The sequence below is a fragment of the Enterococcus sp. DIV0294 genome (assembly GCF_050558155.1).
GTDB classification, from domain to species: Bacteria; Bacillota; Bacilli; order Lactobacillales; family Enterococcaceae; genus Enterococcus; species Enterococcus faecalis.
Map to the genome: position 1 here is coordinate 1,629,557 of NZ_CP187889.1, position 57,671 is coordinate 1,687,227.

Genomic DNA, 57,671 nt, shown 5'->3' on the forward strand with positions numbered 1-57,671 from the left:
GATTGATATCTTGTTTGATTTCGGTTCTTTCTTTTTCTGAACTAAAGACATAATCACCGTTGGCATCTTTTTTAACCTCTCCATCACCTCGGAAAACTTTCCAGTTATTTTTTAAGGTATTGGCTTCATTAAATCCAGGATCTTTAAATGGTGTTCCTGTTCCAAATGTCATCGGTTCAATACTGTCAGGTTCAGCAATGACATATGGTGTATTAGCCTCGGCTTGGATGGTCACTTGGTTATTTGTAGTGGCAATTGCGCCTTTGTCAATACGCCCTTGATCTGTTAATTCATATAAATGTAAATTCGTTTTTCCTTGCATTTTCTTATCCAATGACCAAGTGCTGGTACCGCCTTTTGGATTCCAGTGATATAGTTTGTCTTGACCATTGACATTCCAAGGCAGTAGATACGCATCACCTTTTAGAACTTCTGTCTCATTTAACGTAATGCTTCTTGGCGAATTAGCATCTGCTTGAGTAACGGTCACTTTTTCAGTACCGTTCGCTAATTTAATCGTACCATAGATTTGACCATCTTCTGCTGTTGTAGTTTCCCAGTTTGTAATTTGGTAATGTTGTAAGAACTTAGTTGGGACATTAATGGCAAAAGTTTTTTGGCGATAGGTATTAAAATTGGTTTTACCCACCCAACCTTCATAGGCTTCAAATTCAGCTCCACCTAACAAAGGGTTGTCGGAAATAATCCAAGTGTCTTTTTGATGATTCCGAATAAAACGAACGATTGTACTGTTAAAGCCTTTCGTTGTTGTACCGCCGTAATCTTTTTCTGCAGACCAATGGTTCCAAACCGAGTCATACTCTAAAGCATTCGGAAATTCATTGGTTGTAAACCAACCGAGTGAATTAATTTCTTTACTTAGTTGACGACTTGCCCAACCTGATTCGCCTTGATTGCCCCAAACATCAACATAAATATAATCTAGATTCGGTGCTTTTTGTTTTAATTCTTTAAAGCGCTCATAGCGACGACCACTCAATGCATCGGGTCTTTGTTTAATAAAATAAGACGGATCTAACCAATCCCAGCCACGCTTCGTTGGATCAACTAATTCCTCATTAAATCCTTTTGCTTCTGGGTAAGACTCGGTGTCATTAATATGCACACCGAAAACGGCATTTAATTTATGTCCTTCATCAATTAATTGATTCAACGCTTGTTCCCCACCAGGTCGCTGACCAATAGCACCGTAATCTGGATGCGCAGAATCATGTCCTTCATTTTGATACCCTTTTAGTAAATTCATTTGTCCTAATCCATCTGTTAAATTGTAAATACGTTTTGATTCGTCTAACGTCACTAAGAATGGATTTGTCGCCTGACTAGCAAAGTTAAAAGGAATCCGTTGGTTGACTAATTCAGGGACTTTTTCCGCGCCCATTGGGTTATTCATAATTGAACGGAACCCAATTGCCGCATCTTGCCAATCCACCCGATTGTCGTCGTTGCTATCTTTTGAGAATTTAACTTTCACTTCTGGCGTTTCTCCAGTTGTGTAATCTTCCGGTGCATCAAATGGTCGATAGGTCCATGCCCCACTTGACAAGGTTGTTACAAAACCAGTCGCCGCTTCTTTTGTTTGTTTATGGATTCGATTGTTGTCACTACCATCGACAGAGCCGTCTCCATAGGCGTTCGTCCAAAAACTTGCAGCATAATTCGCCGTATTTAAGAAACCATACATATATTTTTTCGTTTCTTCTTGGCTTGTTGTAGTTAAATCTTGGATAGTATCACCATTTTTATTTCCGTTATTTGCATTTGTCCCAGTATTCATCACAACGCCAGCAAAAGTCGCCCCTTCATCAGTACTATTGACAGAAATCAAGCCTTGATTTGGAATTGAAATTGTGTGTATTTTGATTCCTTCTTCACGAATATCTGAGAGTTTCATAGCTAATTCTTGGCCTTCGGAAACAGTCAATGTCGTTGTGAAACGCAGGCCAATTTCTGGGACAGCTACGTTATAAACGGCTTGATTTGCTTCACTCTTTTGTTTTTCAGCAGTTGCTTTATATGCTTTGCCATCAATCATTACTTGGTCAATTTTCTCGTGTTGGCCATTAAAAATCACTTGATTACTCTGAGGGTCTTCGTAGCGAATAATTCGTGGAAATTGTGGATCAACCACGGCTGTTAAATCTGCGGAAGAGATTTTGTCGCCTTTTTCAGCTTCATTGTCTTTAGCAACAACAATGCTGGCTTTTGCTTTGATGTTTGTATTTTCCAAAGTACCGTCGACTTCAAAAGTTCCTGGTTCTTTGTATGCAGCAGGATCGATTTCATTCCAACTTACTGCTTCATTGGCTTCTTTACCAGTATTATAGGTCACTTTTACTTGTTTCGGTAATTTTGGTGCGACACCAATTTTTGTAAAAACTTTGACTGGTGCAATTTGTGTCACTTCTGGCACAATTTCCGGAATGCTATCTACGGGGCCATTTTTAAAATAGTCATAATTGACAATTTTTTTGTCGTACCACAAACGGACACCCACATGTCCGGCTTCTGTTGGAATTTTGTCCCCGTTGGCCAAAACAGGTTCTCCCTCGTAAATCAACGTGGTGTTAAGCCAGATAGTAATTTTTTCACCAACATAACGTACTTTCAACAAATAATTCGTATCTTCATTTAACGTTGGCCCAGAAATTGAATCATTCCACGAATTAGGGCTTTCAACTAACCATTTGCCATTCGCGTTATAGCCTACAAAAACCCAGCTATCTTTGGTATTACCACGAATAATCACACCCGTTCGACCGCTTCCAGCAGTGTATTTAAACTTTGTTTCTACTTCACCATCAGCTAATTTAGGGGAATCTAAATTTAAAGATACGGCATTATTACCTGCTGCTGCATCTCGCGAAATCGCCAATGACTCTCCTGCTAATTCTCGATTTGTTTTACCAATCACATCTTGCCACTCACCAATTTTCCCTCCTGGAAAATCAGATTGCCACAATTTTTCTTCTGTTGCGGCAGGTTCCACCATTGATGAGCTTGTTTCAGTGCTGCTGTTTGTTGTTTCTTCTGCAGACGTACTTAATGGTACTAAAATCGTTGCGCTTGCCAATAGTGTCAATGTACTAAATCGTTTTATTTTTCCATGTTTCATCTGATAAATCAGCCCCCTAACATTTTTTGAACACGCTTTCATTATTAACAATTAAAGGGGCGTTCCAAAAATAAATTCTTTTATTTTTGGAACGTCCATCTCTAAATCATTCTCTTAAAAACTGTAATAGCTTACGACGACAAGTCAGAATTATTCATCCTCGTCATCTACTGCAACATTTAGCAGCAATTCGTTGACTTTCACAATACTTTCTGCTGATTCCTTAACATAGTCACCTTTGATCGCTAATAAACTTGCATTTACATAGCTGATAACCATCGGTAAATTCATCCCAGTATATAAGTCAAACGAAGCACCTTGCATAATTTTTTTAGATAAAATATTACAAGGTGTCCCCCCTAATAGATCAGCAAAGACAACAAAATCTTCTAACGATTCCGTAATCGCTTCAAATTTTTCTAAAAAGTCAGCTTCACCTTCTTCTGGTAATAAAGCAACAGTGGAAATTGTTTCTTGCGGTCCCATAATCATCTCCGCACTTTTTTTCAATTCCTCGCAAAAACGGCCATGACTTACTAAAACTAAATGTTCACTCATCGATTTTCTCCTGTCTTACTTATTTTGAAATAACACCTAACGCAGACAATGCGACACAGACAATTAATACGATAAAAATGGCTTTAGTAGACGTCATATTCTTTTTACCTAGCATCCAATAAACGCCACCAACAATTCCTGCAGGAAGTAGACGTGGTAAAATCATATCCAAGTTATTTTGCATGTTAAGTGTTACATCCCCAATGCTTGGTGCCCATGATAGTTTCACATTAACCATCGTTGCTACTAAAGCGCCAACCATGAAGACCCCTAGTAAAGTTGCAGCGTCTGTTAAGGCAGTTAAGCGGTGTTGCATAGTTGTTACCAAAGAAATTCCTTCGCGATACGCAAATTCCAATTGTTTCCAACGGAAGACCATCACGGCAATTTGAGCAACAATCCAGATAAAGATACCAGTTGGGTTACCATTAATCGCCATGTTGGCAGCTAGCGCCCCAAAAATAGTTGGAATTAAAGCTGCGAAAATTGAATCCCCAATTGCTGCAAACGGTCCCATTAAACCAGTTTTCAAACCTGAAACTGTTTGTTTTCCAGCAATGCCTTCTTTTTCTTCAATGGCCAAATCGATCCCTGTAATAATCGTATTAAAGAAGTTTGAAGTATTGAAAAATTGCGTGTGTGTTTTCATTACTTCTTTTAATTCAGGCGTATCATCCCCATAAATTTTACGCAATTGTGGCAAAATCGTATACAAGTAACCTGATCCTTGCATTCTTTCGTAGTTCCAACCTAATTGGAAAGTAAACAAGCTTCTGCGATTAATTTGTTTAAAATCTTCTTTCGTCAATTTATAATTAGATTTCGTCATCTTCAATCTCTCCTTCGTCTGAATCATTCGCTGCATGTTCTTTTTTGGCTGCTGGCCCACTCGGAATCATTTGACCATTTTTGTAGCTAATTGCGGCTAAAGCGAAACCAATTAAAGCGACTGCTAACATTGGTAGTGCGTTAAATACACCACTGAAGTCTTTCACAACGCTCGCAACAGATGTTCCTAAAAGTTGCATGTTTGTAAAGATTGTTCCTAGTAAAGCAGTTACAGTGAAACCAAGAATTAAATAAGGGAAATGTTTTTTCACTGGTAAGTAACGTAGTAAAATTGCAAAACCGACCGCTGGTAAGACCGCCCCAGCAACAGACAAGCCATCACCTAACCATTTCAAATCGCCATTTAGGACAGATACAACTTTTTGTACTAAACCACCACCAAAAGCAAGTGCTAAGAAGACTGGAATCATTCGAGAAAGAGACCATGGTAAAGCACCCATTAAGAAGTTACGTTCAATTCCTTTGTAGTTCATATCTTCGACCATTTTATCAATCCGATGTGCAAAGTAGGTATTCGCAAAACGAGCCAAAATGTCTAATTGAATCATTAAACTAGCAACTGGTACTGCAATAGCAGCGATTGCTTGTTCAGGGTTCATTCCTAAAGACACAGAAAATGCTGTGGCAAGAATCGTACCTGAGTTAGCATCAATTTTGGAGGCACCCCCGAAAGTCCCAACTCCTAATACAGTTAATTGCATACTTCCACCAATAATAAGTCCTGCTTTAATATCCCCCATCACTAATCCTGCAAAAAGACCTGCAAACACTGGCGCACTTAATGAAGAATAAATTTGTAATTCATCTAAAATTTGGTATCCTGCGTATAATGTTAATAATAAGATCTGCCACCATAAGATATTCATTTTTTGTTCCCTCCTATTTTGTTATCAAACTCATAAAGTCTTCCGCTTTGTCACTTGGCACCATTTGAGCAATCAGATGGACACCTTTAGCATTTAACTCTTTAAAAACCTCAATATCTTGATCGACCACATTGATTGACTTAGTAATCGACCGTGTTTCGTTTGTTTGAGACATGTTCCCAACATTGATTTCTTTAATCGGCACCCCAAGTTCTACTAGTTTTAATAAACGATCTGGTTTCCGTACCACAATTAATAAACGTTGTGAGTCGTATTTTCCTGCTAAAATATTTTGAGCAGCTTTTTCAACTGGTAACACGCTTAGTTTCACGCCAGCTGGTGTTGCTAATTTCAAGCCGCTTTTTTCAATGGCATTCCCTGCAACCTCATCATCAACGACCATAATTCTGGAAATATTCAATTTTGTCGCCCATAAATTTGCCACTTGTCCATGAATCAAACGTCCATCAATTCTTACGCCAATAATACTCATTGTAATCCCTCTTTCATTTCTTTATATAGTGGTTCTTTTACTAACTGAATTTCTGGTTGGTACGTTCCTTCCGTTTCAAAAATGACGATCTCATTTTGCCCTTCTTTTAATAATCCTTTAGGAATATATAAGGAAAGCGTCGGACCAACATTCCAGAAACGACCAAGATTGGTTTGGTTAACAAAAACAATTCCTTTGCCGAATTTAGAAACATCAATAAATGTATCTTTCACTTCTGCTAACTCCATATGATACTGGTAAAAGCTTGGTTGATCAGGTTGCCATTCTCTTGAATAGTCTACCTGTTCACAGCTTGTCATAGGTAAACAATATTGTTGCCATTGCGTCATAAAATGTAAATCTGCCATGACACCCGTTCGAATCCCTTTTTTCTGAGTATCTGCAAATAGTTTATGCCCGTAATTGACACGACCCATATTTTCCATTAAAACATCGATTTGATTATTCTCTTGCGGCAGTGTAACGTAAATATCTTCGCCGATTTCCGTTTGATATTGCGTTGCTTGATGTATCTGATTGACAAATAGTTGCAGACGATCACGACCGTCAATCACTCTTAGCTTCTCTTCTGCAGCATCTTTTTCAATGCTTGTTCGGTAAAGAAGATAGCCGGTATTTTGTCCTAATTGTTCCATGGTTTGCGGATAAACGCTGACCACTGGCTGACTAATCGTTTCTAAGGTCGCAAACAAACTCACTTTGTTGGTTAAAGGAATTGCTGTTTGCGCAAAAGAATCTTTTACTAATGGTTCAGCTTGTGGTAACGCAGGGTACTCTTCGTGAAGCATTTTTTGTAACGCGAAATACTTTTCGGTTGGGTTCCCTTGTTCATCAAGTGGCGCATCATAATCATAGGAAGTGATTTGTGGTAAATCAATGGTTCCTCGTGCGGAGCAGCCATTCATAAACCCAAAATTGGTGCCGCCATGAAACATATATAAGTTGATACTGCCTAATGCTAATGCTTCTCTAACTGATTCAGCCAATTCTTGCGGATCTCGTTTAATAATTGGCTCTTTCCAACGATTAAACCAGCCATCCCAAAATTCCATACACATTAGCGGCCATTTTTTACCATGTTCTTCAAAAAAGGCTTGCATCATACCGAAATTTTCTTTGGCTTTTGAGCCAAAATTCCCAGTTACTAAAATATCATCTTCAATCATGCTGCCTGCCCGCAATGTTGCGCGCCATGGCCCGTCAGAAGTAAAAAATGGTGCTGTCACGCCACGTGCAATCATCAAATCGCGAATCGCCCGTAAATACGCTTTTTCTTCGCCAAATGAACCATATTCGTTTTCGATTTGAATCATTAAAATATTGCCACCGTTAGCAAGTTGATGCGGAACAATTTTTTCCATTAAAACATCATAATATTCCGCAACATGCTTCAGATAGGTTGGATTATTCGAACGCATCCGTCCTGGTTCATTTAATAGCCAGGCTGGAAAACCGCCAAACTCCCATTCTGCACAAATATAAGGAGACGGCCGCACAATCGCATATAGTCCAAGTTCTTGTGCTAATTTTAAAAAGCGCTCCAAATCTAATATTCCCTCAAAATGAAATGTTCCTTTTTGCGGTTCATGTAAATTCCATGGTACATATGTCTCAACTGTATTGAAGCCTAAAGCTTTCAAGTTATAAAGTGAATGATACCAATCTGAGGGATCTACACGAAAATAATGAATGGCGCCTGATAAAATTTTAAATGGTTGACCATTTAAAAGAAACTCCTCTTTAATTTCAAATCTGTCCACATTGCCACCCTTTCTAGTAAACGCTTTCAATTACTGGATAATTGCTAAATAAAGAAAGCTCTTTATTTAGCAATTTCGACTACTTGGATGTTCATAAGATGTTTCTTCACGTTCTCTACGTCTACATGCCCAGTCATTCTTTCTTGGGCATTAGCCATTCCAGCCGCCATGCCCCATTTTAGCAGTTCGGCAGCTGGGGCATCCTTGGCTAGTCCATATGCAAGACCAGCAATGGTTGCATCTCCTGAACCAACAGGATTTTTAGCTTGAATCGTTGGAATTTTTACACGATAGAACTGATCGTGATGTTTGGCAATTGCACCATCTTTTCCTAAAGATACGACAATCCATTCAATTCCAGCAAACATTGGTTTTGTTAAAGCTGTTTGTACAGCTGCTAATGGATTTTCTGAAAAATCTTGCCCTAGCAATCCTTCTAGTTCCTCTAAATTAGGTTTAATTAAATACGGTTTCCATGGTCCTTGAAGAACTTGCCTTAAACTATCACCAGAAGTATCTAGTAGCACTTTAACCTCTTGTGCGTGAGCTTTTTGAACTAATTCTTGATAAAAATCTGATGGTAATCCTTTCGCTAAACTGCCAGAAATTGTGACAATTTCTGCTTGCTTAATTAATTGATCGAAATTTTCAAGGAAGTTACTGATTTCTTCTGGGGAAACAGTTGGTCCAGCTTCTAAAATTTCAGTTTGATTCCCCTCGTGCAAAATCGCAATCGAATCACGTGTTTCTTCTTTGATTGACGTAAATGCTTGGGGGATGTTTGCTTTCTTTAACTCATTTGCAATAAACGCCCCATGAAAACCACCAAGAACGCCGGTAGCGATAACATCTCCACCTAAATCATGAATAACGCGAGTGACATTTAGTCCTTTGCCACCAGGGGTTTTGGTCACCTGACTGGTCCGATTAACGGTATCAAGCTTTAGATGATCTAATAGGTAGGAGATGTCAATTGACGGATTCATTGTTACTGTTACTATCACAGCTATGCCTCCCAATTACCCTTCGTTTACTTGAACTTTCGCATGCCAAGAGCTGGCGGTTGCTGCGATGACTTCATTTAAACTTTCAATGTTTTCTCGGCCTTCTGTTTTTAACCAATCACAAGCCGCAGTTTCTCCTGCTTCAACGAAAGGTTTCACGCCATTTTTCCACGTAGCACGGCCACATAAAACACCATTAAATGTTGAACCAGCTTCTTTAGCGAAACGTAGTGTTTCTTGGAATAGCTCTGTTGAGACACCAGCACTTAAAAAGATAAATGGTAAATCAGTGGCTTGACTTTGTTCTAAGAAATAATTCGCCGCTTCCTCTTTTGTATACGCTGTTTCAGCCGGCGCAAAACCTTCTACAAAATTCATATTAACTGGAACTTCCACTTTCAATACATCTACTTTATATTGGGGTTTAGAAAATTCTTTCATCATTTCATTCACTTTATGCGGTTTAACTTTTGCATATTCTAAAGAAGTCGCATCTGCTATTTGTGCATCATAAGAAACTAATTCTAAGTAAAATGGTAGGTCTTCTTCTGCACATTCACTTCCTAAGCGTTCAATGAATACATGTTTTTGATGATTGATTTCTGGATCCTCATCCACATCATAGTATAGTAAAAATTTAATCGCATCTGCGCCTTCTTCTTTCAAGCGTAAAACAGACCAATCTGCTAGTAAATCAGGCAATCGTCCCGGAGTTGTTGCATCATAGCCCGTTTTTTCATAAGCGAGTAACAATCCAGCCTCGGTATCGCGTGCTTTTGCAGCAGGCAATCCATATTCTGGATCCAATAAAATGGCAGACGCATAAGGTGTCAATTCTTTCGAGACTAATTCTTTAAACGTTTCAATTTGTGCATCAGTTGGCTCTACATCTAGCGCTTTGATCATTTTTTTCAAGGCACCTCGTTGATCAATGGCCAACGCGCTAATGATTCCTTCTTGGGTTGACAAACGATCCATTGCCGCTTTTTTTCCAGCTGTTAACGTAAGCATAGTTCCTCCTCCAAATGTTGTATTATTTATAGTCATAAATCGTTACACCTTTAACCACACGATTCACTGTACCTGTCGGTGAAGGGGTATCCGGTTTATTTCCAACTTTAATAGATGTTAAAAGTGCGACTGTTTGGGCTATCATGATATCTGCTAATGCTAAATAGCCATCAGGTAATAGAGCAGTTTCTGCGGAATATTCAATAGTTGAACCTGAGAAATTACGTTTGCCAGGTTGAGCAATCGCAAAAACACCCGCCGCAATTTCGTCACCGTGAACTTCTTCTAAGATATCCAAGTCATAATCTCTTGTGTATGGTGTATTATTAACAAAACCAAACATTATTGTTTTTTCATTAATAAATGATTTTGGTCCATGACGGAAGCCCATAGAAGAGTCAAAAATTGTGGCAACTTTGCCGGCTGTTAGTTCTAAAATTTTCAATTGCGCTTCTCTTGTCAAACCAGCTAAACTTCCAGAACCAACATAAACAATTCGTTCAAAATCAAGGTTAACAATTTCATTTAATTCTTCTTCACGGGATAGCACTTCTTCACCTAATTTAATTAGAGCGGTTACATAATCTTGTTTTTGCTCAAAGGCTGTTTGATCAAAGAGTAGTAATGTACCCAAGGTCATGCAAGAAAAGCTACCAGTCATCGCAAAACCACCATCATTGGAACGTGTTGGCATTAAGAATAAAAAGCTGTTTTCTTCTTTTTGGCTTATTTGTGCCAGTTGTCCTTCTTCGGCACAAGTAATCGCTAAATGATGAATTGTTTCAACCACTTGATTAGCTACTTCAACTGCCGCTAAACTTTCAGGACTATTTCCACTTCTTGCAAACGAAACTAACAATGTTGGTTCGTCTTTAATCAGATAATCTTCTGGTTTGGCCACAATATCCGTTGTCCCAATACTTTCGAATGAAAAGGCTTGTGTGTCGCCGTGTGCTCGGAGATAAGGTACAACCGTATCACCGACATATTGCGAAGTCCCTGCTCCTGTAAAAATTACTCTTGTGCGTTTTCCTTGCGCTTTGGCCTGGACTTCTTTTAAAAAGTTTTCCAAAGCTGTTTGATTTTCATGATAAAGTGTCACGGTTTCTTGCCAAAGCTCAGGTTGCTGACGAATTTCACGTGTCGTGATTTCCGCTCCTAGTTGTTCTAGTTCTTCTTTTTCTGCTGTAAACATACTTAACTCTCCTAACTATTCCGAATATGGCGTATCTGATAATGAAATTGGTCTGCTCGCGCCACACTCAACGTAAATTCAATAATTTCATTTTTCATATTATATGTCTGGCGTGCTAAATGAAGGACTGGCGCTCCTTCTTGAATCATCAATAATTTGGCATCTTCTTTTGACGCAATGCTAGCGTATAATTCTTCATCAGCTAAACGAACGGTTTGCTTAAAATCTTCCGAAAATAGATCATATAATGGTTTGCTACGTAGTAATTGATCCGTGAGTGATAAGAAAAATTTCACAGGCAAGTATGTGTCTTCAACCATTAATGGCTCGTTATCAGCAATCCGCAACCGACTTAATTTAAAAACTGCCTCTCCTAACGACAGATTCAAATGCTGACAAATAAATTTATCCGCTTCCAATTTTTCGAAGGATAATATACGGGTATGTGGTTTTCGACCCAGCCCTTTCATTTGTTCTGTAAAACTATATGCGCCAGCTAAATCAGCGGCCTCTTTTTTTATATCTGAAACAAATGTTCCTTTGCCATGACGACGATAGATGGAACCTCTATTTTCTAGTTCTTGTAGCGCTAACCGGACCGTCGTCCGACTCACTCCATATTGTGCAGTCAATTCACGTTCAGAGGGCAACTTGTCATGAGGAATCATGCATGTTTCGATTCGTTCCTGCAGCAAATCAACAAGTTGATGATACAAAGCTTTGTTTTTAAAGGCATTTTCCATAACTTTCTCCTTTACCCTAACTGGTTATAACCACAAACCAATAGTACGGTGGTTTTTTTTATTTTGTCAATAAAAAGTATTAATAAATATCTTCATACCGCTATAACCTTGAAATGATAACGTTTACATTTTTTTATTTTTCTTTATTGTAATATTTTTTTCCTCAAGAAATCATTTTTTTATAAAAAACCATCCTTAAATATGATACCAGTTAATGGCTTTATTTTAAATAAACAAAAAAGAGTATGAGACAAAAATCACTTTAGATTTTTGTCTCATACTCAAAATCTGAAAAACAGTTCGATCCCGACTTCTTCGTTTCTATTGTTTGGTTCTGGCAACAACTAACAAGTAACTGATTTTACGAAATCCATGACAATATTCATTATTGAGCATATTCAATCCTTCTGCTAATTTTCGTATAAGATAAATATTGATTGAATGTGTTGACACAACGAAAGGCCGTCCTATTCGCATATTGATCATAATAACGCTTGGTATACCACTGAAATTCTTTCGTCCAAGGTTTGACATGGCCAGTAAAGTGGATAATGGATGGTGCTCTTCTCGTTTCTTCATATTGTTTTTCTCCATAAATAGTTGGATGTTTTTTCGCTTTTGACAGAATATAACCTTGGGCGTTCCACTTAGGATGCAACAGGGTCCAACGGTCGTGTAAAACCGCATTCAATGCATCTTGATCATGGAAACGTAATTTATCTGGATTTTCTTCAATAAATCTTAAGACTTTAGTGGTTACATCTAAATTCAACCATTTTTTAACATCGATTAGCAACAAGCCTGAGTTAAAATAACACATAGATTCTGCAGGAATCGCCATTTTTTCCAAACGTTGATGGAACCCTGCATCTTCAACAGCGGCGATGATATTTTCACCTAAATCAACTGTCCATAATTTTGCGACATCATCTAAGGCAATCATGTCACAATCCATATACAACAGCCGTTCGATCTGGCTTCCTCTAAACAGCTCTGGAATAGCAATCCTGTAGTAAGCTGTTTTGGGAATTCGTTCACTGGTTACAACATTTTTGAAAAAATGGGGGTTGATTTTTAAAAATGTTAACTCTGCATTGATTTGGGTATGTTTAATCGTAAAATACAGTAGTTGCTTGCTTTCAAAATTGATATTGTCATCAATCACATAAAAATGAACAGCTGCCGCTGAAGGACTATTTTCTAAAATTGAAACAAACATAGCAGCAAGATGCGGTACAAAGTTGGTATTGCAACAGGAGACAATCGCTAATTCTTTTCTATTTTCCATTTCTTGCACCTACTTTCTTTAACTTGTTTAGATAAAGAGCTGAATAAGGATGATTTTCTAACGTATTCCAAGGTTTATCGTGTCCAGTAAAATGAATAATCGCTGGCTCTTGATTTCCCGCTGTATATAATTTTTGATAGGCTTCATTAGGCGCTTCATGACGATTAAAAACTAAAGACGTCTGCATATTCCATCTTGGTTCTAGAGCTAGCCAATCTTCATAAAGAACAGCGTTTAAAGCATCTTGATCATGATAAACTATGTGGTCCCCATTTTCTTCTAGATACTGAATTGTTTTTTGCGTGATTGCTTTCTCGTTCCATCGGTCAATATCAATAATCATAACTCCTGAATTAAAATAATAATCGGAGGAATCGATGCCCAAACGTTTCAAGGCATATGCTTGACCAGGATCAATAACCGCACCAATCGTTTGGTTCACTAATGGCGTATCATACAACTGGACAATATCATCTAAAACAAGCGTATCTGCATCTAAATAAAGAACCTTTTTATAGCTATATTTTTGTAAAAGTGACGGTAAAGAAATGCGTAAGTATGCGGTCGTTGTAATATGATCACTCACTAAAAAATTTTGATAGACTTCTTTGTCTGCTGTTAGAAATTCAACAGTTGCATTCTGTGAGTTACTACTAACCGTTTCTCGGAGTGCTTTTTTGCTAGATAGCGACAGCCCATCATCAATCACATAAAAATGAACAGGTCTCTCCGCATGACAATTTTCTAAAACAGTTGTCATCATTACATTCAAATAAGGAGCATAATTTTCGTCTGAAGCTGTCACAATTGGCACAATCTTCTGATTTTTTCTCATCAAAACCACTCTCCTCTTTTATTTTTATAGCTAAGTTCCTATTCAGAATAGGCCCTGAAAAACTTATCTGCAAATCATATGCTCATTATTTTATAATATAATTATAATAAAAATATATTTTATGGCTATAAAATAATTTTGTTTTGCGTTAATAACTGTTAAAAAAGCAACATTTCTCTTACTTTATCCTCAAAAATACTATTTATTTAATACTTGTTTTACTAATTTTTTTATCTAAAAATCCGCCTGTTGTATTTTCTGTTGATGATAATTTTAAAATGTATAGCGAAACTTAATATAAATTCTAAACTGACTTCTTACTCAATAAAAGAGCGAAAGAGCCTGGGACAAAAATCACTTTGGATTTTTGTTCCAGGCTCAAAACCGGATAAACGGCGGGAACAGAACCAATTCCTTCGAAAATAAACGGCTCTGTTCTGACATCCTTCACTTCATACAAGATCCTTTTTCCCTTACAAAAGTTATCCTTCTTAAATGATCTATGGCGTAGTCGGATAATTTTGGACTGTCGTTTGATTGCCATTTTGACTAAACAAACTGGTTGATTGTGCATTTTTTTGTTTTTCTACTTCTAAGACTTTGTTTTTTTCAAAAGCCACATCATAGTTGTAGTCCTTTGGTTGCACTTCTTGGAATCCTTGTGGTTTATAAAAACGTAAAAGGTTTTCCTGATTTAATTTGTCAGATAAACTTAACGATTTTTTCACCCAATCGTTATCTTTCGTGACTTCTGCTTTTAAATCTGCTGGAACTTGGTCTAATTTTTTTCCTTGATTATTGTAGATTTCCCCACCTAGATAAGAAAATTGAGGCGTTACAAAATCGCCATTTCTAAAAGGAACCACTTGTTTATATTGAGGAGATAAAAGGTCCGTGCCAAAATGGATATAATTTTTATCATCGACACCTAAAAGATGGTACAGTGTCGGTAAAACGTCAATTTCCCCACCATATTCGTGCATGATTTTCCCTTGCGTATAGCCTGGCATGTAAAACATCAAAGGTACTCTTTGCAATTGCGCATTGTCATAGTTTGTCCACGTTTTTGGATCGCGGTTGAAGGCTTTACATAAGTCCTTGTTGTTCGCATCTGAAATACCGAAGTGGTCACCATAAATAACAAAAATAGAATGATTGTATAAACTTGTTGTTTGCAAGTAATGGAAAAATTGTTCTAGCGATTGATCCAAATAGTGCGCTGTTCGAACATAATCATCCACAATCGAATTGCCTGTGTTCAATTTAGGAAACGGGAAGTTTTGGTCATCCGTATAATAAGGGGTATGATTGGTCACAGTTAAAAACTTCGCATAGAATGGCTGCTGTAAATGCTCAAGCTCACTAGCTGATTCACGCAACAATTGTTTATCTAAAATACCGTAACCTAGCATTTTGTCATCTTTTGAAAAATATGACCGATCAAAAAAGTATTGATAACCTAAGTTTTTATACACATGGTCTCGATTCCAAAAACTCCCCACATTCCCATGGAAAACAGCGGTTGTATAGCCTTTTTGTCCTAAAACTGCGGGAGCCGCTTCGAAAGTATTGTCTGATCCTAATTGTGTAAAAAGAGAGCCTTGCGGTAACCCGAATGTTCCTGTTTCCAACATGTTCTCCGCATCACTCGTTTTTCCTTGCCCTACTTCATGAAAGAAATTATCAAAACTGATTGTCGCTTTGTTTTGATAGAGCTGATTTAAAAACGGTGTAACCTCTTGGCCTTGGACTTTCATATTAATCAAAAATTGTTGAACAATTTCTAAAATGAATCTGTGAGGAATACAGATACTAGTTTGCCCTGGTTCTGATATCCATCCTGTTTTCACCGCAATTTGATCTGGACTATTATCTTTTTTTACACGAACGTGCCCATTTTTAACTTCTATAGTATTATATTGCCCTTTTGATGGATAATATGTTTTGATAAATTCTTTTGAATCATCTAAATTTATACGCTCAATCTCTTTCCCATCTATCTTGACCACAGCATATTTAGTGTCGTCAAAACTTTTGGAGTTAAATGGCTTATTATGAAAAAAAATAAAATATGGAGAAAAAGAGATAGCTATTAAAAAGATAATAACTATTATGTCTCCTTTTTTCATCAGACCCTTTCTATACATTTTTATTAAGAATTAGTGAACTGTTTTTCCATTTGTTTCTGAACATCTTGTCTTTACTCACCTTTCTTCAAGAAATTGTTGAATTTGAATCCGTACATCATAGTCACAATCTTTGTCATTCAGTAATAATATTAATTCTTCTTTTAAACAAACAGGAACTTCCCAAAAACCATCTATTTTCCGGAAATAATCAGGGTCATAATTTTTAAAAAATGGGTACAATTTTAAAAATTCTTCAAAAGATAAATCATATTCTTCATAAAAGTCTTTAACTAATCCTTTTTTAAGAGCCTCTTCTGTTGGAGTGCCATTTTCATTAATAATATTCTTCATAACCATTATTCTGTATAATTCAGACTTATCATATCTTTCTTGTTCATAATCTTGATAAAATTTAAAGCTCTGTTCCACAAGTGGCGGATAAATAATATTCATTTTCTTCAATACTATTACCTCCTATTTTTTATCCATCACTTTTTTTCCACCATAATAGCCTTTTAAAGATACATGATGACTTTTACGATAATCACCAAGATTCTCATCAAACGAAATTTCAGGTTTTATTAATTTTCCATGTGTTCGACGCAATCTTTTTTTTGATTTCGATGTTCTTCTCGCTGGTACAGCCATATTTATTACCTCCTAAATTATAAACGTTTCTAAAATACTTTCCTAATTTGTAATCAGATTTGAATATTTAAAACATACTATTGATACACTAATAAACCGTAACACGCAATTGTGCATTACAGATAAAAAATACAAATCGTAATGATTACGTTTTAACAACGATATCTTATCAACCTTTTTTTAATTTGTCAATATCTTTATTTACATATTCTTATATATAAATAAATCACCTTCCCAACTTGAGTACTTACTTATATTTACCAAATGCTAATGGATTCAATCTGTAAGCATTTGCTTTCTTGATAATTGTTAACTAAATAAATTTGTACAACAAAAAATTCAATATATGCTGATGTGTGTACTTCACTAATAACAATTTTTATTTCATGCCTTTTTTGCTTGACCAAAACAGTAAAATTAAATATAATTCAAATGTAACTTAATCAGTTACATTAATATCAGGAAAAAGAAAGAGGTTTTTTATGAAAAAAATAGGATTGCTTTTATTCTCTATTGGACTTACTTCTTTGTTATTATCTTCTTGCTCAAATTATAATATGAGAAAAGATAATAACAGTAGCATAAGCACTAAGACTTCTAATGAGGAGGAAAATATAATGTACAAAAAAATACAAGGTATCGATGCTACTTATTTAATAATGAATCCTGATCCCGTGTTTGGCTCTACTGCAACAATTATCGAAAAAAACGGTAAGGGACTTTTAGTAGATACGCAATTTTCAAAAAAGGACGCAGATAAAATTGTCCAACTTGTAAAGTCAAACAATATTGATATTGAAACAATTTATATTTCATATAGTGATCCTGATTATTACTTTGGAACAAATCAAATAAAAAAATCTTTTCCTAAAGCAAATGTAGTAGCCACAGCTTCTACGATTTCACGGATTAAAGACACTTATAAATCAAAATTATCCGTATGGGCAGATACATTAAAGGAGAACGCACCAGACAAAATTATTATTCCAAATGAAATAAAGGAATCAATTAATTTAGAAGACGTAGAGTTTGAAATCTTTGGTAATGATATAAAAAAACAAGCACTTTATAATAAAAACGATCAACTATTGGTAGGCGGTGTTTTAGTTTCTACTGGTAGCCACTTATTTATGGCTGACACTAAATCTATTGACAGTCAATTACAATGGATAAATGATTTAAGTGAATTAGAATCCTTATCACTAAGAACAGTTATTCCTGGTCATTTTGAAGCTGGAAACCAATTTATGCCCCAAAATATTAAATTTACGAAAGAGTATATTGAAAAATTTATTACAGCTGAGAAAGAGAGCAAAGTAAGCAGTGAAATTATCACTAAAATGAAAAACTATTATCCAAAATTACCAGAAGGAAACCTTGAAATGAGTGCTAAAGTTGTAACCGGTGAAATGGATTGGGAATAACACTTTTAAAGTCACTAAGAATAGAGGGCAAGTTCATCGACGGATGAATTTGTCCTCTATTCTTAGTATATTTTACTTGTTTAGTATCTACTTTATTTGGCACGTTAGTTTGAGAAACTTAAACAGTATAATTCACTCTTTTATTACTTATCTCTGCTTTTATGTAAGACTTAGCTTCAAATGGTTGTGGAACTTTACCTGAAACTTCCCAATTTATTTTCTGATGTTCTCCATTTTACTTTACAAAGTCGGCAGAATACTTATACGAATAACTACCCTCTACCTCATTTCCAAGTGCATCTTTTTGTTACAACTTCTTCAGGAGTTAGTACATAGGTGGTGACGATTTTGTACGTACTATTATAATATTTGTAACCGAAGTATTGTATAAGTTTAGCCTTTTTTGTTCTTTTTCATACTTATACTAATTGTCCATTCAATTTAGCTTTAACAAGAACTATCACTACTCCGATAATTATTAATAGCCAGCCAATAATTGCTAAAGGTTTATTCGTGGTACGGTAAGGATAACCCCAATTCCACCCCCAAACAAATCTTGTTGTCATCATTAAAAGAATCAAGCCAATCGCTGCAATAATACTGCCAATAAGTATTACATAATCCATTTTGGTTCCTCCTCAATTTCTCTTGCTTGAAAATATATTTTACAAAGTACATTTATATAGAAATCTAACTTTTATCTACAAATGAATATAAAAATGCATTGAACTAAAAAACTAATCTAAGGTAACTGTTTATAGAGACTAAGCTTTATATAAATTTAGAAATAATACCTAAAAATAAAAAAATATTTTTGCTGTTTGTTCTTTTGTTTTTGTCTTTTTAAATCTCTTAATTGTTTTAATGACATCTAATATAATAGTTTAAAGCAGAGCCTATAAGTATTAATAACTTGCCTTCAATTGTTTTAACCATTAAACTAATTTCACTATATTAAAAACTGGAGAGATTTTTTTGTTTTACTTTCCTCCTTTGTTTTTTTGTTATGTTTTATAAACACTAAATATACTCATATAAGAAAATACAACAACAGAGTGTACAGAAAGGAAAACTTTTCTGTACACTCTCGTATGACTTTAATTTTAAAGGTGCTTTCATTTATTCCCATATAGTACTGAAAAATAGGACTTAACGAATTACAACTGCAAAATTCCTCTCATTATATATACTTTCAAAGGTATTTTTATTGATCCAATATTTACCGGAAATCGGATCAGATACGTGAACCGTTCCATTTTTTAAATCGTAGCCATCTAATGTCACTGCATGATTATTATTTACCGCTTTACCAAAATCCCATATTCCCCATCGTGCCGGTTGAAATTTTATCGTCACCCAAGCAACAATTGGATTATTATTTTTCACTTCCTCTAGTAATTCATCTAAAGAATGACCTGACATATCTTGTACATCTCCATATACTTTTCCCCATTTTACTAAAGGCACAGGATAGATAGCAGAGTAAGTCCATGAGTTTTCAACAAAAGGACTACCTACAAATCCATCATAAGGATTTCCATTAGGAGAGATAGGAATTGTTTTTAAAAATTTGATTAAGTCCCAATCAGGAATTTTTCCTTTATACTGTAAGCCTTGTAATAGTGAAGCCCCCTCACACCCACTAGGCGCTCCTAAGGCATACTGATCATAATTTTTCACTCCAAGTAAGTTGTAATCTTCAGAAGCAAAAGCATTGGTACCAACTATAAAGAATAAGCCAAGTAAAGGTAGAATAAACGATTTTTTTAGTATAGTAACTGTATTTCTATTTATACTCGTTCACCTCTTTAAAATTCATTAAATGCATAATCCTACTGTCATTTTCTAAATTTAAAATGGATTTGACTGTGAAATACCTATTTGCAAGCGATCCAACGGTTCTCCAAAGATTCCTGCATAACTGTCTAGTCCAGGAATAGAACCATTATCTGCACTTACTTTTAACCAGCCTGATCGTTTCGTAGTTTGTGAACGATAGTAAGCCTGTGATAATTTTTCTCCCTTAGGAGTTATATAGTTTAGCTGAACACCATCAATTGCTTGTCCAGGCATACCTGCCGCTCCATTTACTGTATCGCTCTTATCCCCTTTACTTACCCAAGGCAACCATCCGCTTTGAGCCGTGTGAACACGATATTTCATTTGCCCTTTATCTACCTTTATATAAAGCATATCATGTTGACGATTAGGGTAACCTGCGAAACCATCATTGGTATTGTTAAAGTTGGTTACTTCTGGTAACCATGAACCTCCGAGGACCCGCAATCCGTAACGAACATTTGTTGTGAAATTTTTTGGTCCTGAATTTGGAGGCGTAGGCGTAGATCCTCCTTGAAGTATAGGAATTGGGTTAAACCAAGTGCCATCATCTTTATTCCAAGAAGAATGAGCAGAACGCCATTCTTTTTTTGTCATTCCTAAATGTAAATGACTAGAAGTAAACTTTCCTATCAGCTGTCCTTTTTTAACAGTTTGTCCAGTGCTAACTTTAATATCTCCAACATTTCGGCTAAATTCTTGATAAATCACATTTGTGTTTCCCGCTTGTAGTACAATAAATGCACCTAATGAGCCTCCACCTACAGGATCCCAACCAGCATATAAAATTTTACCATCATGCACAGCATACACACTGCCATTTCCATAAATAGCAGAACCAAAGTCAAACCCATCATGGAAATAAGTACCTCCTCGGTTAAATGCAGTGTTCCCGAATTGTTGTCCTTCTTCATATCTTCCCGCATATGGTTTGCCCAGTGGCCACGACCACTCATTAGAAGCTGCGTTGACAGAATAAGAAGAAAACGCCAAAGAAACAACGATAGATAATACCCCTAGAATAGAAAGTAAAATATTTTTCATAGAAACCCCTCCTAATTAATATTTATTACAAGACTAACGTACTGCGACACACGATTTACAGAGTATCCCCCAATGTTATTGGATTTTAGTCAATTGATCTGATTTTATAGTTAGGCACCAACTTAATGATTCTTTTAAACAAAAAATTTGATTTAACAGTATTTTTAACTAGTACAACAGGTACTTCTAGAACTAATTCATCTAATGCTTCATGAGATAGATTAATAACAACCAGAACCTTAATTGTGATTTATTTTTTTATTTTACTAACATAAAGTCCTATTACAAAAATAATGGTTCCTACAACAGAAATCGCAAAAGAATTTAATAGTACTTTTTGAAAGGCTTCTCCTTTAATTAAAAACCAAATACAAGAGCTTAGTAATATTACAAAGAACGAATATAACACTAAAACCACATCTTTATTTTTCATTAAAACCACATACACCTTCCAAAACTCCAAATTAGTGACGCTGCTGCTGCCGCAGGCAAAAGACCTTTAAAAGCATACTTTGCTACCAACTTAGCTACTTCTGCGGCTGCTTTTCTTTGTAGAAGACCTACAATACCACCACTAAGTAGACCTTGTATAGCAGAAACTCCTAAAGTATCTTGGATGGCTGTGATAGCACATTGCTTGGCATCTGCACGTTTAAATCGCGTTTGTTGAATATCTTCTTTTACTTGATTTTCAAGTTTAGTTAACTCAGCCGCATGACCATATTTAGCATATAAAACATTGAAATTTAAAGATTCGACGTTACCTAAATCATCATAGGTTACTGCATTATCAAAAATGGAATTTCAATCGTTTTCAAATTCTCTAGAGAATTTTTCTTGTTCAACAGTATTCAATGGCTGTCTCTCTAAATTTTCATTCGTAGCAGCATAAACACTTGCACCAGCACTAGCAAATATACTCAATGCCATAAGTAACGTCATTGCCAAACAGAAGAACTTTGATTTTTTAGAAAAAGTAATTTCCATGTTTAAGTCCCTACTTTCTTTTTTTGTTGGTTACAATTATAGCGATATTAAAGATAGTTTGCTATCAAAATCCCTATTTAACGTTTATCCCATCTTAAAAGAACGCAAACTTCTTAGAATTGTGTTTTCTTTTGTTCTTCGCCAGTTCCTTTTAAACATTAAACTGAATTAAATATATAATAGAGACAGTTACTTAGGGGAGAACCATTACTAAAATTTTTCTTACTGATTTTTATTATCTAAAAACACACTCTTTTGAAATTGAGAATTACTTCTGACATGCATGACTACCGAATGTCTTGTTCTAATACCCATTTGTTAATTCCTGAAAGAAAATAGGCTAATTTTGAATTAGAGCGTCTAAAAGGTTTCACTTTTAGAGCGGTATATTGTTTATTTCTTACATTAGTTGGAATTGCTTCTCCAGTTTGATATTGACTAGCTTTTGATAATAAAGTTACTTTTTTATTAAGCAGTGGCGTAGGAAACTCTTTTACATCCTGCTCTAATACCCACTTATTTATCCCCTCTAAATAATAAGCTACCTTAGAACTCGATTGTGAAATGCTTTTTACATCCTTGATAATGTACTCTTTATTTCTTAAATCAGTAGGAATTTTTTCTCCAGTTTGATAGTAAGTAGCTCTTGATAATAAAGTAGCAATTTTACCTTTCATTGCATAATTTATTGGTTCTTTTCTAAAATTAATACCAGAATACTTCCATGAATAAACATTATCATTTAATTTCCAGTTACTCATATCTTTTTGATTAGTTAACATCACTTTTTGCCACCAAGGATTCCAAAAGTAGTAATAAGAATCTAACGTATTATTTTTGGCTATAATATAACCGATGACAGTAACTCCATGTGATTTTGCAGGATTATAATTCTGAGTAACGTTGTCTAAATGAACATACACTGGAGCCTTTTTATCAATTTGTGTTTGAACTTCCGCTGGTGTCAATCGACTATTTTTTATATCCAAAGTATAACCATATTCCTTTTGCATAGTTTGAACGGTATGTGCAAAAGGTTTACTTGTAATATACTTCCCATCTACTAATTCTGCTTCTGAGGCAGTACGAAAAGCTTTTTTGATGAGCGTTTTTGCATTGGTTATGGCTTTCCCTTCAATCGAATTAATCATTGTAGATAACGTATAAAATGCACACCATGGTTCTAATCCTTGCGTTTCTGTAATCATCCAATTAGGGATAATATTTCGATTATACTCTGGAACCGTATCATCAGGTACAGAACGTTTCTTTCTATTAAAGTTGTCTACCGATTGCTTAATATCAACTGCTTGTTCACGAGTTGGTTCTTCTGCAGACAGAAGTTGGTGGCTCTCGCTATCAAGGTTCAAAGAAAAGCTGGTACCTTCTGCTGTAGGTGTTAGTCTATTTAACAGCTCAACAAACTGACTAGAAATCGTTAGCGATGGCGTATTGTTCATTAAAGAAACTTCTAATAAATCATGAATAAGCCCAGATTCTTTATCGATAATAGGAAAATAGGCTGTTTGAGTATCTGTTTCATTAGTTAAAGTAAATGGCTGCCCCAAATAAAAATCATCTGTACTTAAAGGTTCTGTATTTTCCACTACAGACAAGTTCTCAAAATAAAATTGCCAATCTTGCTGTGCATACATCCTCAATTCTGAAGGTACTTCTTTTGTTTGAATGAACAGTGGAGTATTATCACCATCCATTGCTGAAGCATTAATTCCAAACAAAAGGCTTGTTAAAAACAAGCCTATCCCTAAAATGTATTTTTTCACGGTCCTTTCAACCTCTCTTACTTAAGAATAATCATACCTATAAAGGTATAATCTTTTTGCGGTGTATTATTCACTGAAAAATCCGTAACAGTTAACTTATTTTTATTCGTCAACGTAGTCAGGCTAGAAGGATAGATATAGTTCGACATCCAGATACTTGTACTCATAAATGGTTCTTTAATATTTTCACCATCTGGAGCAACGTATACGTATCCATGCGCTACAGCTAATAAATAAGGTTCCATCCAATCGGTTTTGTTTGGTTTATAACATAGTAATACTGGATGATCTTTATCAAGCTCACTCTTCACTTGGTTGAAATTAAGTTCATTCTTCGTTGCATCAAGCCATTCCATATTTACCCCAATAGAAGTGGCATAGCGAATGCAATCTTTAATAGACACAGAAGCATTATTAAATTCTTTGTCTGTCTTTTTTGGATATACAAATTTTAGTATCGTTTTTGCTGTAATATCTTTTCTATTTGTTTTAAAGTTCAACACTTTAGCAAAAGAATGCTCTATTCCTTGTAAATCATAATGTTGATCATTCGTTTCGAAATTAGCCAAACTCTTCATTTCAGGAGCAGCGTTTACCACATAACCTGATCCCACAAAAAGGATTACTAGTAAAATGGTAGAGATAACTTTCTTCATTTAATTCACCTAACAATTCATTTTAAATTTTGAAATACCAACATAAGAAAGTACAACTAGTAAAAATCCAGCCAACACAACTAAAATAGAGGACATATTTATACGCCAATTTCCACTAATGTTATAAGAATTCAGCAGCCCATAGGTTCCTAGTACGACACTTACTAAACCTAATAGAAAAATTATCCCAAAAAAAGTGTACACTAACATTCTTAATTTTCTTGAAGAACTACTTGTTTCTCTTGTTTTAAATAAAGTGTATATAATCAAAAACGCAAGAATAATAGAAATTAGTTGAACCATCAATATGTCTCCTTCTTACTAATTAAGTCTAGTATCATACATCTTCATGGAAAATATTTTTTTTATCCATATAACCTTTGTAAGAGATTGCAAATAAAAATATGGATATCAAGATAATTTTAAAATTTTTAAACTCGTCAAAAACAAAGTAAGCATAAAGAAAAGATATACCACCTAAAAAAATACAAGCAATAGAAATATTAAACGAAAATTTAACAAATAAGTAGAATTTATTCTTTATTTTTTCATTCAAAATCCCTATAGTAGCGATAAAAACTGAGACTATAAAGATTATTAGGATTAACCCTATTACAAGGTACATCTTTTTCAATCCTTTCGTAAACTCTATTAAGTTAATTCAATGTAGCCATTATTGGGTATTTTGTCAATAGAATCTAATAATTTTGCAGCCTGCTTTCCAGGACTTAGAATCGCACTAATAATTAATCCAACTGCTTTATCTTGTAAATAGTTTTTCGCGCCTTTTATTCCTAGCTTCTCGCTTTCTTTAATAATTACTGGAATCATTTCTTTCTTTACAAATTTCTTTGCACCTTCTTGACCCAATGCTTTAACCATTGCAGACACTGACCCAAAACCTCCGATAATTAATACAACATTAAGCGCAGTATCTAAAACTGTTCCTAAGACGTCAACAGAAATCAAACCATGTCCAGCATTTCTAGGTTGTATTATAAAACCTTGCATAGCGTTTGATAGATATTGTTTATATTGCTCTCTAGACATCCCATTTGTACTTCCATTTTGTAAAGCAATATCATATTGTAGATCTAAAACTTTGTTATATAATTCTAATTGAACAGGAGTCATATTTTCTTTATTGAATTCGGTTTCAAATAGAGAAACTCCTTTGTATTGATTGGCTAGCGCCTCCATCCGTTGCTCTAACTCTTTTGTTGTAGAATTTACTTGTACATAGTTACTCTCTTCATTTGCGTATACTGTAGCCCCTGTTGTTAATATCGGTGATAATCCTAATAACATTGCAACCCCAGTAGTAATACATATTCTCTTTTTCAATATTATACCTCCTATTAGTAGTTTTCTTCTACTAAAAAAGTATATATTCATCAACTATTTACCGTCACTCAAATTCCTTAAATACACTATATTTCTCCCTATATCGTTAATAATCTGGGAACTTTCCTTTTTTTTTGCATTCACTTGTATCTTCTTGAATCATCTTATTCTTTATAATTGAATCAATAGCTGTTTTTCTCGGAAAGCCACACAAGACTTCTTCTAACGCAAGTTCCATTTTCGCTTTTTTTGATTCTTTCTTTTTTACTTTCATGGTACAGTTTCTTTAATTGATTTTTTTCGATTCTATGTCAAGAATTCGAACAAAAAAAACGTGAAACGGAACCATTCTTTTTCAAAACTAAATCTTTCGCTTTTAATGAAGCAGTTTGTGAACGTATTTGTTCTTTCTCGATAAATGAACGTGCGATGTCAATAAGCTCTTCATCTGAATGGTGATTCCATTGATAATGTTGATTTTCTTTCCTATCAATTTTTCTTAATAAGTTATTCCAAGAGCCATATCTTTGAATAATAAACCAGACACTGGGAACTTCTTTGGGAAACTCGTTTAATTTTTCTTGATATTGACTACATGTTTTTATGCTATTTTCTTCGATAAATTGACTAATTTTAAGAAGTAATTAAAGCTCGTTCATATTTTCCAGAATGCCCCTTCTATCTACTTTTTCATAATGTACCTCTAAATAACTATTTGGAACAGTGTGACACAATCCCTTTTTCGTAAAAGGTAATTGTTTTGGTATTTTCTCAAAAGCCCGCTCTTTTTTGCAAGCCTTGGCTCAAAACTGCAAAATTCGGTCAACATTTTGATATTTTTCGGATGACTTCTGCCGTCAATTTTTCTCTGCTATTTGACACTCTTTTGACCACCTTAATCATCAAATTGAGAAAAGCTAGGACAATTTGAGGAAATTTTTGAATCATTGTCCAAAATTTTGATCTTGAGAAAAGCAAAAAGTCCTTGTTAGACAAGGACTTTTCACACTTATGCGACTTCAAAAAAAGTCAATGTTGATTTTCTACTTAATTACACACAAAAACACCCTCTTGCTGAGCAAGAGGGTGTTCGTTTGTCGAATAGTAAAGATTAACGACGGATTTCTTTGATACGAGCTGCTTTTCCGTGTAATGCGCGTAAGTAGTAAAGTTTTGCACGACGTACTTTACCGTAGCGAACCACTTCAATTTGAGCAACACGTGGTGTGTGTAATGGGAATGTACGTTCCACACCAACACCATTTGAAACTTTACGTACTGTGTAAGTTTCGCTGATTCCAGCACCACGGCGTTTAATTACAACACCTTCGAATAACTGGATACGTTCACGAGTACCTTCGACTACTTTCGCATGAACGCGAACAGTGTCACCAGGGCGGAACGCAGGAATATCCGTACGTAATTGTTCTTGTGTTAATTCTTGAATTAATGGATTCATTTTATCCTTCTCCTTATTCCCAAATATTCTTATGGTCACTTCTGCCACAGCGGAATATTGTAATAGTTAGAGCGCATTGCACTCACCAAATTAGTTTACCACAGACAAAATAAGCTGTAAAGAGAATTTTCTTGAAAGTTCCCTTATTTTTGCTCTTCTTGTTTAATTTCCTCTAATAACTTCAACATTTCAGGCGTCATTTCTACTGATTCCAACATGTCAGGTCGACGTAAAAAGGTCCGTCGTAATGATTCTTTTAGTTGCCATTCTGCAATTAATTTATGGTTACCATTCGTTAGCACGGCAGGGACTTCCATATCGTTGAAAATAGCAGGTCTGGTATATTGTGGATGCTCTAATAGGCCAGTGGAATGTGAATCCGTTTGTGCAGAAAGATTGTTACCTAAGACATCAGGTAATAAACGGACTGTCGCATCAATCATGACCATTGCGCCTAATTCGCCCCCTGTTAAAACGTAATCCCCCAATGAAACTTCATCTGTAACCATCGTGCGAATTCGCTCATCATAGCCTTCATAATGTCCACAAATAAAAACTAAATGTTCTTCTTGTGAAAATTCCTCGGCCATTTTTTGATTAAACGGTTTTCCTGCTGGATCTAATAAGATGACCCGTTTTGGTTGCTGGTTTGTCTCTTCTTCAATTGCTTTTAGGTTATCATAGATCGGTTGTACTTTTAAAAGCATCCCCGCGCCACCGCCATACGGATAATCATCGACCGTTTGGTGTTTGTTATCTGAAAAATCGCGAAAATTAGAGACATTCAATTCTAATAACTGCTTTTCCCGAGCTTTCCCAATAATTGATTCCCCCATTGGTCCTTCAAACATTCTAGGAAAAAGAGTTAATACATCAATTCTCATCGTCAATCAATCCTTCTGGAATGTCCACATCAATCCGTTGATTTTCGACATCGACTTTTGTAACAACGCCTTCAATATACGGTAAAAGTAAATCTTTTTTCTTTGGTCGTTGGACGACCCACACATCATTCGCACCAGGAGATAAAATTTCTTTAATTTTTCCCAGTTCACTACCGGTTTCATCATAAACAGTGGCACCAATGATTTGGTGATAATAAAATTCGTCCTCTGCCAATTCAGCGAGATTGTCTTTTTCAACTTTTAAAATACCGTCACGATATTTTTCAACATCGTTGATATTTGGATGTCCTTCAAAGCTTAAAATGTCAAAATTCTTATGCTTGCGGTGGGACTTCACGACCAATTCAATTGGTGCTTTTTTCTCTTGAAATAGCAGTAACGTTGCCCCTTTTTGATAACGTTCTTCTGGAAAATCCGTTTTCGAAATGACCCGAACTTCCCCTTTGATTCCTTGTGTGTTCACAATTTTTCCTACATTTAAATAATCTGTCACGTGAAAGCCTCTCTTCCTTGTATTTCATCTTTCCTATTCTACCATTTCTTACGCGCAAATTCTATGAAAAAACAAAGGCCAACTTTTCCAGTCAGCCTTTGTTTTTATTAATTCGTTAAACCAGTTAATGTGCCATAAATTAAAAATAAATTCAATAACGTCAAGGCAATAGCAATAATCCAAGCTAAAAATTTCACCCACGCTGGATTCGCAAATTGGCCCATTAATTTTTTATCACTTGTATACATCGTTAAAGGAATAATCGACACTGGCAAAGCAATACTTAGGAAAACTTGCGTATAAAGCAACAAGTCTTCAACAGCCGTTTCGCTACCGCCATAAATAATGACACAGATAATGACTGGCACAATTGCTAACAAACGAGTTAACACTCGTCGTGCCCACAACGGCATTTTTAAATGGATAAAGCCTTCCATTACAATTTGTCCTGACAGCGTACCTGTAATCGTTGAATTTTGACCCGAAGCCAGTAAAGCAATTGCAAAAAGAATACTTAACACTGGGCTAGCAATATTACCAACAATATCTGGATTTTTCAGAGCATCAAATAAATCAACAAATTTACCTAATTCACTGTTGGTTCCATAAAATAATGCTCCTCCTAAAATTAACAACAAACAATTTACGACAAAAGCGACAGTTAATTGAATATTTGAATCCCAAGTAGTGAAACGAATTGCTTTGGCTTTCTCAACATCATCGTTACGATCAAATTTCCGTGCTTGCGCAATGGAAGAATGCAAATATAAGTTATGGGGCATGACTGTCGCTCCAACGATCCCCAAGGCTAAAAATAACATGGATTTATCTGTCGCTATTTTTGTGTCTGGAATAAAACCTCGTAATACTTCACCAACATTTGGATCTGCTAATGCCACTTCATAAGCAAAAACAAAAAAGATGACTGCAATTAAACAAGAAACAATTGCTTCGATTTTGCGAAAGCCTAACTTTGTCAGTAGCAAAAGTAATAAAACATCAAACGTTGTTATCAACACACCAATTAATAATGGAAAACCAAATAATAATTGCAAAGCAACGGCACCACCAATTACCTCAGCGATATCTGTTGCCATTATGGCTAACTCCGTCACCACCCACAAGGCAACGCCCGTTCGTTTACTTGTATGCTCTCTAGTCGCTTGGGCTAAATCCATTCCTGTCACGATTCCTAAGCGTGCAGCCATACTTTGTAGTAACATGGCAACTAAACTAGAAAGTAAAATCACACTAAGTAACGTGTACTTATATTCCGCTCCGCCAGCAATTGACGTAATCCAATTTCCTGGATCCATATAACCAACAGCCACTAAAGCGCCAGGTCCGCTATAGGCTAACAAAGTTCGCCAAAAGCTAGCATTTTTAGGTACCTCAACGGTATTATTTATCTCTTCTAAACTAGGTCCATTTGCATAATTAAGCATTTTTTCCGTTTTCTTTTCTTTCATCCAACATCCCTCAATCTATCTTGTTCACACATTTCACTTTTAGGTACACCTAAAACTAGTTAACATAATTATAGTCTTCTTATTCTTCGTTGTAAACTGTTACATTCTAATTTTTTAAGTACTTTCGCTATAAATCGTTTGGTTTTTACCAAAAAATCCCTTACACTTATTTTATCATAGATCGGAGGTTATGAGGATGAAGTTAGATATGGTCGGTATTATCGTCAACGATATGACACAAGCACTCTCTTTTTACCAAACGCTAGGTTTTAACGTGCTGGGAGAAGCTTCGCCTGATTACACAGAATTACAAAACAATGGCGTCAGGATTTCTTTAAATTCACTACAAATGATTACTGGTGTCTATGGGTTTGCGCCTAGCCAGCAAGGCGATAAAATTGAACTTGCTTTTCTTTGTGAAACGGCCGCAGAAGTTGATAGCACCGTGAAAAAAATGAGCCAAGCTGGTTACATTGTTTTTAAAGAACCTTGGAATGCACCTTGGGGCCAACGATACGCAATCATTAAAGACGTGGATGCAAATTTAATTTCACTCTTTGCCCCTCTATAATATTCCTAAAAGATGCGCCACTTTCGTTTTTTTAACTCTCTTTCGAAAGATCAGTGCAGAATGGGTCTTAAGTAGGATGTCTTTTCTGTCTCTTTTTTTGTATAATAAACTTATCAAATGATGTGTATCTTACAACTTTGTTCGTTTGCAGAAAGAACAAACGATGTTTTTTATTGATAAAAAGTTATATACTAAAAGTACGATGAGTATAACTAAAGGAGATGAGAAATGTGAGTGTTACCCTATCTAGAAAAATTGTTAATATTATTTCCATTTTGGGCATTGTTGCAACCATAATTGCAACCATCTATTTTATCCGATTAGGTGTCTTCAAGGACATCAATGCACTAAGAGGACTAGTAGGGCAATCTGTCATTCTCGGTCCGATTATTTTCATGTTAATTCAGATTATTCAAGTGGTTATTCCGATTATTCCTGGTGGTGTTAGCTGTGCTGCAGGGGTCTTGATTTTCGGGCCAACAATGGGCTTCGTCTATAATTACGTTGGTATTGCACTTGGCTCTATTATCATTTTCTTATTAGGTCGTAATTATGGGAAACCATTCATTATGAGCCTTGTCAGTGATAAAACATATAACAAGTATATCGGTTGGTTAGACAATGAAAAACGTTTTGAACGATTGTTTGCTTTAGCAATTTTCTTCCCGATTGCACCGGATGATGCGCTTTGTTTAATGGCCGGTTTAACAAAAATGTCTGTGAAAAAATTTACTCTGATTATTCTATTAGCAAAACCTGCTTCTATCTATTTATATAGTCTTGCGTTAATTTATGGCGGTACATTTTTAACTAGCTTACTGGGAATGTAAAATAAATAAAAAAGCGAACGGACTAAATCAAAACTCTGCCTGTGTCAGTTTGATTTAGTCCTTTTATTATGGAATTTTGGTAGAAACTGGGGGACTTTTGATGTTTAGTTATTTTAAAAATAGTATTGTGAATACGCTAGATTTTCTTAAAGGGACAACGGCGTATTTTCGCGATGTGCTCTTGATGCACGGATTTATGTTATTCGTTCTATTGCCTTTATTGACAAGTTTGTCCAAATTGGTACTCAAAGAAGGTGGGATTGATTATATTTCCTACGATAATTTAGGGGCAATTGCTACGCAACATCCCTATGTCCTTTTGACTTTTCTACTAATTGGGCTGTTAATTTTACTGGCGCTCTTTTTTGAATTTACCTTTTTATTGCTTAGTGTTTATTTTATTAAGAAAAAGCAACCAATTACTCTAACGCAATTATTGCACGGCACCTTGCTTCAGATCAAAAAAGTTCGAGGAATTACCTTTCTGTTTTTCCTGGCATATTTCTTTTTGATTTTACCATTAAGTGGGTTAACCTTCCGCTCTTATTTATTAACAAGGGTTAAGATTCCAGCCTTTATCTTAGATTTTATTTTTGCAAATCGCGTCATTATTATTATTGGTTTCGTACTGTTAGAGCTGATTATCTTATATTTAGCGATTCGACTTGCTTTTGCCCTTCCAGAGTTGATTTTACGTGATGTTGGTTTTCGTGAGTCTTTAAAACGTAGTTGGCAAATTACAAAGCGGCGCTTTTTCCAGATTTTAGGGCAATTTATTATCATTGGTGGAACTGTTTTAGGGATTTTTACGGCTGGCTATTTCTTGATATTTTTAGGTCAGACCGCCGTTGAAACGTTTAAACCTGAGTGGTCTTTACCTAGCGCTGTCATCGCTATGACACTCCTTCAGGTTATGATGCTCTTAAACTTGGTGTTGTCTAGTGTTGCTATTTTTTACATTATTGTTGATGATATGGAAGATGAAGGGATTTTGCCTGACACGCCAGAATGGTTCACCCCGAAATCAGAGGTTCGGGTAGAATGGACCACCTTCAGAGTCGTTCTTTTTTGTTTGATTGCAATCATCTTCGGAATTGGTGTAGGCACCTATAATACGAATTACCTAAGTCATACACCTGACCGAAAACCAGTTACCATCTCCCATCGTGGTGTTAATGGTAACAATGGCGTTCAAAACACCTTGGACTCTCTGATCGAGACCAATAAGGCAAAACCTGATTATGTTGAAATGGATATTCAAGAAACCAAAGACCATCAATTTATTGTCATGCACGATTTTAATTTACGGGCGTTAACGGGCGTTAACAAACGACCAAATCAATTAACACTTAAAGAATTAACGAACATGAATGTCACAGAAAATGGTCAAACTGCTAAAATGGTTTCTTTCGATGATTATTTAGCCAAAGCCAATCAATTAAAACAACGTTTATTAATTGAAATCAAAACCACGCCTCAGGATAGCCCTGATTTAGTACAGCGCTTTGTCAAACAATACCGTGAAAATATTTTAGAAAATGGCCATATCCTTCATACCTTAACCTATGATACAGCGATGGCCTTAAAGAAAGAAGAACCACGCTTTTATGTAGGCTACGTTATTCCTTTCAACATTGTGGGACCGCCTAAAATGCCAGTTGACTTTTTTACTATGGAATACAGTACAATGAATCGTAACTTTGTAAATGCCGCTCATCATGATGGGAAAAAGGTTTATGCTTGGACAGCAAATGATGAAGATGTTATGACACGAATGATTTTTTATGGCGTCGATGGCATCATTACCGATCAGCTCAGTCTACTGAACGAAACAATGAAAACCGATTTAGAAAACCCAACATACTCCGATAAACTGTTGAATTTCGCTATTGGAATGGGTTAAAAAAGAGCCAATCTGCTCAGCAGATTGGCTCTTTTACGTTCATGTTAGTTGTTTTTACCAAAAATTCTTAAGAAAGCTAAGAATAAGTTGATGAAGTCAAGGTATAATTGTAATGCGAAGAAAACGGCCATCCCAGTACCTGCTTGATCACCTGTTTGCGCATAGACTTGGCGTATACGTTGGTTATCATAAGCAGTAATCCCTGAGAAAATTAGGACCATTAAAATGGAAATAAAGAATTCTACAGCATTACTGTGTAAAAGGAACATATTTAGCAACATCGCAATGATAATTCCGATTAAGGCACTATAAGCGGCATGACCAACTGCTGATAGGTCTTTCTTCGTAAAGACACCTACTAATGACATCGCGCCAAAGGTAGCTGCTGCACTTAAAAATGCGCCGGCCACTGTTCCACCAGTATACATTAATAACGTCACGGATAAAGTGACACCATTTAATAATGCATACGCAACAAATCCTGCAATCGCAATGGTTGGATTCTTCTGTGCTTTTGCGCCTAGATATAAAACTAAGCCAATTTCAACAAGCCAAATCATCCAAAAAGCTAAACTTGATTTGAATAAAGTAGCTAGAACAGGTAAAAAGACAGTCGTCATTGCATAAGCCATGATTGCGCTAATACCAATTCCTAACGCTAAAAATCCGTAAATTTTGGCATAAAATTTATTCAAACCTGTGCCAGTTTGGATATACTCTTGATTATTCATAAGTTAAAGTCCCTTCTTTCTCTGTTAGTTCATCAATCGTCACTTGGGGTGGTTGAACCATCACCACTGCATCTAACACGCGATTTTCTTGCTCATTAACAGCCTCAACTGAAATGGTAATCACATCTTTCATTTTGTCGACTTTGATTACTTCTAATTGGAAAGTCAATGTTTCGTAATGAAAAACGGGTTCCACAAAGTTCACAGAGAAATTCACAACATGTGAACCTGGTCCTGGTAAATGTTTTGAAATCGCACTAGTGATAATTCCCATCAGCATAATTGATGGTACGATTGGTTTTTCATATTCTGTTTTTTGGGCATAATCATGTTGGATATATAAAGGATTCGCATCATTGGTCAAGCCCAAGTAAAGTAATAAGTCCTTGTCTTCAATTGACTCTGTCAAGGACAACGAATCTCCCTCTTCGATATCTTCGATGGTTTTGCCTAATTTTCTCGGTTTTCCGATATTCAAATTAGTACACCTCCGTTATTGATAAGATAATTGTACCAAAATGTACTTAAAAGGCAAGTTAAAAAGTAGTCTTTAAAGGATGTTTAAACAAAACCAACTTATCTACCATGCTAGCATTCTAAAAAAAAACAACGGAACAGGAGCAGCTTCTTATTTTTTGAAGCCAGATACCCCTGTCCCGATTTTATTTATGTTCTCTTATAAAACGTTTCTAGTTGTGTTACTTAGTAATGTTTCGTAGGCTTGTTCAAATTTCTGAACGTCGCCAGCGCCCATAAAGACAACCACTGCATTTTCAAAATCTAGTAAAGGCGACACATTATCTTCGGTAATTACTTGTCCACCTTTTTGAATTTTTTCACCTAAATCTTCAATGCGTACCTCGCCTTGTGTTTCACGCGCAGAGCCAAAAATATTACATAAGAATACTTCATCTGCCAAATCCAGTGCTTCAGCAAATTCATCCATTAAGGCAATTGTTCGTGTAAATGTATGTGGCTGGAAGACAGCAATAATTTCTTTGTCAGGATATTTTTGACGAGCGCCATCAATCGTTGCTTTAATTTCAGCTGGATGGTGCGCATAATCATCAACAATAATCATGTCACTGACTTTTTTCTCGCTAAAACGACGTTTCACACCTTTAAAACTTAGCATTTCTTCTGCGACTTTTTGCATATCAAGTTTTTCAAAATAAGCCACAGCAATCACACCTAGCGCATTCATGATATTGTGATGGCCAAATGCTGGTAAGACAAAATGACCTACAAAATCATCCTTGTGATAAACATCAAAAGATGAGCCTTCCGTTGTTCGTTGAATATTTCGTGCTTGGATATCATCCTCTTCACTGACGCCATAATAATAAACTGGCACTTCTGATTCTAACTGGCGAAGATACTTATCATCACCATAAGCAAAAATTCCTTTTTTGACTTGATGAGCCATTGTTTGGAACGCTGAAAAAACGTCCTCAATGCTCTTGTAGTAATCTGGATGATCAAAATCGATATTCGTCATAATCGCATAATCTGGTGAATAGGCCAAGAAATGACGGCGATATTCACACGCTTCAAATGCAAAGAAATCAGCATCTGGTTCGCCGTGGCCAGTGCCATCCCCTATTAAATAACTAGTTGGATTGATACCACTTAATACATGTGCTAGCAAACCAGTCGTACTTGTTTTCCCATGTGACCCTGTTACAGCAATGCTTGTGTACGGTTCGATAAAACGAGCAATGAAATCGTGGTAACGAATTACTTCTGCGCCTAATTCGATGGCGCGGGCGATTTCCTCATGGGTATCTGGAAAAGCATTTCCAGCAATAACAATCATGTCTTTATCAATATTATCTGCATTAAATGGTAAAATAGGGACACCTGATTTTTCAAGATCCCGTTGTGTAAAGAAATACTCTTCTACATCTGATCCTTGAACGTTGTAGCCTTTTTGGTGTAAGACCAACGCTAATGAACTCATGCCAGAACCTTTAATTCCGACAAAATGGTATAATTTGTTCTCTTGATTTCCCATTATAATCCTCTTCTCTGTCACTATATAAAACATACCTTTTTTAAAAAATTTTCAATCATACGAGATTCATTATCGTATAAAACAAAAAAATAATCAACTATTAAAACAGAATAAAAAACTTACATGTTTCAAATCCACATGCAAGTTTCATCTCTTAACTAAAATATTTACTGTTTTCTAATGCAGAACTTGAATCTTCTAGCATCCCACTTAATGGTTTATCCAAGATGCCCTTTTTCTTCTCTTCTGTCACAGGTGCTTCCGGCTCCATTTGAGCATTCGCTTTAGCTAATTTTTTCCCATAAGCAGTTTGACTTTTAGCATTTTTCTTTGCGGCATTCAAACGGGAACGCGAACGTAAATCCAACGCATCTTCGCCAAAACGTTCTAAGTCTGGTTTGATTTGTTGATATTGTCGTCTAGTTAAAGGAATCTCAGGTTCTGAAGTTGGAATATTAAACTTCCGCACCGTTGGATCTTCTTCCGTATCTTTCACTTGAAAAGCCGTTGGTTCATCATCAAGAATGACATATGAACGCCGATCTTTTTTCATTGCTTTTAGCAACTCTTCTTCAGTAAAACTAGGTTCCTGTTCCTCAGGAATCACAGAAGCCGGGATATATTTAGGAACAAAATAAGAAGGTGTCGTTTTCTGCACTAATGGTGATGCGGCAGGTCTACTTGGTTTCGCTACGACTTCTTTTTTTTTATACGTTTGTGTCCAGCCATTTCCTTTTGGCGTCCCAAAAAGGCTATTATTTTTTTTCGTTGCTTGTTTATTTTTCGTTGCTTTACTAGCATGTTTTGTGTAGTCTGGCAAATTAGAACGATGACGTGCTAATTGCTCTTGTTGTGCTGCCGTTAATTGTTGTGTTTGTTTATTTGTAGTTGATTGATTCGTTGTTGGTTGTTGGACGGATGGTGTGCTTTGTCTAGTATCTTCGGCAGATGTTGCAGTTCTTCTGCTACCAGACATTGCTTTACCAATCAGATCATCTTGAAATAAGTTACGTTCATTATCTGTTGGTAATTTTACGCCCTGTTCATCATCATATGCTGGAAAACGGAAATGTTTTCTCTTCACTTGAGCATTATCCATTGCGGTCATTCCTTTTATTTTTCTTTCTCATTAGTTTAACACATTCTCAATGAATACTAAAGAACTTGCCTGAATTTTTAAGAGAACAAAAAAAGAAACCTCCGTTTAAAAAGGTTTCTTTTTTGTTTATTTATCTAGTTGTAATTTGGCAAAGTCCGCTTTGACTTGAATGAATGACTGAAACAATTGTAAAAACTGAAAGAGTCGCGCCCGATTTTCAAATTCACTTCTTGTTTGCGGCAATGGTTTTGTGCGATAGGTTTCATAAACGGTCTTAATTCGATTCATAATTTCTTGTCCATCATTATTCTCTGCAAATGTTTCTGCCGTATATTCCAATAATTGTTGAATATAGCGAACTTGTTGCGCATCAACAGTAATATCTTCTAATAATTCCAGCATGTTTTTTAGAATATTACTTTGCATTTTTCTCATCGCAAAGTACTCTAAATAGTACGTATTGGTAGACAGCAATTGATTCTCGGCATGATTTTTGGCCCACGTCTCGCCTGTGCGAATAAAGGTTTTTAAATCTGCACAATGCATGACCAAATTTCGCTCTCCTGCAGCGTTGTTTAAATGTAACGCCATTTCCCTTAAAATTTTACGAAACATTGTTTCAATGACTTCTTGGTCTTCTCTTAAACGTTTTTCTGTATCAGGCATATAAGAATTAGCTAATAACGCTAGTCCCACACCAATACTCATTAATAAAAACTCATTTCCAATAATCGCCCAAGAAAGATTTTTTTCGACTAAATAATGAGTTACCAAAACGGAACTCACAACAATCCCATCAGATAATTGAAAATACACAGCTGCTGGAATAAATAATAACAAAAAAATACCAAAAGCAATCGCTGTAAAACCTAAAAAAGTAAAACAAATATACGCTAAAATAGTTGCTAAAGCTAAGGATAACAAACGATAAATTCCTGTCATGACAGATGTTTTTTTCGTGCTAGTAACACTTAAAACTGAAATAATCCCTGCCGAAGGGGCATAAAGTAATCCCAGTTTTTCCGCAATAATCATTGCTAATGCAGCGCTAATGGCTGTCTTGACTGTTCGTAAACCAATTTTCATGCATACTCCCCTTAAAAAATAATAATTCTTCACTTTTCTCTAGTAATTTTACCTCTATTTCGGTTATCATTAAAGAGAAAAGTTATTTAGGAGCGAATATTTATGATAGTGGGTCGATTTCGTTTAGGCATGCGAACGTTAAAAACAGCAATTGCTGTCATGCTGTGTATTCTTTTATTTCAATTTTTCCATCGTGGCTCACCTATGATTGCCTGTTTAGCAGCTGTTTTTTCGCTAAGACAAGATTTAAATACCAGTTTGTCTTTTGGAAAATCGCGCATTATTGGAAACACATTGGGTGGCTTTTTAGCTTTGCTTTATGTATTAGCACAAGATTATTTTCCTAATCAACACTTAGTAGAATTACTGCTACTACCACTTTTAGTCATTATCGTCATCGTTGTTTCTGATGGGATTAATAACAATGCTGGAATCATTTCTGCAACTGCGACACTTTTAATGATTTCTTTAAGTATTCCGCAAAGCGATTCCTTTCAATATGCAATGGAACGTGTGTTGGATACATTCATTGGGACCTTTATAGCGATTGGTTTAAACGTCTTTTTACAACCTAAGCCAGCAGAAGAAGCCCATGAAATTTCTGAAGATTTAGCTGAATTAGAAAAGAAAGAAAAAGAACTAGAAACTTTACGCCAACAAGTTCAAGCGCGGATTGCTGCAGAAGAAAATACTGACGACAAGGCAAATAAATAAAGAAACAGCCGATTGAAGAGAACAACAATCGGCTGTTTCTTTATAGTTCCCAATTCGTTTTTGCTTGAAAGTTGGCGGCTGCGCCAATCAAGTTGGCATCATTTTGATAATGGCAGGTCACGATTTCTGGAACAAAATCTTTTAATTCAAAGGTCTGTAAATGCGTTAGCATCCGGCGATTAATCTCTGCTAATAAGCCTTCTTTAGCAGAAACACCGCCTCCAAGTACAATCATTTCAGGATCATAAGAAAACTGTAAGCCGAATAATCCTTGTGTTAAATAATCATAAAAATTATTGACTTCTTCGCGAGCAATCTCATCCCCTCGTTGTGCCAGTTCAAAAACTTCTTCTCCTGTCACCGCCTGTTTTTCGACTCCAATTCGTTCACAATAGCGCTGAGCCATTTTGACAGCTGTGCCAATTTCACTGAATGTTTGGCCATTACTTAAAAAGTTCAGTCCAAACTCGCCTCCATATAAATGAGCGCCTTTGTACAATTCGCCATTGCGAAAAATCGCTCCGCCAATTCCTGTCCCAATAACGACAAAAAGCACTTCTTTTTTCCCTTTCGCCGCGCCTTCATATATCTCAGCTAAACCAGCACAATTCGCATCATTTTCGATAGTCACTGGTAAGCCAAACAACGCTTCTAATTCTTCATAAATGTTAAAATGATGAATATATGGAATGGCGGAAATCCCTAAAATCTGTTGACTTTTTTCGTCAACTACTCCAGGTGAACTAAAAGCAACACCACTAATCGACTCATTTCTTTTGTCTGCATAAACCGAATATAAATGCGCTTTCATTTCTTCCCAAGAGCCAGGTGTTGGAAAGCTCCCTTGATTTGTTAATTCTTTGCCTGTCCAAACGCCGTATTTCACGGAAGAACCGCCAAGATCAAATGCTAAAATTGCCATATTTATCCATCCTTTTCTACTTCTGTTTTCTTATTTCTTCGATACGTATACGGTCCATGATAGGTCTCATCAGGATTTTTCGTCAAGCGAAATTTCAACGGAACATAGTCAATGCCGCCTTTAACAAAAGGATGACATCGTAAAATCCGTGCTACCCCCATCGTTGTTCCTTTGACACTTCCATGTGTATGAATTGCATCAATCATATATTGTGAACACGTTGGGTAATAGCGACAACGTGCAGGCAATCCTGGAGAAATAAATCGTTGATAAAAACGAACACCGCCGATTAACGGATTTTTCATAAAGTGCCTTCTTTCTAACTAATTCTTACTAAAGAATAGCTTGTTTTTTCATGTTTGGCAAGTCTTAGTTACGAGAAATTACACCAGGTGCACCTATGACGAATTCTTACATTTCTGTTGCTATCCAAATGAAAAAAAACGTGCTACACTATAAAAAAAGGAATGGAGGCTTAGTAAATGGGATTAAAATTTGAACGTTCCAATGACTTAGATAAACTCTTCGATTCTTTCGCCGTTGATCCATTAAAGAAAGAAGTACCTCTTGAAGAACTGGCAAAACAACGACAAGAAGTAAAAAAAGAAGAAGCAAAAAAACAAGCAAAAGAGTAATTTTGCTTGTTTTTTTCTATAGAAATTTTTCAATTGCTGTCCAAGCTGCTTCTTTTCCTTCTTTTGTTTCAGAAGAGAAAATAATAAAGTCATCTTGTTTATCAAAATTCAAGGCTTTTTTGATGACACTCTCGTGTTTGTTCCATTTGCCCCGCGGAATTTTGTCTGCCTTAGTTGCCACAATAATAACTGGCAAATCATAGTATTTCAAAAATTCATACATTTGGATATCATCTTGGGTCGGCGGATGACGTAAATCAATTAAAGAAACGACTGCACGTAACTGCTCACGTTGCGTGATATACGTTTCAATCATTTTTCCCCACTTCGCACGTTCTGTTTTAGAAACTTTGGCATAACCATAGCCAGGAACATCCACAAAGTGTAAGGCATCCTCAATTAAATAAAAGTTTAGCGTTTGCGTTTTACCAGGTTTACCTGAAGTTCTTGCTAAATTTTTACGATTAATCAAGGTATTAATAAAAGATGATTTCCCAACGTTCGAACGTCCAGCTAAAGCAATCTCCGGTAACTGAGATTCAGGATATTGTTTAGGGGATACCGCACTAATCACGATTTCTGCATTATGTACGTTCATTGTTTTCCTCCGTTCTTCTGTTCAGTCTTTCATTCAAAAGCTTAACAAAAACAGCTCTTTCGGAGATCCGCCGAAAGAGCTGTTTTCAGCTTCAATCTTATACAGCTTCTTTATCTTTTTTGTTATAAATAATTGTTGGTTTACCGGTACCTTCAGCGGCCATTTTAGTAATGATAACTTTTTCAATGCTTTCATCTGAAGGAACATCAAACATTACGTCCATCATAATTTCTTCAATGATTGAACGAAGTCCGCGTGCGCCAGTATTACGTTCAATGGCTTTGGCTGCGATGGCTTTTAATGCTTCTGGTTCAAATTCTAATTTAGTGTCATCAAGAGACAATAATTTTTGATATTGTTTCACCAAGGCATTCTTCGGTTCTGTTAAAATTCGAACCAAGTCATCATTCGTTAATTTATCAAGCGCAGCCATTACAGGTAAGCGTCCAATAAATTCTGGAATTAAACCAAATTTCAATAAATCTTCTGGAATAATATGTTGCATGATGCTTTCTTCTTCATTTAAAGCAGAATTAGTTTTACCAAAACCAATAGTTTTTTCGCCTAAGCGGTTTTTAACAATGGTTTCAATCCCATCAAATGCTCCACCAACGATGAAGAGAACATTCGTTGTGTCAATTTGGATAAATTCTTGATGTGGATGTTTGCGGCCCCCTTGTGGTGGTACACTTGCAACTGTTCCTTCAAGAATTTTTAGTAAGGCTTGTTGAACACCCTCACCTGAAACATCTCGAGTAATCGAAACATTTTCACTCTTACGGGCAATTTTATCAATCTCATCAATATAGATAATGCCCTTTTCCGCACGTTCAACATTATAGTCAGCAGATTGTAGTAATTTTAAAAGGATGTTTTCAACATCTTCCCCTACATAACCTGCTTCTGTTAAACTGGTCGCATCAGCGATTGCAAAAGGTACATTTAATGTTTTTGCTAACGTTTGAGCCAAGAAAGTTTTACCTGAACCTGTTGGTCCAATTAAACAAATGTTACTTTTTTGCAATTCAACGTCATCTTGAGTTGCAGCTGTTTCTGATTGATTCACACGTTTATAGTGATTGTAAACAGCAACAGAAAGTGTGCGTTTTGCACGTTCTTGTCCAATAACATATTCATTTAAAACATTTAAAATTTCTTGGGGTTTTGGCACATCCGTTAATTCTCGGACTGCTTCATCATAAAATTCTTCATCAATAATCTCTTTACATAGATCAATACATTCATTACAAATATAGACACCCGGACCAGCAACAATTTTTTTTACTTCTTCTTGTGTTTTCCCACAAAATGAACAACGAACGGTCCCGTTATTATCCGTATTGTCGTACATGTTCGTCACCCCTCTAAAAATCAAAAAATGACTGTCATCACAGTCTCTCATCATAATAGCACAAACCACTTTAAAATGCGAACATCTCAGATAGAAAGTTTTATTGTTCTTAGACTTCTTATGGTATACTACATTATATAAAAGCACTTTCATAAAAAGTGATTGTGTTGAAACAAATTGGAGGAATTGTGATGTTAGAACAAATTTTACTAGGTACCTATACTCGAAGAGCCAGCCAAGGCATTTATAAAATTGCATTAGATACGACACAAGGTCGTTTAACAGAAGCGACACTTTTGTTAGAAGAAACGAGTCCTACCTATCTTGCTCTGAGTCAAAAGGGCGAACTTTTTAGCGTCACTAGTGTTGACGGTGAAGGTGGCACTGCCGCTTATCAACCAGAAATGGACCATTTTAACTTATTGAATAAAGTAACTGAGGAAGGTGCGCCGCCATGTTATGTAGCTGTTGACGAAAACCGACAACTTGTCTATGCAGCAAATTATCACCAAGGTATCGTTCACGTGTATCGTATCTTAGAAGATGGTTCTTTGGAAGATGCTGACAAAGTGATTCATACAGAGCCAACTGGTCCTCATGAAAACCAAAACAATGCCCATGTTCATTACACAGATTTGACGCCTGATCAACGCTTAGTCGTCTGTGATCTAGGAACCGATCGTGTGTATACGTATAATGTTAGCTTAGATGGAAAGCTTTCTGAAATCGCTCAATTCGTGACTGAGCCAGGGACTGGTCCACGTCATTTAGTGTTCCACCCAACAAAATCATTGGCTTATTTATTTGGTGAATTAGATAGCACTGTTTCAGTTCTTTCATATGATGAAACAGATGGTTCTTTCACTGAATTACAAAAAGTTTCTACTTTACCTGCTGATTATGATGCGTTTAATGGTGGTGCTGCGATTCGTATTTCTTCTGATGGCCGTTTCCTTTATGCTTCAAACCGTGGCCATAACTCAATTGCTGTCTATGCTGTTTCAGAAAATGGCGAAGCGATTGAACGAATTCAATTAATTTCAACAGAAGGCGATATTCCGAGAGATTTTGATTTAGATCCTTCTGAAGATTTCGTTGTTGTCGCTAATCAAGACTCTGATAACTTAACACTTTATCGTCGGAACCAAGAAACTGGCTTATTAGAAATGATTCAAAAAGATGTTGCTGTTCCCGAATGTGTTTGTGTTTTATTTGTATAATTAAGTTGACTATTTCCTTGGAAAATAACAGGAGTCAGATGCTAAATAATTTTTGCATCTGACTCCTGTTTTCTTATTTTAAACGATGGATTGGTTCTCCAATTCTTTAACGTATAAATAAAAAGAGCCAAAGTCTAAGCGATTCATTTGTAAAGATTCATGAATTTTTGTGAACCCTTTACTTTCGAAAAATCGAATCATTCTATGGTTTGTATGATTAGTCTGAGCATACATTTTACGTCTTCCTTCCCAGACTGGTCGTTTCTCCAATTCATGGAACAACAAACTGCCATAACCCTTGGCAATATAATTAGGCGAAGTTGCAAAGCGCTTTAACCAAACAAAGTCTTGTTCCTGCTCCATACAGAACGTTGCCATTGAAAAAATCATTTCTTCGTGCACTAGCAAATACAACCGTTTTTTTGTAATGTCTTCTTGGATATCTTCTTGAGAAGGGTAGTCCTTTGTCCACTGTGTAATGCCCACAACATCCATGTATGCCTTTACTTCTGTTAAAAATTGAAGAATAATCGGTAACTCTTTCTCATCAGCCACTCTAATTTTCATTGTTTATTCTCTTAATAAGGTAACAATAGAATCGACAAGACAATCACACTAATAATGCCAATGATGGTCGGTACACTCGTCCGTTTTAAAATTCTGATGGGACTAACTCCTACTGTTGATGCGACAATCATGACAACTGCTGCTACAGGAGAAATCGTTCTAGTTAAATTCGCAATCATCTGCATTGGCAAGGAAATTAAGATGCCATCAATCCCAGCTTTTTCAGCAATCCCAGGGATTAGTTCGATAACCGCATAAAACATTGCCAGTCCACCACCGCTTAAAATTCCAAAAAGGGTCGTTGCACCGCTGAAAATTAAGGTCGTGACAATTCCTGCTGAACTTGATGCTTCGACAGATGCCATAATACTATCAATAATTCCTAATGTTTGAATCGCAGACGTGAATAATGAACCGCCTACGACAAGCATCACAACTTGACTAAACCCTTGCCCCATTCCTTTAAACATCTCGACAGCTGTATCTTGAACCTTTTTAAAAGATTTCAAGCGAAGCGTCTCAACCAATACAGCGATGAAGAAAGAAATAAATGTAAGAACAAAAATATCCATCGTTATTCCTTTAATAAACATTCCTGCGATTCCCACCCCAACAATTAATAATAGCGGTAATATTGGCAATATTGCATAAAATTTAGGAACATCAAATTCTTTTTGTTTGCTTAAGCCCTCTTCATTTAATGAAACATAGGCAGCCTCACCTTCTTTTTTATCGCAGTATTTTTGCCAGAAGTACTGTGCAACCGCAATGATTAATAACGATGGCAGCGAAATTTTGGCATTCCATACAACATAATTTAACACATCATAACCAAGGGTATTTGCGGCGATTACGTTATCCGCGCCTAAAGGTGTTGGCATGATAGTTGCCGTCATTGCAATCACACCTGCAGCAGTTAATGATGAAATCCCCATGCTGGCTAGCATCGGATATAATATAGACATTAAAATAATCGCTAAACTTGATGCACTAGGAACTACTAGTGACATTAAATTTCCAATTAAAAAGACCACAGGGACAAATAACGATTTACGTTTAATCTTCATTAATGGTTTCACCAAAAAGTTGACAGCCATCTGATTGGCCCCGATTGCATTCATATAGCCTGAATAACCAAAAAGAATCATAATTACAATTCCTGCTGAACTCACTTGTGCAATAATTGTATCTTTAAACTTCAAGAAAATATCAAATAATCCAAAACCGGTTCCTTCTCCTGCAGGATAAATGGGATGTCCTAACATCCATGCACATGCAAGTAGAACAAGCGCACCAATAATTAAGCTGAGTGCGGGATGATAATTTTTTACAATCAAATAGGCTACAACAACTAAAACGACCAATACCAATAAACTTTCAGTCATACTTATCCTCCTTCAGTTAATTAACCGCTTTCATTTTTTCGACAACCCATTTTTGAAAAGCTTCAACATTTACATCTATACAGGCAACAGCATTCGTGTTTTTATGATACTTCATTTTTAAATCCGCAACAGTAGCTCCCGCAGCTGGACCTTCCAAAGCAACTTCAATGAACGTTTCAGTTGTCTCAAATAATTCTGGTGAAGTTAAATAGGCAATCGCACAGACATCATGCATTTTCAAACCTGTAGTTAAACTGCCGCCTCTATAATGACGGAAAAGACCATAAAACATTTCCCCAACTCTACCAAGCGCTCTGATGGCTGTTACTTCATGATTCGTTAACACAGCTTGACTTGTAACATCTAATCCTACCATTGTTAGCGGGACACCTGATTGGAAAACAATTTGTGCAGCGTGTGGATCGACATACGTATTAAATTCGGCACTTGTATTTGTATTTCCCCTTGCTAATGAGCCACCCATCATGACGATTTCTGCAATATTTTCTTTGACTTCTGGATAGAGGGTCAGTAACAAAGCAATATTCGTTAATGCAGCAATTGGAACAATGGTCAAAGGAACATCACTAGACAGAATTTCTTTTCGCATAGCTTCCACTGCATGAATATCTAAACACGTAGAGATAGGTTGCGGAAACTCAAAGCCATCCATGCCAGTCTCCCCATGAATCTCAGCAGAATCTTCCAATTGAATAAGTAACGGACAATTACACCCCTTGGCTACAGGAACCTTTTTCCCAAAAAAATCGACAAGTTTCAAGGCATTATTTGTTGTTTTTTCTACATCTACATTCCCTGCAACCGTCGTTATTAAGCGAACTTCTAGGTTAGGATGATTCAGTGCAATCGCTAAAGCTACAGCATCATCAATTCCTGGGTCCGTATCAATAATGATCGGTCTTTTCTTTGTATCCATTTTTCTTCCTCCATTCACATTTAGGAAAAACATTTCCGGAAACGTTTTCTTAATTTGAGATTAACAGCGCTTTCATTAAAAGTCAAGCAGAATTTCTAAATAATAAATAATTAGGCTTTTTCTTGACTTTCTGCTTTTAGAATGCTTACTATAAAAAAGAGTTCAGTGAAAGGACGAAAATGATGAATATTAAAGATATTGCAAAATTAGCTGGCGTTTCCGCTTCAACTGTATCCAAAATTATAAATAATAAAGATCAAACTATTAGTAAAGAAACCCGTGAGCGTGTCTTAAAAATCGTTCGAGATTACAACTACACACCTTACTCAGCAAATCTCGTCACAAATAGTACTACAAAAACCTTCGTGTTATTATTAAATAGCCATGAAACTTTTGAGGCTTGGGTTACGAGCTTTATTGATAAAGCTCAAGAAAATGGCTATAGCTGCTTGATTTTAAATAGTCACGGTAGTTTAGAACAAGAACTGAAAAATATTACCTCGCCAACTTTAAAACAAGCCAGTGGCATTATTTGGGACCCAATCAATGAAAACAGTAAACAATACGCGAAATTTATAGAAGAATTAACGATTCCTTACTATTTCGTCAATCACTCAACTAACGAATTGCCTTCTCTAGCGAGGCTTTATGAAGAAGCTAGTTATGTTTTAACCCGAGAATTATTACAGAATAACCATAAAAAAATTAGTTATTTCGTCACTAACCAAAAATATAAAGAAGCAATTATTGCAGGCTATAAAAAAGCCTTATTTGATGTCAATTTACCCTTTAGTAAAGAAAATATTTTAACTACTATCCCTGCTGATTTCAGTAATCAGCTTATCACAGATGGGATTACGGGTATCCTTACCGATGACTATACCCAAGCTGTTTTTTTGGAACAGCTTTTAAAGCAGAGCGGTTTACGAACCCCCGATAATTACTCTTTACTCGCAATTAAGCGAAAAATTGATCGTTCATTTTTACCTGATCATATTTCTTCCGTCTTATTAGACACAGAGACGTTTGGCAGCCAGTTAGCCTTATTATTGCTTAACAAACGCAAAGAAAAAACAGCCTTGATTAATGAGGCTGAAAAATTGGTGCTAGATCACAAAAATACATTAGGCATGTCTAGTGTTAATCCACATAGCAAAATGATTGTAGTAGGTAGTTTAAACGTTGATAATTATCTGTATTCAACAAATTTACCACATAACGGCAAAACAAATTTTTTGTCTAGCTATGCTAAATTCCCCGGCGGAAAAGGATTAAATCAAGCTGTTGGCTTAACCAAACTGGGGCATCAAGCCACCCTAATTGGTTGTTTAGGCTCAGACACAGATGCGAATTACTTATATAAAGAATTAGAAAAATACCACGTTACGACAGATGGTATCACACGTATTCAAGATACTGAGACTGGTCAAGCTTATATTTATGTTGAGACAAGCGGCGACTCCATGATTTCAATCTTACCTGGTGCAAACACAGCGCTTACACCTAAAAAAATCGCACAGCAAAAACACCTATTTATGGATGCCAGTTTTTGTCTCATTCAAACAGAAATTCCTTTGTCTGCTGTAGAGAAAGCTTGTGAAATCGCCCAACATTCAGGGGTACCGATTATTTTAAAACCAGCTGCTATTCATCATATTCCAGTGAATATACTAGAAAAGGTTGATTTTTTCATTCCCAATGAAGATGAATTATTGGAACTTCAACCAGATACTGGTACATTAGAAGAGAAAGCGGCGTACTTCTTAGAAATGGGCGTAAAAAATGTCATTGTTACTTTAGGAAAAAAAGGCGTGTTATTAAAAACACCCCAAGTGTGCCACTATTTCCCTGCAACAGAAAATATAGCTGTGGATAGTACTGGTGCCAGTGACAGCTTTATCAGCGCGCTCGCCTCCTATCTTTCGAAAGGTTATCCGACTGAAGCAGCCATTCAAATAGCAATTCAGGCTGCAGGATTTTCAGTTTCTAAAGAAGGTGTGATTGATTCTTTAGTTGATCACGTCACTTTGGAAAATTATTTGATAAAAAAAGAACCCGCTCTTTTTGCTCATCGTAACACCTGTGTCGATTGACACAGGTGTTTTCCTGCTGAATATCTTGTTATTTTCTCATAAACCAATGAGAATTGTTCTTTTTTATTACAATTTATTAGGTGAACTATTATAATAAAAGAGAATTTATAACTAAGGAGTGAGTCTCATCAAAACACAAGATGCCATAAAAACATTTTTACTTTCAAAGAAAACACAAAAAAATTGGCTGTCTTTTTATACTTAGCAAAACAAACAAACCTTGATTTATCTAGTGTTGCCCGAAAATTCGATCTTTCTACTAAAAATTTATCAATTTATCTTCGTGAAATTCAAGAAGACTTAGCAACCCTTCCTGAAAATACCTTAGAGATTCAGATCCATCACGGAAAAATTTCATTACATACGACTTCCAATGATTTTCTTTCCCACTATTTTTTATTATTTAATTATTACTGTGTCCATTCTACTGACTTCATTCTTTTTCAAGCAATTATCAAAAAAGAAAACAATTCTGTCTGGAAAGTGAGTCAAGAAACTAATTTTAGCTCATCTTACATTTACAAACGGTTAAATAACATTAATAAACTATTTGGTTTGTATGGAATTTCCGTCCATTTTTCCCCCTCGGCGAGTAAAGCGATTACAGGTTCTGAATTTCAAGTCCTATATGCTTTTCTTGATGTCTACTGGACCATCTTTTTAAATACCTTAGCCTTACCACGTTATACCTCTACTTATTTTGAAGATATACTGACGCAACATATTAAACCAGAAATTCTTGAACGCTTGGAACACGCTTCTCTACTAAAATTAAATTTACTTTTACACATCGCAAAATATCGCTTTCCATATACTTGTGAAGATGATCTCCAAAAAGAATTTGAAGAACATCCTTATTTAAGGCTTTTCTCAGACTCAAAACAAACTATTTTTTGTTCCCAATCAAATTTTTCAGAAGATCAACAGCGGGTTGTAGATATCATTGCACCCATTGCCATTGATAATTTTGATTCAGCAAAACGAGCCAAAGATTTACTGGCTGCTCTAAATGAAATTTCTTGCCCAGAATATTTCTACGTTGATTCTTTATTAACCAATTTTTGCGAAGTTTTTCAAATTCCAAAAATGCGTGAATTTGATCGTCATTACTTCTTACTTATTTTATTTAAAAATATTATCTATAACCAATTATTTATTTCACAGCAACCAAATACCGCAATTCTAGATTTTTTAGTCAATAAAAATAGTACTTATCAAAAAGATTTACAGAAAGAAATCTATGCTTTTTATCAAAATTTTTCAGCGCATTCCTCTTATCAGTTAAGATTTAAGGATCAGGAGAACCCAATTTGGACATGTGAATTGTTGTTACGAATTTATACGCACTATAGTCCCCGCAAAAAAATCAAAATTGGTGTTGCATATTCTCGCGATTTTTACATTGCTAGCTTTATTATGATGAAAATCAAGCAAGCATTTAGTGAGGATATTATTTTTGAACGAACCGATTTTTCTAGTTGTGATATTGTGATTACTGACTATCCCTTATTTGATTTACCAAAAGAAATAGACCGAATTTACATTTTAGAAGAAGAATTAACCCGAGAAGATTGGGAACTAATTTTCAGTAAAATAAGTATCGCCATTTTTGATTTGCAATATTAAAACAAACATCAAGCGCCAACCTGTCTCACCAGCCATAATGAAAACAAGCGACCTACAAACCACTTCTGCCAGTTTTAGTCTGACAGAAAATAGTTTGTAGGTCGCTTGTATATTGCTGTTCTTTTCTATGTTACCTTCAAAGACAATCTAGTAACGTACTTCAGTCCTTAAAGTGCTACGGTTCCACCGCTGATCAGTTTTTAAGCCTGAGACAAAAATCCAAAGTGTTTTTTGTCTCAGGCTCTTACATTTTTTCAACAAAGGTATTGCTAGGCGCTACTTGAAGCTGAAAACTAGTTTCTCTATCGAGATTCCTCATCAGTAGACTCAAATTTAAAACTTTTTTCTATAAAAGCGACTTCTTTTGCGTATGTTTTTACAAAAGAAGAATAGTCTTTGGGATCTTTGACCTTTTCCAATTGGTCAACAGAGACTTCTAATTCAAATCCTGTCCCATCTTTAAAGAGATAATATTTTGAGATGTCTGTATATCCTTGATTCCGTTTTAAAATATAGCCGGTTTGTACATCAGCAATTTTATCAATTGGGTATGCTTTGATAAACTCTTTACTTGTATCCAAATAATCAGAAAGACTGTTGACAAGATTGCCAGAAAGGTACATACCTGCCGATGTATAATAGTCTCTTTTTTCATAAAAACTGATATTGCCTAGATATTTTGTATCTGGATACTCCTCTGTAGAAGGTAAAATTAAAAAGTTCTTTCCGCCACTGGTTTCAATATCGGCATCGCCGATAATTTCTATTTGATAGCCTTGATTAAATAAAAGTTTATTTTCTTCTATTGTGACTTTTAGTGGTTTTTCTAAATCAACAGGTCCAGTTGTGGTAAGTCCAGCTTCTTTTAAAGGATAAACATCTTCTGATGAAGCGGAGTAATCCCAATAATCATCTTTCTCCGCAAGATCAATATATACTATAAAGCCAATTGCTACAGCAATGCCTATCCAAATAATTTTTTTGTTCTTTTTTGTTTTTTCTTTTTTTTCGTCTGTGGTTTTACCACTTTTTTATTTGGGTTAGGAAATTGCTTTACTGTGTCTGTTCTTGTGACAGGAAAAAACGACCATTTTGGCTTTTGAAAAAGCGCATCATATGTATCATAAAAATTCTTTTGTTTAGCCATTTTTTCTCTCCACTAATTTTTTTGATAAGGCAATTTCCTCAGATGCTTCGGAGACTAATCTTTCATAATCATCTGTGATACTTTCCGACAACACTCGTATGGTACTTAAGATACCATTGGTTGCAAGTGTTATTTCTTCTGTTGACAATTTATCTTCTTTAATGCTTAAAAACCGTTCTGATGCTCGTAAAATCTCTGGTACCTTATGATATAAAAAATCACTAAAATGAGTAATTGCTTCAGGATACTTCACTAAGTGTTTAAAGATGCCCTTAGCGGAAGCAACACCCAGTTCTACTTGTTCAATTTTTTTTAAATTTCGTGACTTATTCGTTAGTTCGTTTAAATAAATAATTTGTTTTTTTAATTCGTCCATAATTCTTTGGTACATCTCTAGGTCACTGTCCGTTAGATGGTGCGTCGTTTGATATTTTTTTAGATTTTTTTTATAACGGAAATACGTACGACCATTTCTATAAATAACCCAACCGATGTACCCAGCGCCCACTAACAAAACCATTATCCCATTCAAATCATGTACTCCTTTTTAAATTAGTATATATTACTGAACACATTGTCCAGCTTAAAATTGACAAATAAGTATGAAATGTTACTCCCCCAATTACTTGTGCACTTTTATTGTATCATATAGGAAAATTGTTCTGTTCCGCATTTAGACAAATTGTCTAAATGTCTAAGGAAATCTTTTTTGGTTTATATGTAGCAAAAAACACTTGCAAGAATTGATTACTTCTCACAAGCGTTTTTTATTGTCTAAAACAACTATTTACATTTCATTTTATTAAATAGTGAATAAATAAATTACTGCAGCTAATGAAGCACCTAAGATAGGTCCCACAATTGGCACCCAAGAATAAGCCCAATCAGAATCACCTTTTGTTTTCACAGGAATAATTTGGTGCGCTAAACGAGGTCCTAAATCACGTGCAGGGTTAATTGCATAACCTGTAGGTCCGCCTAATGATAGACCTAGTCCTAAGACCAAAATCCCAACAAGCATTGGATTAATGCCAGCCGCTAAGTCGTTTTGAGAAAAGGCGAGTAAGCCAAAAACCAAGACAAATGTGCCGATAATTTCTGTTAAAACATTGGCTGGATAGTTACGGACAGCTGGACCAGTGGCGAAGGTTCCTAAAATAGCACCTTTGTCTTCTGTAATGTTCCAATGAGGTAAATAAGCTAACCAGACAACTAAACCACCAATAAAACCGCCTAGGACTTGAGCTACGATATAAGGTAAAACCATGCCCCATTCAAAGTTTCCAGTAATTGCCATCGCAACTGTTACAGCAGGATTTAAATGCGCTGGACTCATATACCCAGACATGTAAACAGCTAATGTAACAGCAGCGCCCCAACCTAAAGCAATAACGACCCAACCAGAAGCAAAGGCTTTGCTTTTCTTCAAGTTAACTGCGGCACAGACGCCATCCCCTAGTAAAACTAAAATCATCGTTCCGAAAAATTCACCGAATAATTGTGTCATCATCGAAGTTCCCATTTTTTCTTCACCCTACTTTCAAATTTTTTAAATCTGATTCTTCAATTACTTTTTCTAATGTTTCAATGTGTCGTGCTCTTTCTTCCGCTGTCCATTGATAATGCTGTGCCATTTCTTCAATGACTCCCGCTTTCACTTGGTCCAAACGATCACGCATAAATAATAAGTGGTTGGTCCGTCGCAATAAAAAGTCGACGGGTGTTAAAGCCATTTCTTCTTCCATCGCATAGTTTAAAGAGACAGTTTCTGTTAAGGTTAAACCAGGAATTACTTTGGCATCATCAATCATTTCAAAAACAGTTGGTACGTTGGAGCCATATAAATGAGCTAAGTATAGTGCATCCTTTTCACTTAACCCTTTAGACACGCCATGTTTTGCCAACGCTTCTAATTCTTCGTCTACCGTTGCAGGGTTCAATTTCCCACCTGAAACTGGATAGTTTTTTGAATCAATTAAGGTGAATTCTTTCTGGTATTCTTCTGCTAAGATGGTTTGAATCATTTTCATCGCACCTTCTGCCATTTTACGATAATCTGTTAATTTCCCACCAGCCAAAGTGAGCAAGCCATCCGCTGATCTTTCCAATGAGCTGCCTCGAGAGACAGCTGAAGGATTGACTTTATTTTCCACCAAACTGTCTTCTAGATGGTTTAGGACTTCTTCAATTTCTCGTTTATCTGTTTGGTTTTTTTGGTATCTGTCAACGACATCAATGACTTCATCAATACTTTTATCTGAAAGTTTGCCATTGTTTCCCCCGTTATAATCTGAGCCACCGTTAGCAGAAATTAAAGGTCGTAAGCCAGCCCAGCTGGCTTCAATATCATCAATTGTCAATTGTACCTCTGGATAACGATTATTGACTACTTCCAATAGGTAATCCACATCACTTTGTTCTACTGTTGGATGTTGAAAGTCTCCATGGTAATCTGTATCCGTCGTCCCAAAATATGTTTTTTCTTCTCTTGGAACAACGAAGACCATGCGGCCATCTTGTTTACCTGTATCAAAATACGTTGGTTGAGGAACATTTAAACGGCTTTTGTCGACAACTAAATGAACCCCTTTGGTTGGACGCATTTGTGGTGTAAATGAATCATTTTTGTCTAAGCCTCTTAATTTATCTGACCAAGGACCAGTAGTATTAATCACAACATCTGCGTGAATCTCAAACTGTTCGTCAGTTAGTAGGTCCTTTGCTTGAATGCCAGTAATTTTACCTTCATCATTGTATAAAAAGCCCACCGCTTGAACCCGACTCACAGCATGTGCCCCGTCAGCTACTGCTTGTTTAATATTTTCAATAACTAAACGAGCATCATTATTTCGGTAATCTAAATAAACACCGCCACCTTGTAGACCTTCACTTTTTAGTTGTGGCTCACGTGCCAAAACCTCGTCTTTTGTTAACAGATAGTTGGCGTACTTGGTACCTGTTACATCAGCTAACTGATCATATAAATCCATTGCTATTTTGACAGAAAATAGATTAAATGTTGCATTTGGCTCATCATAAATCGGCAATAACATGGGATCCGCTTTAGGGATGTGTGGCGCAATGGATTGAACGACGGCTCGTTCTTTCACTGTATCTGCCACCACCTCCACGTCAAACGTTTTCAAATAGCGGATACCACCATGAACTAATTTGGTTGATCGTGAAGAGGTGCCCTCTGCGAAATCCTGCATTTCAATTAACCCTGTCTTCATTTTAGCGGCACTGGCTTGCAGGGCAACGCCTGCGCCAGTAATGCCACCACCAATAATTAAGACATCTAAGTGTTGTGTTTTTAAAGCGTCGATTGATTGTCGGCGTGTTTCTATTGAAAAAGTCATAGAAAATTCCCCTTTTCCATTTACTTATTTTTACGTTTGAATTGTTGGGTAGCTGCTACTGCTTGTTGCCAACCTTCATATAAATCTTCTCGTTCTTCTTCCGCCATAATTGGTTCAAATTGTTGTCCTTCTTCTTGGAATGCTTTGATTTCTTCTAAGTCTTTCCAGAAGCCAACCGCTAAGCCCGCCAAGAAAGCTGCGCCTAAGGCCGTTGTTTCTAAGTTATGGGCTCTTTGAACAGCAGTGTTTAAAATATCTGCTTGGAATTGCATCAAGAAATCATTGTTTGCTGCTCCACCGTCTACTTTTAAGACGGGAATATCTATGCCTGTATCTTCTTTCATCGTGTCAATAATGTCACGAACTTGATACGCAACTGCTTGAAGTGTCGCTTTGACAAAATCTTCTCTCGTGGTACCACGTGTCAATCCAAAGACAGCCCCACGCGCTTGTGAATCCCAATATGGTGCACCCAAACCAGTGAATGCCGGAACCACATAAACTTCATTGTGCCCTGTTGACGCTTTGGCTACTGCTTCAGATTCCGCAGCCGTTTGCAACATTTTTAAGCCATCTCGTAACCATTGAATCGCTGAACCAGCCACGAAGATACTTCCTTCCAAGGCATAATATACTTTGCCGTTAATGCCATAGCCAATAGTGGTAAGCAGATTATTTTTAGAAAGTTGAGGTTCTTCGCCAGTGTTCATGACAATAAATGAGCCTGTTCCATAGGTATTTTTAACCATCCCAGGTTCAAAGGCCATTTGACCAAATAAAGCGGCTTGTTGGTCACCAGCCATCCCAGCGATAGGAACTTCACTTCCGTAAAAATGGTAATTTTTTGTTAGTCCATACACTTCAGAGTTCGAAACGACTTTCGGTAACATCACTCGTGGGATATTTAAAAGATCCAAAATTTCTTGATCCCAATCTAAATCATGGATATTAAACAACATCGTCCGACTTGCATTTGAATAATCAGTGACATGAGTATCTCCCGTTAATTTCCAAACGAGCCAAGTGTCAATTGTCCCAAACATCAATTCTCCGTTTTCTGCACGTTCTTGCGCACCTTCTACGTGATCTAAGATCCAACGAACCTTCGTTGCTGAGAAATAAGCATCAATGATTAACCCAGTTTTTTCATGAATCATTTCGCTGTAGCCATCTTCTTTTAGTTGATCAGCAATAGGTGTCGTTTGGCGTGATTGCCAAACAATTGCGTTATAAATTGGTAACCCAGTTGCTTTGTCCCAAACAACGGTTGTTTCCCGTTGGTTTGTAATCCCAATTCCGGCAATATCTGTAGGTTTCACTCCTGACTCAATTAAAGAACCTGCAATAACGGATTGAACAGAATTCCAAATTTCATTGGCATTATGTTCCACCCAGCCTGCATTAGGAAAATATTGAGTAAATTCCTTTTGTGAACTACCAATTTTGTTTCCTTTTTTATCAAAAATAATTGCACGAGAACTAGTCGTTCCTTGATCAATCGCCATAATGTATTTTTCTTCTGCCATGATAATTCCTCCTAAACGTTTTTGAAATCGCTTTCTTTATGTCCCTATCTTACAAACAAAAGAATAACTAAACATGTCAAAAACTTTTTTTATTTTAAAAAAATTGAAAGGATTTCTACTAAAACCAACAAAGACAACGCTTTCAATAATACTTTTATTATCTCTAATTTTTCAATAAAAAGAAACATTTTTGTTTAAAAAAGCCTAATTTTCGACTTTTAGTTGTAAAAAGGCAGGTGCGAGGATCAGACAATTTCCGTCACACCAACCTTTTGTTTATTTCTCCCGCAAGGTGCGTATTTTCTTTTTTAATTGTTGCACATCATAGGTCGAACTTAATTCTGACAAAACATAGACTTCCGGTGTTCCTTGATAGCTCGTTTGCTGATAATTGGTCACAATTAAATCATATGTTTGTTCAGGCTGATACCTCTCCACCAGCGTGCCATTCATATTTTTAAGACTAAGCATTAATACTTGTGTTAACGCCGCTTGATAAAGAGCATCCATTGCTAAATGAATTCCAATTTTTATTTCACCAATCATTTTAAATTCAATTAATGCCAACACACTTAAATATTTGACCAGAGAAAGTTCATGCAAACTATCTCCTGGTTGATACGTTTCATCAAAACAAGCTAAAGCTTTTTCTAATAACGTTGTTGAAAAAGAAGCTAATTCCCGACTAGATAATTGCTGTTCTTTTTCCCAGATATGGGCCCGATCAAAGACTTCCAATTCTCCTTTAAAAAAATACAGTTTTCCATGAATTTGTGAAAAATAGTAAGCCATGGTTTTCTCAAGAGTAGGTTCAAATTTATGGGGGCGATAATACAAGACCACATTTTCCAAGATAAACGTATCAGCTAAAGAAACAGCGGAACGACGTCCCCGAATTAAGGAATATTCATCAAAAGCTGATTCTGGTAAGACCGACATTGTGATTAGAAAAACAAAATGAATCATGCTTTCTCCTTCGTCTAATTCTAATGAATAGCGACTAGAAAAACGGAAAAACAATTGTCGAACTTGCTTAAATAACGGATCTTCTTTAAAATCAATCATTTTTTTTCTCAATTGTTGATATTTTTTTGAAGTGACCGCTAGGCGCTTTTTCGTAATACTCAACCAAAGACTAACTTTTAACGCATTATGTTCATTAAAAGTAAAACCTAAGCCAGTCTCAATCCCTTCAATTATCCGTTTATTTAACGGCGACATCGTTTTTTTCTGGTGTATTTCATAGGGAGTAATATACCAATACAACTGAAAGTAAAAGTAACGAATCTGCAATTCTTCTCCCTGTAGTTGTCCATTTTTTATTTGCAAATCAAAGGCGGCTAACAATTGATTGAGTTCTTTAATCTTTCGAAATAAAGAAGACTCACTAATCATAAATTTAGTCGTTAATTGAACA

At 36.0% G+C, this 57,671-nt stretch carries 53 protein-coding genes and 2 pseudogenes (2 of these 55 running past the window's edge); 9 read left to right on the plus strand and 46 right to left on the minus strand.

Features of this window, described 5'->3' with window-relative positions:
- The 15 genes from IGJ20_RS08045 to rpmF form a co-directional block, all read right to left on the minus strand.
- Positions 1-3,136: the 5' portion of an endo-alpha-N-acetylgalactosaminidase family protein gene (locus IGJ20_RS08045; RefSeq protein WP_231414694.1), read on the minus strand. 839 nt of this gene lie to the left of the window's left edge; the window shows 3,136 of its 3,975 coding nt (coding positions 1-3,136); its start codon is at positions 3,134-3,136; the stop codon falls past the left edge of the window.
- A 150-nt stretch (positions 3,137-3,286) separates the two neighbouring features.
- Positions 3,287-3,694 (minus strand): PTS sugar transporter subunit IIA, encoded by a 408-nt coding sequence (locus IGJ20_RS08050; protein WP_131750571.1) that lies wholly within the window; start codon positions 3,692-3,694, stop codon positions 3,287-3,289.
- Positions 3,695-3,713: 19 nt separating this feature from the next.
- The gene (locus IGJ20_RS08055) at positions 3,714-4,523 is read right to left on the minus strand and encodes a PTS system mannose/fructose/sorbose family transporter subunit IID (protein WP_002357254.1); all 810 of its coding nucleotides are present in this window, start codon (positions 4,521-4,523) and stop codon (positions 3,714-3,716) included.
- A complete protein-coding gene (locus IGJ20_RS08060) occupies positions 4,510-5,409 on the minus strand; it encodes a PTS mannose/fructose/sorbose/N-acetylgalactosamine transporter subunit IIC (protein ID WP_002357253.1) in 900 nt (299 codons plus the stop codon). The genes IGJ20_RS08055 and IGJ20_RS08060 overlap by 14 nt, the downstream gene beginning before the upstream one ends.
- A 13-nt stretch (positions 5,410-5,422) precedes the next feature.
- Positions 5,423-5,902, minus strand: a complete 480-nt coding sequence (locus tag IGJ20_RS08065; RefSeq protein WP_002361968.1) for a PTS system mannose/fructose/N-acetylgalactosamine-transporter subunit IIB — start codon at positions 5,900-5,902, stop codon at positions 5,423-5,425.
- A complete protein-coding gene (locus tag IGJ20_RS08070; protein ID WP_202522562.1) occupies positions 5,899-7,713 on the minus strand; it encodes a glycoside hydrolase family 35 protein in 1,815 nt (604 codons plus the stop codon). Before IGJ20_RS08070 ends, IGJ20_RS08065 begins: the two co-directional genes overlap by 4 nt.
- A gap of 32 nt (positions 7,714-7,745) precedes the next feature.
- Positions 7,746-8,687, minus strand: coding sequence for a hexose kinase (locus tag IGJ20_RS08075; protein ID WP_202522563.1), 942 nt, complete (start codon positions 8,685-8,687; stop codon positions 7,746-7,748).
- 15 nt (positions 8,688-8,702) lie between these two features.
- A complete protein-coding gene (gene lacD, locus IGJ20_RS08080) occupies positions 8,703-9,698 on the minus strand; it encodes a tagatose-bisphosphate aldolase (RefSeq protein ID WP_002357245.1) in 996 nt (331 codons plus the stop codon).
- A 22-nt stretch (positions 9,699-9,720) separates the two neighbouring features.
- Positions 9,721-10,893, minus strand: coding sequence for an SIS domain-containing protein (gene agaS / locus IGJ20_RS08085; RefSeq protein WP_104842174.1), 1,173 nt, complete (start codon positions 10,891-10,893; stop codon positions 9,721-9,723).
- Between the two features lie 11 nt (positions 10,894-10,904).
- Entirely contained in the window at positions 10,905-11,636 is a 732-nt protein-coding gene (locus IGJ20_RS08090) for a GntR family transcriptional regulator (RefSeq protein WP_202522564.1), read from the minus strand.
- A 385-nt stretch (positions 11,637-12,021) separates the two neighbouring features.
- On the minus strand, positions 12,022-12,924 hold the full coding sequence (locus tag IGJ20_RS08095; RefSeq protein ID WP_002382420.1) for a glycosyltransferase family 8 protein: 903 nt from the start codon (positions 12,922-12,924) through the stop codon (positions 12,022-12,024).
- Positions 12,914-13,759, minus strand: a complete 846-nt coding sequence (locus IGJ20_RS08100; protein ID WP_430605148.1) for a glycosyltransferase family 8 protein — start codon at positions 13,757-13,759, stop codon at positions 12,914-12,916. The genes IGJ20_RS08095 and IGJ20_RS08100 overlap by 11 nt, the downstream gene beginning before the upstream one ends.
- Before the next feature lie 500 nt (positions 13,760-14,259).
- The gene (locus IGJ20_RS08105) at positions 14,260-15,906 is read right to left on the minus strand and encodes a sulfatase-like hydrolase/transferase (RefSeq protein ID WP_430605149.1); all 1,647 of its coding nucleotides are present in this window, start codon (positions 15,904-15,906) and stop codon (positions 14,260-14,262) included.
- Positions 15,907-15,963: 57 nt separating this feature from the next.
- Complete coding sequence (locus IGJ20_RS08110) at positions 15,964-16,341, minus strand: hypothetical protein (RefSeq protein WP_002394546.1); 378 nt, start codon at positions 16,339-16,341, stop codon at positions 15,964-15,966.
- 21 nt (positions 16,342-16,362) lie between these two features.
- Positions 16,363-16,536, minus strand: coding sequence for a 50S ribosomal protein L32 (gene rpmF, locus IGJ20_RS08115; RefSeq protein WP_002371955.1), 174 nt, complete (start codon positions 16,534-16,536; stop codon positions 16,363-16,365).
- Positions 16,537-17,018: 482 nt separating this feature from the next.
- Here rpmF and IGJ20_RS08120 point away from each other — a divergent pair, with 482 nt between their 5' ends.
- Positions 17,019-17,960, plus strand: a complete 942-nt coding sequence (locus IGJ20_RS08120) for an MBL fold hydrolase (RefSeq protein WP_231414695.1) — start codon at positions 17,019-17,021, stop codon at positions 17,958-17,960.
- Positions 17,961-18,379: 419 nt separating this feature from the next.
- On the opposite strand, the gene IGJ20_RS08125 is transcribed toward IGJ20_RS08120, so the two are convergent.
- The 13 genes from IGJ20_RS08125 to IGJ20_RS08185 form a co-directional block, all read right to left on the minus strand.
- Positions 18,380-18,586: a hypothetical protein gene (locus IGJ20_RS08125; RefSeq protein WP_002371958.1), complete on the minus strand. Its 207-nt coding sequence runs from the start codon at positions 18,584-18,586 to the stop codon at positions 18,380-18,382.
- Between the two features lie 523 nt (positions 18,587-19,109).
- Complete coding sequence (locus IGJ20_RS08130; protein ID WP_002371960.1) at positions 19,110-19,640, minus strand: C39 family peptidase; 531 nt, start codon at positions 19,638-19,640, stop codon at positions 19,110-19,112.
- Between the two features lie 171 nt (positions 19,641-19,811).
- On the minus strand, positions 19,812-20,843 hold the full coding sequence (locus tag IGJ20_RS08135; RefSeq protein WP_141435479.1) for a M23 family metallopeptidase: 1,032 nt from the start codon (positions 20,841-20,843) through the stop codon (positions 19,812-19,814).
- Positions 20,844-21,093: 250 nt separating this feature from the next.
- A complete protein-coding gene (locus tag IGJ20_RS08140) occupies positions 21,094-21,276 on the minus strand; it encodes a hypothetical protein (RefSeq protein ID WP_002394548.1) in 183 nt (60 codons plus the stop codon).
- Positions 21,277-21,647: 371 nt separating this feature from the next.
- Positions 21,648-21,830, minus strand: coding sequence for a hypothetical protein (locus tag IGJ20_RS08145; RefSeq protein ID WP_002371963.1), 183 nt, complete (start codon positions 21,828-21,830; stop codon positions 21,648-21,650).
- Positions 21,831-22,117: 287 nt separating this feature from the next.
- Positions 22,118-23,614, minus strand: a complete 1,497-nt coding sequence (locus IGJ20_RS08150; RefSeq protein ID WP_002371964.1) for a C47 family peptidase — start codon at positions 23,612-23,614, stop codon at positions 22,118-22,120.
- Between the two features lie 17 nt (positions 23,615-23,631).
- Positions 23,632-24,270, minus strand: coding sequence for a C47 family peptidase (locus IGJ20_RS08155; protein ID WP_002371966.1), 639 nt, complete (start codon positions 24,268-24,270; stop codon positions 23,632-23,634).
- 651 nt (positions 24,271-24,921) lie between these two features.
- Positions 24,922-25,614 carry a hypothetical protein gene (locus tag IGJ20_RS08160; RefSeq protein WP_002391270.1) on the minus strand — a complete coding sequence of 231 codons (693 nt, stop codon included), beginning with the start codon at positions 25,612-25,614 and terminating at the stop codon, positions 24,922-24,924.
- Between the two features lie 106 nt (positions 25,615-25,720).
- On the minus strand, positions 25,721-25,888 hold the full coding sequence (locus IGJ20_RS08165) for a hypothetical protein (protein WP_016622362.1): 168 nt from the start codon (positions 25,886-25,888) through the stop codon (positions 25,721-25,723).
- Positions 25,889-26,725: 837 nt separating this feature from the next.
- On the minus strand, positions 26,726-27,073 hold the full coding sequence (gene rplS, locus IGJ20_RS08170) for a 50S ribosomal protein L19 (RefSeq protein WP_002357176.1): 348 nt from the start codon (positions 27,071-27,073) through the stop codon (positions 26,726-26,728).
- 143 nt (positions 27,074-27,216) lie between these two features.
- A complete protein-coding gene (trmD, locus tag IGJ20_RS08175) occupies positions 27,217-27,957 on the minus strand; it encodes a tRNA (guanosine(37)-N1)-methyltransferase TrmD (protein WP_002381776.1) in 741 nt (246 codons plus the stop codon).
- Positions 27,947-28,471 carry a ribosome maturation factor RimM gene (gene rimM / locus IGJ20_RS08180; protein ID WP_002362017.1) on the minus strand — a complete coding sequence of 175 codons (525 nt, stop codon included), beginning with the start codon at positions 28,469-28,471 and terminating at the stop codon, positions 27,947-27,949. Before rimM ends, trmD begins: the two co-directional genes overlap by 11 nt.
- A 107-nt stretch (positions 28,472-28,578) precedes the next feature.
- Complete coding sequence (locus IGJ20_RS08185; RefSeq protein WP_002369213.1) at positions 28,579-29,940, minus strand: Nramp family divalent metal transporter; 1,362 nt, start codon at positions 29,938-29,940, stop codon at positions 28,579-28,581.
- 196 nt (positions 29,941-30,136) lie between these two features.
- Between IGJ20_RS08185 and IGJ20_RS08190 the strand changes: the two genes are divergently transcribed.
- The 3 genes from IGJ20_RS08190 (at position 30,137) to IGJ20_RS08200 (ending at position 33,244) form a co-directional block, all read left to right on the plus strand.
- Complete coding sequence (locus tag IGJ20_RS08190) at positions 30,137-30,511, plus strand: VOC family protein (protein ID WP_002419919.1); 375 nt, start codon at positions 30,137-30,139, stop codon at positions 30,509-30,511.
- A 221-nt stretch (positions 30,512-30,732) separates the two neighbouring features.
- On the plus strand, positions 30,733-31,341 hold the full coding sequence (locus IGJ20_RS08195; protein WP_002383106.1) for a TVP38/TMEM64 family protein: 609 nt from the start codon (positions 30,733-30,735) through the stop codon (positions 31,339-31,341).
- A gap of 100 nt (positions 31,342-31,441) precedes the next feature.
- Positions 31,442-33,244 carry a glycerophosphoryl diester phosphodiesterase membrane domain-containing protein gene (locus IGJ20_RS08200; RefSeq protein ID WP_002364138.1) on the plus strand — a complete coding sequence of 601 codons (1,803 nt, stop codon included), beginning with the start codon at positions 31,442-31,444 and terminating at the stop codon, positions 33,242-33,244.
- A 44-nt stretch (positions 33,245-33,288) separates the two neighbouring features.
- Here IGJ20_RS08200 and IGJ20_RS08205 read toward each other — a convergent pair whose 3' ends face one another.
- The 5 genes from IGJ20_RS08205 to IGJ20_RS08225 all read right to left on the minus strand — a co-directional run bounded on the left by IGJ20_RS08205 (position 33,289) and on the right by IGJ20_RS08225 (position 38,174).
- The gene (locus IGJ20_RS08205) at positions 33,289-33,975 is read right to left on the minus strand and encodes a Bax inhibitor-1/YccA family protein (protein WP_002360066.1); all 687 of its coding nucleotides are present in this window, start codon (positions 33,973-33,975) and stop codon (positions 33,289-33,291) included.
- A complete protein-coding gene (locus tag IGJ20_RS08210; protein WP_002357164.1) occupies positions 33,968-34,453 on the minus strand; it encodes a MaoC/PaaZ C-terminal domain-containing protein in 486 nt (161 codons plus the stop codon). Before IGJ20_RS08210 ends, IGJ20_RS08205 begins: the two co-directional genes overlap by 8 nt.
- 198 nt (positions 34,454-34,651) lie before the next feature.
- The gene (gene murC / locus IGJ20_RS08215) at positions 34,652-35,989 is read right to left on the minus strand and encodes a UDP-N-acetylmuramate--L-alanine ligase (protein ID WP_002357163.1); all 1,338 of its coding nucleotides are present in this window, start codon (positions 35,987-35,989) and stop codon (positions 34,652-34,654) included.
- Between the two features lie 154 nt (positions 35,990-36,143).
- Positions 36,144-37,097, minus strand: a complete 954-nt coding sequence (locus tag IGJ20_RS08220) for a hypothetical protein (RefSeq protein ID WP_202522568.1) — start codon at positions 37,095-37,097, stop codon at positions 36,144-36,146.
- 117 nt (positions 37,098-37,214) lie between these two features.
- Positions 37,215-38,174: an aromatic acid exporter family protein gene (locus IGJ20_RS08225; protein ID WP_002360063.1), complete on the minus strand. Its 960-nt coding sequence runs from the start codon at positions 38,172-38,174 to the stop codon at positions 37,215-37,217.
- Between the two features lie 102 nt (positions 38,175-38,276).
- Between IGJ20_RS08225 and IGJ20_RS08230 the strand changes: the two genes are divergently transcribed.
- Positions 38,277-38,888 (plus strand): FUSC family protein, encoded by a 612-nt coding sequence (locus tag IGJ20_RS08230; RefSeq protein WP_002374566.1) that lies wholly within the window; start codon positions 38,277-38,279, stop codon positions 38,886-38,888.
- Between the two features lie 40 nt (positions 38,889-38,928).
- Here IGJ20_RS08230 and IGJ20_RS08235 read toward each other — a convergent pair whose 3' ends face one another.
- Together IGJ20_RS08235 and yidD are read right to left on the minus strand one after the other, a co-directional pair.
- Positions 38,929-39,810, minus strand: a complete 882-nt coding sequence (locus IGJ20_RS08235) for an ROK family protein (RefSeq protein ID WP_002360061.1) — start codon at positions 39,808-39,810, stop codon at positions 38,929-38,931.
- Between the two features lie 2 nt (positions 39,811-39,812).
- Positions 39,813-40,115 (minus strand): membrane protein insertion efficiency factor YidD, encoded by a 303-nt coding sequence (yidD, locus tag IGJ20_RS08240; RefSeq protein WP_002357157.1) that lies wholly within the window; start codon positions 40,113-40,115, stop codon positions 39,813-39,815.
- Between the two features lie 177 nt (positions 40,116-40,292).
- On the opposite strand from yidD, the gene IGJ20_RS08245 reads away from it, so the two are divergent.
- Positions 40,293-40,445, plus strand: a complete 153-nt coding sequence (locus tag IGJ20_RS08245) for an SPJ_0845 family protein (protein ID WP_002357156.1) — start codon at positions 40,293-40,295, stop codon at positions 40,443-40,445.
- A 16-nt stretch (positions 40,446-40,461) separates the two neighbouring features.
- Here IGJ20_RS08245 and yihA read toward each other — a convergent pair whose 3' ends face one another.
- Positions 40,462-41,043 carry a ribosome biogenesis GTP-binding protein YihA/YsxC gene (gene yihA / locus IGJ20_RS08250; protein WP_002357155.1) on the minus strand — a complete coding sequence of 194 codons (582 nt, stop codon included), beginning with the start codon at positions 41,041-41,043 and terminating at the stop codon, positions 40,462-40,464.
- 97 nt (positions 41,044-41,140) lie between these two features.
- Complete coding sequence (gene clpX, locus IGJ20_RS08255) at positions 41,141-42,394, minus strand: ATP-dependent Clp protease ATP-binding subunit ClpX (protein WP_002357154.1); 1,254 nt, start codon at positions 42,392-42,394, stop codon at positions 41,141-41,143.
- Positions 42,395-42,585: 191 nt separating this feature from the next.
- Between clpX and IGJ20_RS08260 the strand changes: the two genes are divergently transcribed.
- Positions 42,586-43,614, plus strand: coding sequence for a lactonase family protein (locus IGJ20_RS08260; protein ID WP_002366856.1), 1,029 nt, complete (start codon positions 42,586-42,588; stop codon positions 43,612-43,614).
- 78 nt (positions 43,615-43,692) lie between these two features.
- On the opposite strand, the gene IGJ20_RS08265 is transcribed toward IGJ20_RS08260, so the two are convergent.
- From IGJ20_RS08265 to rihC, 3 genes are read right to left on the minus strand one after another with little or no spacing between them, the layout of a single operon-like run.
- Positions 43,693-44,181 (minus strand): GNAT family N-acetyltransferase, encoded by a 489-nt coding sequence (locus IGJ20_RS08265; RefSeq protein ID WP_202522569.1) that lies wholly within the window; start codon positions 44,179-44,181, stop codon positions 43,693-43,695.
- 11 nt (positions 44,182-44,192) lie between these two features.
- On the minus strand, positions 44,193-45,566 hold the full coding sequence (dcuC, locus tag IGJ20_RS08270) for a C4-dicarboxylate transporter DcuC (protein WP_202522570.1): 1,374 nt from the start codon (positions 45,564-45,566) through the stop codon (positions 44,193-44,195).
- 16 nt (positions 45,567-45,582) lie between these two features.
- Positions 45,583-46,536, minus strand: coding sequence for a ribonucleoside hydrolase RihC (rihC, locus tag IGJ20_RS08275; RefSeq protein WP_002383111.1), 954 nt, complete (start codon positions 46,534-46,536; stop codon positions 45,583-45,585).
- Positions 46,537-46,682: 146 nt separating this feature from the next.
- Between rihC and IGJ20_RS08280 the strand changes: the two genes are divergently transcribed.
- On the plus strand, positions 46,683-48,596 hold the full coding sequence (locus tag IGJ20_RS08280; RefSeq protein ID WP_002385848.1) for a PfkB family carbohydrate kinase: 1,914 nt from the start codon (positions 46,683-46,685) through the stop codon (positions 48,594-48,596).
- Positions 48,597-48,714: 118 nt separating this feature from the next.
- Positions 48,715-50,222: pseudogene (locus IGJ20_RS08285) on the plus strand (helix-turn-helix domain-containing protein).
- Between the two features lie 302 nt (positions 50,223-50,524).
- On the opposite strand, the pseudogene IGJ20_RS08290 reads toward IGJ20_RS08285, so the two are convergent.
- The 6 genes and pseudogenes from IGJ20_RS08290 to IGJ20_RS08315 form a co-directional block, all read right to left on the minus strand.
- Positions 50,525-51,369: pseudogene (locus IGJ20_RS08290) on the minus strand (hypothetical protein).
- On the minus strand, positions 51,362-51,889 hold the full coding sequence (locus tag IGJ20_RS08295) for a 5-bromo-4-chloroindolyl phosphate hydrolysis family protein (protein WP_048737323.1): 528 nt from the start codon (positions 51,887-51,889) through the stop codon (positions 51,362-51,364). The pseudogene IGJ20_RS08290 and the gene IGJ20_RS08295 overlap by 8 nt, the downstream one beginning before the upstream one ends.
- A 282-nt stretch (positions 51,890-52,171) precedes the next feature.
- Entirely contained in the window at positions 52,172-52,891 is a 720-nt protein-coding gene (locus IGJ20_RS08300) for an MIP/aquaporin family protein (RefSeq protein ID WP_002357140.1), read from the minus strand.
- A gap of 7 nt (positions 52,892-52,898) precedes the next feature.
- Entirely contained in the window at positions 52,899-54,728 is a 1,830-nt protein-coding gene (gene glpO, locus IGJ20_RS08305) for a type 1 glycerol-3-phosphate oxidase (protein ID WP_002379559.1), read from the minus strand.
- A gap of 20 nt (positions 54,729-54,748) precedes the next feature.
- The gene (gene glpK, locus IGJ20_RS08310; protein ID WP_002357138.1) at positions 54,749-56,254 is read right to left on the minus strand and encodes a glycerol kinase GlpK; all 1,506 of its coding nucleotides are present in this window, start codon (positions 56,252-56,254) and stop codon (positions 54,749-54,751) included.
- Positions 56,255-56,530: 276 nt separating this feature from the next.
- Positions 56,531-57,671 carry the 3' portion of a helix-turn-helix domain-containing protein gene (locus IGJ20_RS08315; protein WP_202522573.1) on the minus strand. 326 nt of this gene lie beyond the right edge of the window, so only the last 1,141 of its 1,467 coding nucleotides appear in the window; the start codon falls outside the window, past its right edge — the gene reads right to left on this strand; the stop codon is at positions 56,531-56,533.

Excerpts from the sequence above, each read along its gene's own strand:
- IGJ20_RS08050 (WP_131750571.1), bottom strand. The coding sequence starts at position 3,694 with ATGAGTGAACATTTAGTTTTAGTAAGTCATGGCCGTTTTTGCGAGGAA.
- IGJ20_RS08055 (WP_002357254.1), bottom strand. The coding sequence starts at position 4,523 with ATGACGAAATCTAATTATAAATTGACGAAAGAAGATTTTAAACAAATT.
- IGJ20_RS08060 (WP_002357253.1), bottom strand. The coding sequence starts at position 5,409 with ATGAATATCTTATGGTGGCAGATCTTATTATTAACATTATACGCAGGA.
- IGJ20_RS08065 (WP_002361968.1), bottom strand. The coding sequence starts at position 5,902 with ATGAGTATTATTGGCGTAAGAATTGATGGACGTTTGATTCATGGACAA.
- lacD (WP_002357245.1), bottom strand. The coding sequence starts at position 9,698 with ATGCTTACGTTAACAGCTGGAAAAAAAGCGGCAATGGATCGTTTGTCA.
- agaS (WP_104842174.1), bottom strand. The coding sequence starts at position 10,893 with ATGTTTACAGCAGAAAAAGAAGAACTAGAACAACTAGGAGCGGAAATC.
- IGJ20_RS08090 (WP_202522564.1), bottom strand. The coding sequence starts at position 11,636 with ATGGAAAATGCCTTTAAAAACAAAGCTTTGTATCATCAACTTGTTGAT.
- IGJ20_RS08095 (WP_002382420.1), bottom strand. The coding sequence starts at position 12,924 with ATGGAAAATAGAAAAGAATTAGCGATTGTCTCCTGTTGCAATACCAAC.
- IGJ20_RS08100 (WP_430605148.1), bottom strand. The coding sequence starts at position 13,759 with ATGAGAAAAAATCAGAAGATTGTGCCAATTGTGACAGCTTCAGACGAA.
- IGJ20_RS08105 (WP_430605149.1), bottom strand. The coding sequence starts at position 15,906 with ATGTATAGAAAGGGTCTGATGAAAAAAGGAGACATAATAGTTATTATC.
- IGJ20_RS08110 (WP_002394546.1), bottom strand. The coding sequence starts at position 16,341 with ATGAATATTATTTATCCGCCACTTGTGGAACAGAGCTTTAAATTTTAT.
- rpmF (WP_002371955.1), bottom strand. The coding sequence starts at position 16,536 with ATGGCTGTACCAGCGAGAAGAACATCGAAATCAAAAAAAAGATTGCGT.
- IGJ20_RS08120 (WP_231414695.1), top strand. The coding sequence starts at position 17,019 with ATGAAAAAAATAGGATTGCTTTTATTCTCTATTGGACTTACTTCTTTG.
- IGJ20_RS08125 (WP_002371958.1), bottom strand. The coding sequence starts at position 18,586 with ATGGATTATGTAATACTTATTGGCAGTATTATTGCAGCGATTGGCTTG.
- IGJ20_RS08135 (WP_141435479.1), bottom strand. The coding sequence starts at position 20,843 with ATGAAAAATATTTTACTTTCTATTCTAGGGGTATTATCTATCGTTGTT.
- IGJ20_RS08140 (WP_002394548.1), bottom strand. The coding sequence starts at position 21,276 with ATGAAAAATAAAGATGTGGTTTTAGTGTTATATTCGTTCTTTGTAATA.
- IGJ20_RS08145 (WP_002371963.1), bottom strand. The coding sequence starts at position 21,830 with ATGGAAATTACTTTTTCTAAAAAATCAAAGTTCTTCTGTTTGGCAATG.
- IGJ20_RS08155 (WP_002371966.1), bottom strand. The coding sequence starts at position 24,270 with ATGAAGAAAGTTATCTCTACCATTTTACTAGTAATCCTTTTTGTGGGA.
- IGJ20_RS08165 (WP_016622362.1), bottom strand. The coding sequence starts at position 25,888 with ATGAAAGTAAAAAAGAAAGAATCAAAAAAAGCGAAAATGGAACTTGCG.
- rplS (WP_002357176.1), bottom strand. The coding sequence starts at position 27,073 with ATGAATCCATTAATTCAAGAATTAACACAAGAACAATTACGTACGGAT.
- trmD (WP_002381776.1), bottom strand. The coding sequence starts at position 27,957 with ATGAGAATTGATGTATTAACTCTTTTTCCTAGAATGTTTGAAGGACCA.
- IGJ20_RS08185 (WP_002369213.1), bottom strand. The coding sequence starts at position 29,940 with ATGAAAGAAAAGAAAACGGAAAAAATGCTTAATTATGCAAATGGACCT.
- IGJ20_RS08190 (WP_002419919.1), top strand. The coding sequence starts at position 30,137 with ATGAAGTTAGATATGGTCGGTATTATCGTCAACGATATGACACAAGCA.
- IGJ20_RS08195 (WP_002383106.1), top strand. The coding sequence starts at position 30,733 with ATGAGAAATGTGAGTGTTACCCTATCTAGAAAAATTGTTAATATTATT.
- IGJ20_RS08200 (WP_002364138.1), top strand. The coding sequence starts at position 31,442 with ATGTTTAGTTATTTTAAAAATAGTATTGTGAATACGCTAGATTTTCTT.
- IGJ20_RS08205 (WP_002360066.1), bottom strand. The coding sequence starts at position 33,975 with ATGAATAATCAAGAGTATATCCAAACTGGCACAGGTTTGAATAAATTT.
- murC (WP_002357163.1), bottom strand. The coding sequence starts at position 35,989 with ATGGGAAATCAAGAGAACAAATTATACCATTTTGTCGGAATTAAAGGT.
- IGJ20_RS08220 (WP_202522568.1), bottom strand. The coding sequence starts at position 37,097 with ATGACCGCAATGGATAATGCTCAAGTGAAGAGAAAACATTTCCGTTTT.
- IGJ20_RS08225 (WP_002360063.1), bottom strand. The coding sequence starts at position 38,174 with ATGAAAATTGGTTTACGAACAGTCAAGACAGCCATTAGCGCTGCATTA.
- IGJ20_RS08230 (WP_002374566.1), top strand. The coding sequence starts at position 38,277 with ATGATAGTGGGTCGATTTCGTTTAGGCATGCGAACGTTAAAAACAGCA.
- IGJ20_RS08235 (WP_002360061.1), bottom strand. The coding sequence starts at position 39,810 with ATGGCAATTTTAGCATTTGATCTTGGCGGTTCTTCCGTGAAATACGGC.
- yidD (WP_002357157.1), bottom strand. The coding sequence starts at position 40,115 with ATGAAAAATCCGTTAATCGGCGGTGTTCGTTTTTATCAACGATTTATT.
- IGJ20_RS08245 (WP_002357156.1), top strand. The coding sequence starts at position 40,293 with ATGGGATTAAAATTTGAACGTTCCAATGACTTAGATAAACTCTTCGAT.
- yihA (WP_002357155.1), bottom strand. The coding sequence starts at position 41,043 with ATGAACGTACATAATGCAGAAATCGTGATTAGTGCGGTATCCCCTAAA.
- clpX (WP_002357154.1), bottom strand. The coding sequence starts at position 42,394 with ATGTACGACAATACGGATAATAACGGGACCGTTCGTTGTTCATTTTGT.
- IGJ20_RS08260 (WP_002366856.1), top strand. The coding sequence starts at position 42,586 with ATGTTAGAACAAATTTTACTAGGTACCTATACTCGAAGAGCCAGCCAA.
- IGJ20_RS08265 (WP_202522569.1), bottom strand. The coding sequence starts at position 44,181 with ATGAAAATTAGAGTGGCTGATGAGAAAGAGTTACCGATTATTCTTCAA.
- dcuC (WP_202522570.1), bottom strand. The coding sequence starts at position 45,566 with ATGACTGAAAGTTTATTGGTATTGGTCGTTTTAGTTGTTGTAGCCTAT.
- rihC (WP_002383111.1), bottom strand. The coding sequence starts at position 46,536 with ATGTTTTTCCTAAATGTGAATGGAGGAAGAAAAATGGATACAAAGAAA.
- IGJ20_RS08280 (WP_002385848.1), top strand. The coding sequence starts at position 46,683 with ATGATGAATATTAAAGATATTGCAAAATTAGCTGGCGTTTCCGCTTCA.
- IGJ20_RS08295 (WP_048737323.1), bottom strand. The coding sequence starts at position 51,889 with ATGGTTTTGTTAGTGGGCGCTGGGTACATCGGTTGGGTTATTTATAGA.
- IGJ20_RS08300 (WP_002357140.1), bottom strand. The coding sequence starts at position 52,891 with ATGGGAACTTCGATGATGACACAATTATTCGGTGAATTTTTCGGAACG.
- glpO (WP_002379559.1), bottom strand. The coding sequence starts at position 54,728 with ATGACTTTTTCAATAGAAACACGCCGACAATCAATCGACGCTTTAAAA.
- glpK (WP_002357138.1), bottom strand. The coding sequence starts at position 56,254 with ATGGCAGAAGAAAAATACATTATGGCGATTGATCAAGGAACGACTAGT.